This window comes from Paenibacillus sp. FSL W8-0439 (genome assembly GCF_038008995.1).
In the GTDB taxonomy this organism is placed as follows: Bacteria; Bacillota; Bacilli; order Paenibacillales; family Paenibacillaceae; genus Paenibacillus; species Paenibacillus polymyxa.
Window position 1 is genome coordinate 2,680,172 of the sequence record NZ_JBBPAK010000001.1, and the last position, 57,671, is coordinate 2,737,842.

The following is a 57,671-nucleotide window of genomic DNA, read 5'->3' on the forward strand; positions in this document are numbered from 1 at the left end:
CGCAGACCACGTTAGGTGATAAACGCTATGCAAACATTTGTGATGCTGATGGTACAAAGGATGTTATAAAAGAATTTGGTGCGGGTATGTTTATCGAATCGAACGGCATCGTTGCGATCGAAGCCGAATATGCGTTGGAAAACTCTGAAAATGCATATCTCACGTCCAGTAAAGACGGTACTGCTATTCATTGGAGCCACTTACAGGCAGAAACCAATGGAAGGACAGGTTTCGCCATGCATGTCTCTGAGCCTGGAAGGCAGTGGGATAACCCGGATATTGCTCCAGCGATGCATTACAAAATAAACATCACGAATTCAGGTCTTTACCATATTTGGATTTTGGTTCGACATCATAACGACCAATCCGATTCATGCTACTTATCGCTGGACGGCGTAGTAAGACCGTTATCCGAACAACTGGGCAAGGGCACACTGCATACGTATAACACCGCTCAAGTGTACTATTGGTGTTTACTGTCGGAATTGGAATTGCCCAGTGGTGTTCACCTGTTTTCGATCTTAGCTCGAAAGTCACAACTCAGAGTCGACCGGATATATATGACACAAGGGAGCGAATTACCGCCTGTGGATGCTCTCTGGACGGATTCGATAAGAAAACAGTCCTAAGCTAAAGCAGCGTCTCCATGCTGAAAGAGCGGAATCTAGATACATGTTGAGATTCCGCTCTTTTTTTGATAAATAGTAAAAGAAACAATTCATTCCTGAAGATTCTTTAGTATAAGTTTCAAGTGTTCTCTAGCTGATTGATTCAATGGTTGTAAGGGCAAAGGAAGACTGGGGCTTGAGATTAAGCCACTTATTTCTGCTGCTGCTGAAACAACACGAAGGCTACCATACTGATGAAATAACGTCCAAATAGGTTCAAGTAGTGTCGAGAGTCGTTCTGCTTCGTCAGCAAAACCGTCCTGGGCCAATCGGGTTATTTTTAGACATGCCTTTGGAAACAAACCAGCGAGAACGGAGTACCATGCTTCACAACCTGCATTCAAGCCGGTGACTGCAAATGAATCTCCACTTACTCCTATAGTTACATGGGGAGGAATCGACTCTCGTAGTTTTTTGATGCGTGTCTTGGCTGCTTCGGGATCAGTAGGTACTCCGGGAATCTTAATAGAACCAACATGAGGTAACTCAGCAATTCGGCCGTGCAATTCGTCACTGAAATGAAAATGGGAGGTACCTGGATTATCATAGACACAAAGTGGAATGGAGAGTGAACGGGTTACCTGTTCATAGAGTGAAAATACTTCTTCATTCGTTAGTGCTTGATAGGAGATAGGGGCTAGCAGCACTGCACTTGCTCCTGCTTTTTGTGCATCTTCCGCTAATCGAAGTACTTCTAAGGTACGAATCGCACTTATACTTGTCATCACGGGAATCCCGTCTGCTGAGTGGACAGCAAGTTGAAGAACCCGGAAACGTTCTTCTCGATTAAGATATGCATAATTTCCAGTTGAACCCAATGCCCCAATTGAGTCTACACCAGCTGCAACTAATCGTTGAATCAGTGCTACAAATGCTTTTTCGTCAATGCCTGTCTCATTCACCGGGGTGAGTGGAAAAGCAGATAATCCGTGGAACATAAAGTTACACTCCTTTATGAATTGACCTTCAAAATACAAACACATTATAAAAATGAATTAGACACAATTAAAGTACCAATTAAGAGACAAATAACTGTACCAATTCTTTTAGAGAAACTTAAAACTGAAAACAAAGATTCTGTATTGAAATTAATATAATGATATTATGCCTTCAGATCAGGTCAGTTGAATAAGAAAGATAAAAAGCATTCTACATTGAATGCTTTTTATCTTTATCATGATTTGGTGATGTACCAGAGTGTGTTAATATGCGGTCTAATACTTTTCCAGTGAGGGGCATGAAATAATTGAGTATTACCCCCCCTAAACAAACAGTTAACAAAGTTCCAATGCCAATGGGTCCATTTAAAATGAATGCTATGATCAAGAAGATAAGGTAAATGAATGTTCTCGAAAAAAATAGATTTTTTCCAGTTAATTCTTGTATGATTATGGTTAATCGGTCAACTGGAATGGGTGCAAAGTTTGTCTGTAAATAGGTTGCAGTTCCTAATCCCACAATAACTAAACCAATTCCAAAACAAACAACTTTGCTGTACCATAGTTCAGGTGTTATTAAATCCTGCAATAAAAAAAGCCACATATCAATACCAATCCCCGTTATAAATGCTGTTAACAACCCCAAAACTTCTGGTCTTTGTCTTTTTAAAAGTGAATTACAACAGATCAAGATTAAAGCCATTATGATTTCCCAACTTCCTACAGTAAGCCCCACATTTGTGGATAGTCCTACCAATAGTGCATCAAAAGGTGATGTCCCAAGGTCTGATTGTATAGTGAAAGAAATACCAAGGGATAATATAAAAATTCCTATTACAAAAAAAACATATTTCACTTTACTCGACCTCTTTATTATAATTTCAAGTTGCAAATGCAACAAAATTAGGGTAGATTAAATATATACTATGTTTATTGCATTTGCAACAAAATAGGGGCAAAGGAGTTCATTATGAAGGAAGTACTTCGTGAAATTGGAATGATAGCAAGGGCATTAGATTCTATCAGTAATATTGAATTCAAAGAATATGACCTTACAAAAGGACAGTATTTATACCTTGTACGAATATGTGAAAACCCAGGAATTATTCAAGAAAAGTTAGCTGAGATGATAAAAGTAGATCGAACAACAGCATCTCGCGCTATCCAAAAACTTGTAATTAATGGTTTTATTGAAAAGAAAGAGGATCAGCATAACAAAAAAATTAATAAACTCTTTCCAACAGAAAAAGGAAACAGTGTTTATCCTTTCATAAAAAGAGAACATGATTATTCGGATCAAGTTGCATTAGCGGGATTTTCGGAAAGTGAAGTAAACACTATTTTTACTCTTCTTCAAAGAGTAAGAAAAAATATAAGTGATGAATGGGAATTTGTGAAAAAAGGGAACAAAAGAAATTATTAATTGATTTATATGAAGGAGCGATATAGTTATAATGAATGTGAAAATGATCAAATGCAGCTGTGAAGATGTACAATTACTCCAAGAAATAAGCATTGAAACATTCAACGATACTTTTGAAGATCAAAATTCACCTGAAAATATGCAAGCCTATCTGGAAAGAGCATTTAACTTGAAACAGCTGGATAAGGAATTGGCTAATGTCTCTTCAGAAATCTTTTTCATCTATTTCAATGAAGAGCTTGCCGGATATTTGAAGATCAATATAAATGATGCCCAATCCGAAAAAATGGGTGATGAGTCACTCGAAGTGGAGAGGATTTATATTAAAAACAAATTTCAAAAACATGGGCTGGGTAAGCATCTGTTAAATAAAGCTATCGAAATTGCACTGGGACATCATAAAAAGAAGGTTTGGCTCGGTGTATGGGAAAAAAATGAAAATGCCATTGCTTTTTATGAGAAAATGGGGTTTGTTCAAACGGGTGCACACTCTTTTTATATGGGGGATGAAGAACAGATTGATTTCATAATGACCAAAACATTAATACTATAATTGAATTTAAAAAGATTTTCTAGGGTTCTGCGATGTCATATCGGCTGGTCCAAGAGAAAACTCACAGTCGTTGTACTGTGTCACGGAGGGATAAGAGCCTGGGAGAAAAACTGCTGTATGCAGTATGATCTCAGGCTTTTTTTTCATTACTGCTTTAGTTCCGCACTACATTTGCAGCGTTATCAAAAACTGGTATTGGAGCTTTGGTCGGGGCCATACTGGATATGATCCTTTATGGTGAACCGCGTAATACCACGAGAATTTTATTCATTGCGATAGTACTCAGTTCAGCGGTTGGACTGAAGCAGGTAAGCTGAATAATGATGGGATTTGAAGAAAAACTCCCTATACTGCGAAAGCAGCGAGGGAGCTTGCTAATTTAAATATTTAATTCAAAGAGCTGGAAGTTACAGCTTCATCTGACCAACCTCCAGCCTGCCCAGCTCAATGATCCCGTTGCTAAGACCATGATGTCCTTCGTCATTGGGGTAAAGTGACAGACTTGATTTGAGCTGCGGTATTTCCGTAAATATCCTTCGCCAGCACGAGAATATGCAGTGTATCGGCTTGGGAGGCGCCACCCTGCTTGAATTTAGTAGTTGGGAGCGCTGCTGACCAATTAGCTTTATCTTCTGTAATAGCGACACGCATGCCATTGACATAAACTTTGAGCTGCGCGATTTCGCTTTGATCTGTGACTGAACCTTCCAAAGCGAGAACATCGTTTTTGACCGAAGCATTCAACTTAAGTGCAGGGGCTCCTGTTTCCTTGCGTTTAGAGGGTGGAAGAGCAGTTTGCGGGTTATAGGAAAAGGTTTCATCCTCAAGCGCTGGCGTGCGTGTTGCAATAGGACGGTTTTTGGTTGCCTGCTCATAGGAATAAGCGTATCGAAGCAGGTCATTATCGCTATATGCGGCACCTGCCATCGTCAGATTGACGGGCATACCCGTATCCTTCATTGCGCCCATACTCACAGACACACTTGGGATCCCGTACTCGCGTAGAAGGAAATTCGTATTGGAGAAATAGTTGCCATTCTCCCAAGCCTCCTCATAAGACGTTTCATTCACATCAGAATCAGCCTTGCCAATATTCGAATTGGCCGGGAAAGCAATAAAATCAAGGTTGTTTTGCTTCATCCAATTTTCAAAATCTATCTTTCGTACATTTTCCAGCCCCCGCAACCCTTCATGAAACTGAGGAATTTGTTCGAAAGGGGTGACGCCTTTCTTTATGGTTTCAATGAATACGTCATAGTGACCAAGGTCTCTGCCACGTTTGGCATCTACCGAACCGGGCGGATTCGGGAAGACAGTTGCAGGGTCGATATTAGCCCATGACGGGAAATTCGGATCGCCCACACTTTTAAGGAATTCCTCAGCTGCATAAGGATTAAGCAGCCCGAATTCCTTTTCACTCCATTTTGCCGGCATCAAACCACGTTCTTCAGGTGTTTTCGCTGTTGGTCGGTCCTTCTCGCTGTTCACTTGCAAAGGGAAGTCAACTTCCACAACTTCAGCTCCAAGAGCTGTTAAATCCTTTACAGCTTTTTCCCATAATGCTTGTATTGAAGGTCTGAATTTAATCGGAGTTGTGGTTTCATGGTCCTTACCGATATAGATTTTCGGAACACCGATTCGTTTGCCTTTCAAAGCTTGAGTATCTCGCAGCTCTAGATAGGAATTGGGACGAACACTGTTGACAGAAGGGAGGCGAACGGCTTTCTGTTCTCGCCAGAAATCACCTTTTGTGATTTTATCCTCTACAACAATCACGTCAAGCAAGCGGAGCATGTCCTCGACAGTCCTTGTATGTGGGACCACGACATCCCGTATAGGAAAAAGCGGCCAATTCCCCCGAATGGAGATTAAGCCCCGCGATGGCGTGTAGGCAATTAAACCATTGTTAGATGCTGGTGATCTTCCAGAAGATACTGTTTCTTCCCCCATACCAAAGGCAGCAAGGTTGGCGGCTGTTGACACGCCAGATCCGTTAGAGGAGCCAGAGTACCAGGCTGCAGCCAAATAATTTGGATTGTACGGACTTTCAGCACGGCCATAAACGCCTCTTTGCATTCCTCCTGCTGCCATTGGCGGCATGTTGGTTTTACCAATTAGCACTCCACCGGATTTGCGTATCTTCTCTACAGTAAAGGCATCATCTTTTGCCATCAGGTTTTTAAAAGCCGGAGATCCAGAAGCAACAGTGAGTCCTTTAACCTTGTAACTGTCTTTAACTGTGTAGGGGATGCCTTGCAGAGGCCCGGTATTAATCCCCTGTGCCCTTAGCTGATCAGCCTGAGCAGCTTCTTTTAGCACATTGGGATTTAGAACAGGGATTGAATTCAGCCGAATGCCACTAGAATCATAGGCGTATACCCGGTTGAGGTACATGGCTGTGAGCTCGACACTCGACAGTGCTCCTGACTTCATCGCGTCCTGCATCTGAGCAATCGTAGCCTCTTGCAATTGAAATGTAACCAGGGAGGAGGTAGATTCACTAGTTTTACTTGGGGATGAGAGTGAGGGTGAAGGAGCGGCGGATGCAAGCGAGCATCCCGTGAGAGTTACAATCATCCCAGCCGCGATCCATTTGCAATAGCTACCGATTACATTCCTTGTATTCGCTTTTACCATTCGTACGCGCATAGCATTTTCACTCCTTAAAATAGGATAGATAGAAATAGGAATTTGAATAGAGGGGAATGAGGAAAGGGTTCCTTTTTTTATATAAATCTTTCTAATTATACTACTTATTTTCATTCGAAATGTCAATTTTTGTAATGTTGAGGGTGAGGAAGTACGGTAACGATACAAGTTTTGATTTTTGTTCTCAGCTACTCTCTTTTTCTTTCAGCATATTTCAGAGTATTAAAGGTGAACATACTGTAATCTTTTTGGCATACAGGAGTAAAAATCTAGCAGCGGCCTGATTACCGATAATAAAATTCCCATATACTGCATAAAACAGGTTTGGACAGCAAATAGTATGGGCAGGAGGTGTAGATGATGCCCAGTAATGAAGACCCCTTGATCTCCATGAATTTAGCAAACAACTTGAAGGAAATCAGGTCCCGGCTTGGAAACAGCCCTGATATTATTATTCGTAAATTTGAGCTGGTAACTTCACATATAGAGGTGGCTGCTGTATATCTCAACGGTTTAAATGATAAAAACATCGTCGATGAGTTTATTACGCACATTATGGCCTTTGACACTCCCAACTGGGGAGGTCCGGAAGTCAAATCGGTAAGCGGAATTTATCAATTTATGAAAGACAAAGCCTTGAGTATCGGTGAAGAAAAAGTACTTAATGACTGGAAGGAGCTTTTTGAAGCCATTTTATCTGGAAATACGATAATTCTAGTGGATGGAATGGCCAAAGCTATTAGCGGGAACACCAGCGGGGGCGAGGTCAGAGCGGTCACAGAGGCTTCTACCCAGGTAGCCATCCGCGGTTCCAAAGAAAGTTTTACGGAATCCATTGGGACAAATCTCTCCCTGGTCCGCCGGAGAATAAAAAACGTCAATCTATGGATTGAAACGATGAAAATCGGTGCTGTTACACAAACCGATGTGGCTATCATGTACATAAACGGCATCGCAAAAGAATCGACGATACAGAACCTAAAGCAAAAGTTACAGGGTATCCATATTGATTCCATTCTGGAATCAGGGTACATAGAGCAGCTAATTGAAGAAAACAAATATTCACCTTTTCCAACACTCTATAATACCGAGCGTCCGGACAGTGTAGCAGGTAATCTGCTGGAGGGGCGAATTGCCATTTTTGTTGATGGAACGCCCTTCGTGCTGATTGCGCCTACTACCTTTTTTATGTTTTTTCATGCAGTTGAAGATTACTACCAGCGATATGACATCTCATCCTTGATCCGGTTATTGAGATTTATGTGTCTGGCGATTTCTTTGTTAGGCCCCGGTCTGTTTGTGGCAGCTCTGAACTTTCATCAGGAAATGATCCCGACCCCGCTGTTGATTAATCTGGCCTCCCAGAGAGAAAATGTACCCTTCCCTACTTTTATTGAGATACTCCTGCTTGAAGTGACGTTTGAGATTATCCGTGAAGCTGGCGTTCGAATGCCAAGCCCAATTGGACAGACAGTATCGATTATCGGAGGGTTGGTAATTGGGCAGGCAGCGGTGCAGGCAGGCATTGTTACTCCAGCCATAGTCATCGCTGTCTCTCTCACAGGTATTTCCAGTCTTGCCACCCCGGCGTTCAATATGGCTCTTTCGGTGCGAATTCTTCGATTCGTCATTATGTTCATAGCGGCATTTATGGGGCTCTACGGCGTGTGTGTATTTAGCTTTATAATGATTGCGCATATGTGTAGTCTAAGCTCCTTGGGGGTTCCATATATGTCTCCTATGGGTCCGTTTATAGCCCAGAATCAGCATGATGCCTTCTTCCGATTACCCTTCCAATTCATGAAGACCCGACCGCGCTTAATCAGTCAGAAAAAGCACAATAAACGTATTAGGTAAAGAGGGGGGCAAGCCGAATGAAGGATAAAGGGCTGCTGCGAATCATACTTTGTATCCTTATAATTATGCTGCTGACAAGTTGCTGGAACAGACGGGAACTAAATGAACTGGCGATCGTAACCGGCATTGGAATCGATAAAGCCCCAGATAAAGAGGAATATGAGGTCACTTTTCAAATTGTGAATCCTTCGTCGACGGCCACAAGTACGGGCGCAAATACAGGACAATCTACCACTACGGTCTATTCTACGACGGACAGGACTTTATTTGGCGCATTTCGCAAAACATCAAAAAAGACAGCAAGACAGTTGTTTTTTGCCCACACGCAGCTTGTTGTTATCGGGGAAGCGTTCGCCAGAAGTGGAATAAATGAGATTTTTGATGTGTTTGAAAGGTCTCACGAGCTTAGGTTGAACTCTACTGTTCTGGTTTCAAGAGGTGTTGATGCTAATGCTGCTTTGAAAATCCTGCTACCTATAGAGAGTCTGCCTGCGATAGGCATGGTCAAGAAAGCTAAAAACACGGCGAAAATATGGGGAGAAAACAAGAATATCAATATTTTTGAATTAATTAATGAAATCACTGGGGAAGGAGAAGTGGCTATTAGTGGCATCCGAATTATCGGAGACAGGGAAGAAGGCAAGAAGAAAGCAAGTCTGGAACAGACGGAAGTGAAGGCTATTCTCTCAATAAATGGGCTTGGAGTGTTCAAAAAAGGGAAACTAACAGCGTGGCTGGAAGGCTCCGAGGCCAAGGGTACATTATGGGTCCAGAACAAGATAGATCAAACCATAGTCAACATTGATACAGAAAATATGGAAGCATCGGTCGCAGTCCATATAAATTATTCCAAAACGGATATAAACGTGGAGCTTCAGGAGGGGATACCCGTTTTTCATGTTCACATTCAAGAGGAAGGAAAAGTGAACGAAACACGGGGATTTGTAGACTTCAGTAGTGCGGTTGAGATCATGAAGTTGGAAGAGCAATTGGCCAAGCATACGAAAGAAGAAGTAATCCAGTCCATACAAGCAGCTCAGCGGTTAAAAAGTGACATTTTTGGTTTTGGCAATGAACTGAAACGTCTCCGTCCGAAGGAGTGGGAAGCAGTAAAAGAGCAGTGGGACTCCTTGTTTGCCCAAGGCAAGCTGGACATTCGTGTAGAGGCTTATATCCGAGGGACAGGAATGAGGTTAAAGCCGTACATGAATAAGGATCAATTTAACTAAAAGGAAGCGGAGCAGAAGTGATGAAAAAAGAAGTTATTGGTACAAATCAATTGTTTGCCATGATTATTTTATTTGAATTAGGAACGGCCATTGTGATTCCCATCGGGCTTGAAACTGGACATACTATATGGTTATCGATCCTTCTAGCTTTGCCTGGGGGAGTGCTTTTGTATCTGATATTTCATGATTTGTACTGTCAATATCCTAATCTGATCATCAGCGGATATACCCAAAAAATCCTGGGTAAAACTATTGGGTGGCCATTGAGTTTTCTGTACATTCCTGTTTTAGTGTTTAATGGGTCCAGAATCTTGCGCGAATCCGGTGACCTGCTGATCGCTGCTTCCTATGACCAAACGCCGGTATTCATAATCAATGCCATTATGGTCACTGCTGTCATATATATTCTGAATAAGGGGATTGAAGTGTTTTTTAGAACGTCAGAAATTTATCTGATAGTTATTTTTTTCATGGGTTTCATATGTTTTTTTGTCGTGATTGCTGCGGGGCTGGTTGATTTTAAAAATCTGTTTCCGCTGCATGCTGTGGATTGGAAGCAGGCTCTTAGGTCGGCTTTTCCCAATATTTTAACTTTCCCTTTTGGCGAGCTGATCTGCATGACTACAATTTTCCCTCATCTGCAAAAATCTTGTCAGTCCCGAAAAACAGGGATTGCGGCTATCGTATTAAGCGGCATCCTGCTTTGTTCTACACATGCTATCGAAATTTCAGTACTTGGAAAAAATATATATGAGAGAAGTACCTTTCCCATGTACACTACGATAACACTGGTTAACCTGGCAAATTTTATCCAACGGTTGGATGCTCTTGTTATTTTAACTTTAATTATAGGAGTATTCTTTAAAATGACCCTCTATTGTTACGCCGTCATAGCTGTGACTGCGGACTTATTCAAAGTACAAGATACCCGAAGACTGGCCATTCCTGTTGGTGTTGTTGTTCTGTTTGGTTCGCTGATCAGTGCGGAGAATTATCCAAGGCATTTGGAAGAGGGAGCATTCTTTTTGCGCTATATCCTGTCTGTTCTATTCACGGCCATTCCCATTCTGTTGTTCGTTGTCCACCGGGTACGCAAAAGATTAGGGCTATTGCGATAAGCGATAAGCGTTGAGCTTAGTTATTTCCTCAGACTCCTTTTCCGTACAGCTGCTGTAATGACATTAACAAAAGGAAGAAATAGAAAAAACACCATGACAATTACCTCTGGTATGGCTGTGTTGGCGAAGGCCGCCCGGATAGAGTGAAATGCTTCAAATAGGCTCATTCCTGATAGTAAATCGATTAAGATGGTCATCGACAATGCTAACAAAGCCAAGATGAAATATAAAATTACAATTTTCATGGTTCTTAAGTCTCCTTGGTGTGGAACTGAAATTACTACAGTTCTGAAATAGGGAAGCTAATGCTATTATCTCCACCAATACATACCCGTAGTCAGGTATTGAGCGTTCTTGGTCTTTATCTAAAATGCCTTCTTCATTCGTAATAAAACAATGGTTGGTGTTCTCTCGCTTGTATTCATCAAAATGGTCTGGACCGTCATTGTTGCACACCAGGACAATGTTCTCCTTGACCAAAGAATAATGAATGCATTTTTCCGGATGTATTTCCGGGTAGACCATCAAAGCCACATCTACACGTCCACTAATTAAGTCAACCTGGTTTTGTTCACATGTACCGTTGGTAAGGATGAATTTGACATGAGGATATTTTAAAGAGAACTCCCTAATAATCGGACTTAATCTAGAAATCATCGTTAAAGACTCTGGTGCAGCCACCCTTACAACGCCTTTAACCTCCTGGTTGCTTCGTATATTTCTAATCTGGTCATGAGTAGCCAGTAGATCTTCTGCTAGAGGTATTAATTCTCTCCCTAATGGGCTGAGCTTCAGATGCCTTCTCTCGTAAGTGAAAAGCTCCCCGCCAATCTCTTGGCGTGAACAGGAAGCATGGCTAAACCGTTTCCCACAGTTTATTGAACAGGTGGACGGCTTCGACATACACTTTGTGCACGTTTGAGGTGAAGGGACATCCGAGCGACCACTGTTGCTGACTCATGGGTGGCCAGGATCATTCGTAGAGATGTTAGAACTAATACCTTATCCTAAATTGTTTGCCGAGCATCTAAATCGTTTTTTTCATTCATTAAACATCTGATAGTCTCTATCCTTGTGAGGGTTATGAACAACCAGTACAATTGGTTACCGTCTGCACAAAGTTGCCCTCAACCCTAGTCTTCGAAATAACCACAATGAAACTGGAAATAAAAATGAAGAAAATTGATGAGCATGTACCATTTAAGAAGTCGCCTAATTGGCGGCTTTTTTGTGTTAACAACCTTTTGTCTTTCAAATCCTTCAGCTAACAGTTCAAAAGAACTATTTTTTAAGATATTACTATTATCAAACATCGAAGTACCGATAAACATAATAGCGCAGAAAAAACAGGTATATATACCAACTCAAAGGAGAATTACATAAAGGAGGGATCGAGAAAAAATAGCAGAAGATTTATTTTAAATACACTAATATAAGGAGAATGTAAATTGTTGAAAAAAACACTATTAGTATCAATTATTTTTTGCCTAGTAATAAGTGCATTTGGATTCACTGAGAAAACATTGCCGAAAGCTGCAGCGTCCACTGGATTTGATCATCCTGGTCTATTACATACGAAAGCAGATTTTGACCGAATGAAGCAGATGATTCATGAAGGCAGACAACCCTATTTGGATGGTTGGAATCAATTGCTGTCCAGCCCACTTTCACAGGCTGGATGGAAACCACGCTTTACTTCTATCATTATCCGGGGAGGAAATGAGCAAAATGTAGCTCTGTTGTATAATGATATAGCTCGTGCTTACCAGAATGCACTTCGTTGGAAAATTACAGGGGACACCGCAAATGGAGATACAGCTCGTGATATTTTGAATGCCTGGTCTTCTAATCTTAAAACGATCTCCGGAAATGCTGATCGCTACTTAGCGGCGGGAATTTATGGGTATGAGTTGGCTAATGCAGCAGAACTTATGAGAGATTATCCGGGGTTTAATGTGAAACAAATGCAGAACATGCTTCTTACTGTATTTTACAAACCATTGAACGAGAGATTCCTTATTGGCAATGAATACGGCAATAGTCATAATGATTCATATATACAGAATTACTGGGCGAACTGGGATCTAAGTAATATGGCTGCCACCATTGCAATCGGAATATTCTGTGACCGGCAGGATATTTATGATATCGGTGTTGAATATTTTAAAAATGGTGCAGGAAATGGGTCCATTTATAATGCGATCCCATTCCTTCATCCTGATGGTCTTGCCCAATGGCAAGAGTCTGGAAGGGACCAAGCGCATACTCAATTAGGCGTTGGTTTAATGGCAACAATTGCTGAAATGGCATGGAATCAGGGAGATGATCTTTATGGATGGGCGGACAATCGTTTCCTGCGTGCTGCTGAATATGTTGCCAAATACAACAATGGCGAGGATGTACCCTTTGCAACTTATGAATGGGGATCAGGAAGAAACGGTGCGGTAAATATTCAATCTGGAATATCGCCTGACAAACGTAATGAAATGCGTCCCATCTGGGCGATGATCTACAACCATTATGTCAATCGGAAAGGTCTGTCTGCACCCAATATTGCTGCCCGAATGGCTTTGGAGGGTACCGAAGGTGGTCCAAATTTGAAGTATCCATCAACGTTTGACCAACTTGGTTTCGGAACTCTTCTCTATACCCGGCCGGCCGGCAGCGGAGATCCGGCAAGCATTCCTGATGGAAATGTTTCTGATGGTACTTATCGCTTGCTTGTGCGTTTGGACGGCAAGGCTATGGAAACCGAGAATATGATAGAAGGTACGAGTGTAATTAAATCAACCTATACAGGTGAAGCAAATCAACAATGGAGTGTTACGCATCTAGGTGGCGGTCAATACAGTATCAAGAATGTGCAGAGTGGACGTTCACTTGAGGTAACAAATGGCTCTCTTGATCATGGCGCTAAATTCCAACTGGCTGCTAGTACTGACCAAGATCAACAAAAATTTGCTTTTATCTCTACAGGAGATGGTTACTATCGCATCACTCCTGTCATTTCCAATAAGCCAGCTGATGTCACAGGCCTATCCACTGCAGAGGGAGTTCCTATCCAGCAATGGCGGTATACATCGAATTATAATCAACAATGGAAGCTTGAATCTATTGAATAGCACTGATCAATAATTTGCCTAAAAGCATCATTCTAACATCGTTTAATCAATCGGTTGAATCTCATTCAGCATTTTCTTAGTCAAGCCACAATATTGGGAAAAGATGTACGGTCAAAAAATGGTGTCGATATTCCGTTCGGCGCCAGTTTTTCTATAATTGAAAGAGAACAATTCCTGCTTACCCTATTCAAAACGCGATGACCCGGGACATTCGTCAGGCGGCTGCAAAAGCGAACAGCCCCGAGTATATGTCACTTTGGGCAGGCCAGGGTCTTCGGTTAGCCAACGACCAACCTGCTGCTTCAATTGTAAAACAAACCATTGATCAAGCCGGTATTCTTGTCCAAAGATTTTCTATCACTGGAGTAGTCGATAATAAATAGGAGAAATTATTGCTGCGAAAATCGCGGCTTTTTTTATTTGTCGCGATTTAGATTGACGATGAAGAGGCAGAATGCCATCGTATTCCTTGTCTCCAATGAGCTAAAACGTCCATATCAACAAATCTAACTCATCGGTTCAACCCCCAGCAATATTCGGATAGCATATTTCCTTGGATTTTTTCCGTGAATAGCTGAGTAAAGCGTCAAACTCCTTGTCGCCGTCTCCTTGTTTCAGTTGCATTGCAATGAAAATTCCTCTTCGCATTCCTTCAGAAACAGTATGTTGGGCAGTTCACTGCTGGATTGCTCCGCCATTTCAATAGAGTCTTTAAAAATCCCCACATTCATTCTATTCGATCATTCAACTTCTAGGTCGTGAATGGTCATGAAACTTCAACCAATCCATATTTTCCCGAATTGACTTTATATCCAGATATCATTATTATCTTACAGTATAAGATAAATGCAGAGAAGGTGGTATGACCAATGGATTATAAAGCATCGGCAACCGAACTATTCGAGTGTATCGTCAAATCGCGCAAACCGGCATTAGAGGAACGAGTGCATTTCTCTCGTGGTGAAATGGGAATTCTCATTGCTTTGAGTCATCAGGACGGGGTTACTTCGGGCCATTTGAGCGAATACTTGTCCGTCAGTACGGGACGGATAGCAACGGCGCTGAAAAGTTTGGAGAAGAAAGGGTTGGTTGTACGCCGTACGGATGCCAACGACAAACGTAAGGTGATTGTATTCATTACGGATTCAGGCAAGCAATTTATGATTGACAGGTATAACGAAGGAGTCGCATGGAGCGAGAAAATTCTTCGAAAGCTGGACGAACAGGATGCCAAAGAGTTTATTCGACTCATCAAGCTTATTGTCTCTAAAAGCTAAATTCCTATGTAGAGGACGTATGCAGGATACGTTAATTGCACCAAACACCTAAGATTTTCAGATAAAGGAGAACAACAGAATGCTGAAGATATTCAAATATCTCAAGAAAAATGAATGGATGTTCGTGCTTTGCAGCTTGGCCTTCATCGTTGTGCAGGTGTGGCTGGATTTGAAGTTGCCTGATTATATGGCCGAAATTACAACCAAGCTGCAAACTGCAGGAACGCCGATGTCGGAACTGCTGATTCCTGGTATTTATATGCTGTTATGTGCTGTCGGGAGTATGATTGCATCTATTATTGTCGGCTATTTTGCGGCAAAGGTCGCGGCAGGGCTGGCCATGCGCCTGCGTGCGATGGTCTTTGACAAGGCCTTATCTTTTTCGATGGAAGAGATGAACAGCTTTTCAACAGCCAGCCTTATCACCCGTTCCACGAACGATGTTACCCAAATTCAAACGGTGGTTGCGCTGGGGTTGCAGGTGATCATCAAGGCGCCGATTCTGGCCGTGTGGGCCATTGCAAAGATCGCAGATAAAAACTGGCAGTGGACCGCCTCTACAGGAGTGGCTGTGGCTGTCCTGATCCTGATGCTGAGTGTCATTGTTATTTTTGCTCTCCCCAGTTTCCAAAAAATCCAACGTCTCACTGATAATCTGAACAGGGTAACACGTGAGCATCTGACGGGGCTTCGCGTAGTGCGTGCTTATAATGCAGATCAGTATCAGGAGGAGAAGTTTGGGCAGGCCAATACCGAATTGATGAATACAAACCTGTTTGCGAACCGGTTAATGACAATGGTTGGTCCGGGCATGACCTTTATTATGTCGGGTCTGAGTGTCTCGATCTATTGGATTGGCGCTTACCTGATTAACGGAACGGCCGTGCCGGACCGCATTTCGCTATTCTCTAATATGGTCGTATTCTCATCTTATGCGGTGCAGGTGGTCATGGCCTTTATGATGGTAAGTATGATATTCTTCCTGATGCCTCGAGCTTCGATTTCTGCCAAACGGATTATGGAGGTATTGAATACCGAATCCCGCATCATTGACGGGCATGAGACAGCTGGAGAAGAGGGCGTTATGGGTCAGGTGGAATTCCGTAATGTCAGCTTTAAATATCCGGATGCGGAGGAGCCTGTGCTTCGCAACATTAGCTTTACGGCAAAACAGGGCGAGACGGTTGCCTTTATTGGCGCAACAGGCAGCGGTAAAACCAGCGTAATCAATTTGATTTCTCGTTTCTACGATGTGACTGAGGGAGAGGTACTCGTGGATGGCGTGAATGTCAGAAACTATAAGCAGCAGACACTCCATAACAAAATCGGGTATGTCCCACAGAGAGCCGTACTTTTCAGCGGTACAGTGGCATCCAATGTTTCGTATGGCGATAACGGAAGAGCAGAAGCTTCGGAGAAACTCGTCAAAACCGCCGTCGGGATTGCCCAAGGCACGGAGTTTGTCGAAAAAATGGACGGTCAGTATCAAGGACGGATTTCACAAGGTGGAGCGAACGTGTCCGGTGGTCAAAAGCAGCGTCTGTCCATTGCGCGTGCCATCTACCGTCAGCCGGAGATTTATATCTTCGACGATTCCTTCTCGGCATTGGACTACAGAACAGACCGGATTCTGCGCTCGGCGCTTAAACAAGAAACCGGCCATGCTACGACATTCATTGTTGCTCAGCGCATAGGCACCATTAAGGACGCTGACCGGATTATCGTTCTGGACCAGGGCGAGATTGTAGGGAACGGCACACACGAAGAGCTGATGGCGAATTGCAGCACCTATCAGGAGATCGCTTATTCGCAGCTTTCAAAGGAGGAACTCGTACATGGACAAGAATGAACACACCGTCGGCAGTAAGCACATCGAAATGAAACAGCGAGGTCCCATAGGTAGAGGTCCTACGGAAGGGATGGGAACTGGTAAAAAAGCGAATGATTTTAAAAAGAACATTCGCCAGCTCTTATCCTACATCAAGGCTTATATGCCTATGATCATACTCTCTATGGTGCTGGCGCTGGCCGGTTCCGTCTTCAACGTGATTGGTCCAGATAAGCTCAGCGATATTGCCAACCTGATCCAGGAAGGAATCGTAACAGGGATTGATGTGAATGCTGTTCAGAAGATTGTTCTTGTATTGGCAGTTTTGTATGGTCTCGGCCTTATCTTTAATTATTTCCAAGGATTCATTACGGTAACCGTGTCACAGCGTCTTACAAAGAAGATGCGGACAGAGCTGTCCCGAAAAATCAATCATATGCCTTTGAAGTATTTTGATGCTACGAGCTATGGTAATGTGCTTAGCCGTGTGACCAATGATGTCGATACGATTGGACAAACGTTAAACAACAGTCTCAGCACGCTTGTCAGCGCACTGGCAACCTTTGTGGGTGCATTGATTATGATGCTATATACGAACTGGATCATGACCATTACTGGGATTGTAGCTACGCTGATCGGTTTTTCACTGATGACCATAATTATGAAGCATTCACAGAAATATTTTGTAGCACAACAAGCAGAGCTAGGCCAGATCAACGGTCATATCGAAGAAACCTATGCTGGTCATAACGTAGTCAAGGTATATAACGGAGAAAAAGCAGCCAAAGAAGTGTTTCATGGCATTAATGGCCGCTTGTATACAAATGCATGGAAATCCCAGTTCATGTCTGGCCTGATGATGCCGGTTATGATGTTCATCGGGAATTTCGGTTATGTTGCGGTCTGTATCGTGGGCGCTTTGCTGGTGAACCAACATGTTATAACGATCGGAACTATCGTGGCCTTTATGGTGTATATTCGTCTGTTTACACAGCCCTTGTCACAGTTGGCGCAGGCTGCAACCAACTTGCAATCGGCGGCAGCTGCTAGTGAACGTGTATTCGAATTTCTGGGTGAAGAAGAATTGGTGGATGAGAGCGACAAGACCATGAAGCTGGATAACGCCAAAGGGGATGTCGAATTTAAGCATGTCCGTTTCGGTTATAATGAAGACCATATGATTATCAAAGACTTCTCTATGAAAGCTGAAGCTGGTCAGAAAATTGCCATTGTTGGCCCTACCGGTGCCGGTAAGACGACGCTCGTGAATTTGCTCATGCGGTTCTATGAGCTGAACGGAGGGGAAATTTATATTGATGGAACTCCGATCAGCCAATTAACACGTGAGAATGTTCATAAATTATTCTGCATGGTACTGCAGGATACATGGCTGTTTGAAGGAACGATTCGTGAGAATATCGTCTTTTCCAAAGAGCATGTTACCGATGAACAGGTAGAAGCCGCATGTAGAGCAGTGGGTCTGCATAGCTTCCTTAAAACTTTACCGCAGGGTTATGATACAGTGCTAGACGACAAAGCTAATCTCTCTGCCGGTCAAAAGCAATTGATTACCATTGCAAGAGCCATGATTGAAGATGCGCCCATGCTTATTCTGGACGAGGCCACAAGTTCGGTCGATACGCGTACGGAGTTACTGATTCAACAAGCGATGGACCGACTTACTGTTGGGAAAACCTCCTTTGTGATTGCCCACCGTCTCTCAACGATTAAGAACGCCGATCTGATTCTGGTTATGAAGGACGGTAACATTATTGAAACGGGTAATCATGAGGAATTGCTAGGTAAAAACGGATTCTATGCCGATTTATACAACAGCCAGTTTGAACATGTATCCTGAAAAGTACAATTTTAGGGAAACACGATAGGAACCATCAATATCATATCAGGGTAAAAATGAAACGTGTTTGGATGACCCCTTCAAAGGGCGACCCAGACACGTTTTTTTTATAAATTACTCAGTTGTAAGATATCGCAATTGTAATGTTATCCTCTCTAACCTTTTTGGTATAATGAGTCCAAATTGGAGTTGAGGAGTGAAAACAGATTGTCTGGTGTAATTTCTAAGGCTGTTCAAATTTTGGATTTGCTGCTTCCGCAAGGCACTGAGAAAGATATGAGTGTGACGGAAATAAGCAAAGCGTTAAATATGCCGGTGCAGAGCGTGCATCGCTTGCTTACCTCATTAGCGGAACATGGCTTTGTGGCCCAAAATACAAAGACGAAACGTTACAAGCTTGGTCTGTCCATTATGAAGTACGGTTTTTTAATGTGGGACAGTTTAATGTTGCGTACCATCGCAAGACCTTTTATGGAGGAGATATCGAAACAAACAAAGGAGACTGTATATTTATCGGTTCGAGAAAATGCAGAAGGAATTTACATTGATTCTGTCGACTCACCACAAGTCTTGAAAATATCAGAACCCATCGGACTGCGTTTGCCATTGTTTATAGGAGCCTCTAATCGAGTTATTCTGGCTTTCCTGAACCCGATGCTGCAAAAAACAATCATGGATTCCTTCGAATGAAGTGAGGCTACTTCTTTAAAAGCATTTTTACGAAAAGATGTCGAACAAGAACTTTTGACGATTAAACAGAATGGATATGCTATTTCAATAAGCGAGGCAACGGAGGGAACCACAGGAATCGGCGCTCCAATCTTCTCATACGAGAACACCGTAATCGGTTCCTTGAATGTTGCTGGACCTTCGATAAGATTTGGGGAAGTTAACATCGAAAAGTATTCAAACATGGTGAAAAAGTATGCTAACCTCATATCCAACGAGCTTGGCTATCGAGGACGTGTTAGGTAGTTTGGCTTGCTTAGAAACACCTATTCATTGCACATCATCTGCCTCATTAATTCCTGTTTCGTTATTCGGGGAAGTGATGGAATAGTTATATTTTTTGTTATCATCCCATTATTCGGGATAATCATATTGTTAATACTGAAAAGTGAGATAATATATGATTATTCAACAAGAGGGGTGAGTGTATATGAAGATTGTTGTATTTCGTCACTTTTCATTTGACGATCCATCCGTAATCGCTTCGTGGTCCAAACATGCAGGTCACGAACTAATCGTGCAGGATCCTGCCCAAGGTATTGATAAGAAGTGGCTTAAAACATTAGATCTCCTTGTGATTTTGGGCGGACCCATGAGTGTTTACCAAGAAAAAGAACATCCATGGCTTATTGAGGAGAAGGCGTTTGTAAAAATTGCAATCGAAATGAAGAAAAAAGTACTAGGAATTTGTTTAGGGGCTCAGATGATATCGGAGGTTTTAGGAGGATCCGTATTTCCAAACCGCGAAAAGGAAATTGGCTGGCATGGCTTCCACAGGACGCAAGAATACCATGCATGGTTAGCTAAAATTCCTGAAAAATTCACTTCATTCGCTTGGCATGGAGATACGTTCACGTTGCCTGATGGGGCCCAGCATCTTATTTACTCCGAAGCTTGTGAGAATCAAGCCTTTGCGTATGGAGAACATGTTCTAGGTTTGCAGTTTCATTTGGAATCTACCACTGATTGTATCCAGCAAATGCTTGCAAATTGGTCTCATGAGCTTTGGGATGCACCGTTTATTCAAACCACTTCCTTGATCAGGGAAGGTATAGATCATTGTGAGCAATCAAAAATGTTATTATGGGGAATTCTGGACCAAATTGCGTTAGCCGCTTAGGAAGCGATAAATCAACATGGGAATGGGATCGGGAGCTGCACGAATACAAATTGGCTTGGGGGTAGTTTCATTACAAGCTTGGCACAAAAACGATTCGATTTGTACAAAGTATCCATCACACGACAAATATGTTCGGTACTTCCACTGTGTCAATATTCACTCCATTATTTAAGGTCAAGTCGCCAAAACTTAATAAAATAGCAAGTCTTCCTGCCGCATGGAGACTTGCTATTTTGTGTTTTCGGGTCAATACATTTTACAAAAGTAATGGTCCAAAAGTTATAAATTCTCTAAAAATCTAAACTTTTAATGAAAAATCAAAACGTTTCTATTAATAAAAAAATAAAATTTATAGCTGAAATGAGAGAATATTTAACCTAAATCGAAATTTGGAGAGAAAATTTAAAGAAAATTTCGCTTGGGAAATGGTTCAAAAGAGCTAAAAAAATCACTATCTATTTAAAAAGTGAAGAGTTATTAATTTTGAATTAATTCAGCTTGAGTAAATAAATACCATGATTTAGGTAGTTAAAGATAATCGCTGAAAAAGTTGAAATTTGTCGGATGGTGTCAGGAACGGTTTGTTACATTTGTGTTAATGATATGTAATGTAAAATTTGTTTTGGTGCAAGGGGTTTGGAGTTTCATGCAAGCATACATCATTTTTATTTTATCGGTTATAAAATCAAAAATTTTGTTCTAAATCACATTAACTTGTCATGCTTAGTATTCAATTTAATAAAAAAGTGCAATTCTTGCATTTAAAGATATAAACATAATAGAATAATATGGGCTGTTTAATAATTTTATGAAATCTATCAATTTAGAACTTATGTCCCATGTTAATTGGTTTTAAAGTTTGTATATTTAAAATAGCTAGAAAGTATTGGGAGTAAAGAAGATATATAAGGATTTATTGCTATATTATGGACAGCAAGAGGGTGTTAGAAATTTTTATGGCGACTCGGTCGTGTCTTGGCTTTTGAAAATCGTGTTCCAATCTGACTGAGAAGACCCAGCTATTTTGTTTCACCGGACATGAGAGCATTGCCTAAAATGGCTTCATAAGTACATAAGCTGTTTTCTTTTGTAGACACTGTAGGGAGCACTGACTGTATCCAAAAATCATGGCAGTTGTATAAACAAGACTGCAAGATTATCTGTCCATAGCATCATTCCGGTAAATCTGTCCCATATCTTCTGTATTCCAAAGACAAATCCTATTTATTCAGATTAACCTTTCACCGAAGAGCTTCATTTGATGCAGAAAACACCTGAAGAAGTACTGTAAAATGCACGGTTAGTTCAAATGATTATGCCCGTTTGTGCACAGATTTTGAGGAGTGCGAAACGTTTCCTAGCAGCGTGGAAACTTTGCTAGCTCTTTCGATGACCGTCGCTTTTTTATCCATGTACAAAATCAGGAAGTCATAAGCGCAATCGTGAGTTTTTGCCCCCTTCAACCTAGAATTACGCTCCTAACCACGGTGCAGTAGCTCATGCGTCTCATAGCATCAATACCCTCAAGCCAAGATTCAGACAGCACACATCACGACACACTACGTTGTTAACATTGCGGCAACCGTTCTACAACCCACCACCAAGATGCACTCACAGCATAATTCAAAAATGTCCCCATTCCATGCACATATTCATACATCCAGAGTCAGAGTTTTTTCACCATGTCTGCCCAACTAAAAAAGCTTGCACTGCGAAAGTGTGAGCGAAGAAAAGAAGATGTACTTGTTTTGATCAAAACCAGCTTCTCGAAGCTCCGGGGGCTGAAGGGTACCAGCTTCCTGATAGGAGAAGGAGAAACGGTAACGATTGTCGTCGCGTGCCGTGGCGGCAAAAGCATAATTATCAAACTGCTACAACAAATATGCGCACTCAGATCTTAATGGTATATCAGGAGTGGTCGCTTTTTACTGACTTCTATTGGCAATTTAATACCGGAGAAAAGGCTCGCATGACCGTTCCTTGCCAAGGGAGGTCATTTAAGCAGAGTTACTTTTACCCATATCTATTTTGCGAGGAGAGATACGTATGACTCAGCACAATGTTCAATTGTTTACATTAAGCCAGCCACAGCAACGTATTTGGTACACGGAGCTTGTGTATCCCAATCGCAACACATCTACGATTATTACCACTGTTAAAATCAAGGGAACGGTTCGCATAGATGCATTGCAGGAGGCAATGAACCGGGTGGTTGCACAAAACGATTCTTTTCGTATCAAAATCACGGTTCGGGACGGCATTCCCTATCAATATATTGAGCCGTTTGCTGCTCAAAGCATAGAAACCCTTCAGGTTACTCCAGAGGAAGCTGAGCTATGGGTGAGTCATCATAATGCCCAGCCGTTCCCCTTACTGGATTCGCAGTTGTATCGATTTGTTATTTTGCAGCTGGGGGCAGAAGACACCTGGTTTAGTTTCAAGATGCATCATATTATTTCTGACGGCGTTACCATGGAGCAGGCCATTAATGAAATTACGGGGAACTATATGAGTATTGTACATGGTACAGGTTCAGATACGCCGGTCCCAGCGAACTCATATCTCGATTTTATTCAGACGGAGCAAAGCTATGAGCAATCAGAACGCTACCAAAAGGACAAGGTGTACTGGACGGAGAAATTTGCCGACTTGCCGGAGGTTACAGGTTTAAAGTCTTACAATCCGCTCACGATAAGCACGGCTGCACGCCGAGAGGTTTATACACTGGAGCACGAATTATATCGTGGTGTCACGGCTTTTTGCGAGGCGCATAACATCAGTATTTTTACATTTTTCCTGGCCGCATTGTATATTTTTTTACATAAAACGACAGGTGAACAAGATTTAACCGTTGGTACATTGTATGCTAACCGCACGTTAAAGAAGGAAAAAAATACAATGGGCATGTTCGTCAGCACTGTGGCTACACGTCTGCAAGTTGAGCCGGAATCCGAGTTGCTCACTTTTCTACACGGTGTTGGCAAGGAGCAGGCGTCCATTTTGCGGCATCAGCGTTATCCGTATAACAAAATCATGCAGGATTTGCGTGAACAGCAAAGCGGCACGGATATTGGCCGCTTGTTTGGCGTTACCATTCAGTACCGTACGCTGAGCTTCTCTCGTTTTGATGAAGCCATTCAGCAGGTACATACTGATTTCTGCGGAGATACGGTGAGCGACTTCGATATTGCCATGATAGACATGCTGGATGACGATAAACTTGTATTGCAACTGGATTATCGGACCGAGCTGTTCAGCGAGCAGGAGATCGCCCGAATTATTCGCCAATTCGTGAGTGTGGTAGAGCATATGGTGAAAGGGCCACAGAAGCGGATTCAGGAGTTGTCACTGATGAGTGACGAAGAGCGGACTCAAATTATGGATGTATTTAATGCAACAGCTGTCCCCTTTCCACACGATGCGGGTATTCATGAGCTATTCGAGGAACAGGCAGAACGTTCGCCGGATCAGACAGCGGTTGTATTTGGAAATCAGAGTCTAACTTATCGGGAACTGAATGAACGATCGAATTCGTTGGCACGAATCCTTCAAGTACAGGGAGTAGGACCTGACAAGCTGGTTGGCCTGATGGTACAACGCTCAGTGGAAATGATTGTAGGTCTGCTGGCCGTTCTAAAAGCAGGCGGAGCTTATGTGCCGATTGATCCCGAATTTCCGTCATCTCGTATTGAATACATGATGGAAGACAGCAAAGCGGCAGTGCTTCTGACCAGTCGTGATCTGGCAGAAGAGCACCCTTGCCATGCCAATGCTATATTTCTTGAGGATGCAGCATTGTATCAGGGAGAAAGCAGCAACCTGCAGGCGATTGCTCGCCCAGAGCATTTGGCCTACGTCATCTATACCTCTGGATCAACCGGAAATCCAAAAGGAGTTATGCTCCAGCATCGCTCGGTACTCAACTTTATTACCGGGATGCGTGAAATCATTGACTTTGAAGCTGGCAAAACCATTTTGTCACTGACAACCATTTCATTCGATATTTTCGTTTTGGAAACCATCTTGCCGCTGCTGACTGGAATGACGGTTGTGCTTGGCGACCACCAGCATCAAGTGGACCCTCAGGCACTGGGTGAGTTGATTACCCATCATCATATTGAGATGTTGCAAATGACACCATCCCGGCTGCAGATGCTGCTGGATCATGAAGCAGGTTCCCACGCGCTACAGGGTGTGAAGGAAATCATGGTGGGAGGTGAAGCCCTTCCTTCCAAGCTTTTGGGAGCGCTGCAAGTAATAAATGGTCTCCGTATTTATAACATGTACGGACCTACAGAAACGACAGTTTGGTCGACTGTACAGGAACTAACTCATGCTCAAGAAATTAATATAGGACGTCCCATCGCGAACACCCAAATATATATCCTAAATACGAGCGGGGAATTGCAGCCAGTCGGTATACCGGGAGAATTATGTATAGCAGGGGAAGGGTTGGCCCGTGGGTATTGGAATCGCGAAGATCTGACGGCCGAGAAATTTGTGGAAAATCCGTTTGCTGGAGGCAAAGCGGGCTATGAACGGATGTATCGTACAGGTGATTTGGCCAGATGGACACTGGACGGCAATATTGAATATTTGGGACGAATGGATCACCAGGTTAAAATCCGGGGCTACCGGATCGAACTGGGCGAGATCGAATCACAGCTTTTGCAGGTGGAGTCGGTACGAGAAGCGACCGTCGTGGCCCGTACAGACGAAACAACGGGCCAAAAACAAATGGTAGCGTACTATGTGGCCAATCAAGCCATGGAAGCTAGTGAACTGAGAAGTGAGCTGGGGCAGGAGCTACCAAGCTATATGGTGCCGTCGTATTTCATTCAGTTGGAGCAGATGCCGCTGACACCGAACGGTAAGATCGACCGCAAGTCCCTACCAGCACCGGAAGGCAGCCAGCAAAGCGGAGCGGATTATGAAGCGCCGCATACCGCGCCAGAACGGGCACTCGTCGCAATCTGGCAGTCCATCTTGGGCGTGCCAACCGTCGGTATTTTGGACAATTTCTTCGACCTGGGCGGCGATTCGATCAAGGCGATTCAAATCGTATCCCGTGCGTTCCAGGCAGGCTACAAGCTGGATATGAAGGATCTGCTTCGGTGTCCAACCATCGCAGCATTGGCACCACTTATGACAAGTCGTATGGCAGATCAGGGAGAAGTGAGCGGGGAAACGACATTGCTTCCGATCCATCATTGGTTCTTTGAACAGGAGCAAGTGGACGCGCATCACTTTAATCAGGCGGTTATGCTGCACCGGGAGCAGGGTTTTGACGAAGCTGCTTTGCGACAGGCGCTTATACAGTTGACGGAGCACCACGATGCACTGCGGATGGTGTTCAGGAAGACCGAGCAAGGCTACCAAGCGTGGAATCGCGGAATACAGGAAGGCGAGCTGTATCATCTGGACGTGCTGGACTTTATGGCTCTGACAGATGAAGCCATGTTGAGCACGACGATTGAGGCGAAAGCAACCAAAATCCAAAGTAGCATGAACCTGTCCGAAGGACCGCTGGTAAAGCTGGGTCTGTTCCGTTGCACCGATGGAGACCATTTGTTGGTAGCGATCCACCATTTGGTGGTCGACGGCGTGTCTTGGCGTATTTTGCTGGAGGATTTGGCATCCGGCTATGAGCAGGCTTTACAGGGCGAGTCTGTCCGTTTGCCGAATAAGACGGATTCCTTCCGCCTGTGGGCAGATCAGCTGTCAGCTTATGCGAACAGCACTGCGTTGGAGAAGGAACGGGCATATTGGGAGCAGGTGGAGCGAGCTGGTGCTGCACAAGAGGCATTGCCTAAGGATTACACTCGTAAGTCTCAGGCCAAGCCACAGCTTCGCGATGATCGGACACTGACCGTAGCGTGGACGGTCGAAGAAACGGAACAATTTTTGAAACAAGCCCATCGGGCCTACAATACAGAAGCAAACGACCTGCTGCTGACAGCTTTGGGTACAGCCGTTCAGGAGTGGGCAGGCCTCCGTCAGGTGCTTGTGAATCTGGAGGGGCATGGACGGGAAGCCATTTTGCCGGATATGGATATTACGCGCACCGTCGGTTGGTTTACCAGCCAATTCCCGGTAGTCTTGGATATGGGCGAGGACCGGAATGTGGGACAGCGTGTCAAGAACGTCAAGGAAGGGCTACGCCGTTTGCCGCATAAAGGCATTGGGTACGGAATTTTGAGATATCTTGCTGACAGGGCAGAAGAAGCCACTTTTGTGGCCGAGCCGGAAATCAGCTTTAACTATCTCGGCCAATTCGATCAGGATTTGAAGCAGAATGCATTCCGCATGTCTCCTTATTCCGTCGGAGCTTCCATGAGTGACACGTTGACCAAGCGGTACGCTCTGGATATCAACGGCATGATCACGGACGGTGCCCTGGAACTGACGATCAGCTACAGCAACAAAATGTTTATGAAAAAATCGATCAAAAAACTGGCTGATCTGCTGCAGGAGAGCTTGCGTGAGGTGTTGGCTCATTGTGTGGTCAAAGAGCTGCCGGAGCTGACCCCAAGCGATTTGTCCTTCCAGGGACTGACAGCCGGAGAACTGGATCATATTGTAGAGCAGACGGCTGCTGCTGGAGAACTGGAAAACATTTATTCGTTAACCCCTATGCAAAAAGGCATCCTGTTCCACGGCTTCATGGAGCCGCAATCCGGGGCGTACTTTGAGCAGGCGACATTTGATCTGCAAGGCAGCTTTCAAGTGGAGGCTTTTGCTGAAAGCCTCAATCAGCTGGTGGATCGCCATCAAATATTCAGAACGAATTTTTATAGTGGCTGGAATGAGCAGCCTTTACAGGTAGTGTACCGCCATAAAGCGGCTGGATTCCGGTTTGAAGATATACGTTCAATGGGACAAGAAGAGCAGGCCGCATACCTTGCTGATTTTGCTGAACGTGACAAAGCGGCAGGCTTTCATTTCAGCTCCGGCGAGCTGATGCGGGTGTCTATTTTACGTACAGGTGAGGAGTCGTACCGTTTTGTATGGAGCTTCCATCATATTTTGATGGACGGCTGGTGCTTGTTCCTGGTTGTCGGGGAAGCGTTTCATACGTACTTTGCCATCCTTGAAGACCGCAAGCCGGAGCTTGTCCCGGTAACGCCATACAGTGAATATATTGAATGGCTGGATCGACAGGACAACGCGGAGGCAGAACGGTTCTGGCGTGATTATTTTGCAGGTTTTGAGCAGCAGACCGTATTGCCGCAGGTCAAACAGCTGGACGGTCATGCAAAAGCATATGAAGCGGACAAGCTTTCGTTTACACTGGGCCGTGAAGTGACGGAGCGGATGAACAAGCTGGTTAAGCAAAAGCAAGTGACAGTCAATACATTCCTGCAAGCAGCGTGGGGCGTTGTGCTACAGCGGTATAACAACAGTCGGGATGTGGTATTTGGCAGTGTCGTATCTGGTAGATCAGCGGATATTCCGGGCATCGACAAAATGATTGGGTTGTTCATTAACACCGTTCCTGTACGGATTCACAGTGAGAAAGAGATGACATTTGCTGGGCTGATGAAGCAGATTCAGGAGCAGGCACTGGCTTCCCGTGCCTATGAAACCTATCCGTTGTATGAAATTCAGGCCCTGACCGAGCAGAAGCAGGACCTGGTGAACCATATTATCGTGTTTGAAAACTACCCCGTGGAACAGCGCATGGAGCAGATGGGTAGCCGCGGGAACAATGGCTTTACGATTGCCAATGCTTCCATGTCAGAGCAAACAAACTATGATTTCAACATCACCGTGGTGCCGGGCGATGAAATCCATGTCCATTTGGAGTACAACGCGCAGGTGTTAGAACGTACAGCTGTAGAGCAAATCCGTGAGCATTTGCTGCATATGATTGAAGAAGCGATTCACCGACCAGATGCACTGGTGGATGAGCTTGAGCTGGTGACTGCTGCGGAAAAAGCGAACATCATCGATGGTTTTGGATCAGTAGGCGTAGCTGCATGGAGTGATGAAAAGGAATCGGAATTGTTGTTCCACGCCTATGTGGAAGAACAAGCGCAACTTGTGCCGGATCACGTGGCCGTTGTATACGAGGATCGGCAGCTTACGTACCGCGAGTTGAACGAGCGTGGGAACCAGCTTGCCCGTAGATTGCGAAATGAAGGCATTGGACGCGAATCGATTGTCGGCATCTTGAGCGAGCGTTCGGTAGACATGCTGGTCGGCGTACTAGCGGTATGGAAGGCTGGAGGCGCCTATGTACCGCTAGATGCAGATTATCCATCCGAACGAATTCGTTTCATGCTGGAGGACAGTGGTGCGACGGTGCTGCTCACGCAAACCGGTTTGCAGGAGCGAGCACAAGTATGGCTCGCGGAAAGCCGGCTGGCCTTGGTCGGAGGGCAGACTGAGGTTGAACTGGAAACAGCGGCTGGTGCTGAAATGATGGAAAGAGACCTCCTGAATGAAGGCGTAAGCTTGAAAGCAGATTCGAAGTCTGACAGCGAAGCAGCATCCGAACCGGCAACAGGGCTGCGTCTGCGTACTGTATTGGCACTTGACGATGAGTCGCTGTACACCGGGGATACCACGGATATTGAACGTATCAACGAGCCGCAAGACTTGGCGTATGTGATCTATACGTCCGGTACAACGGGGCGTCCAAAAGGCGTCATGATCGAGCATCGCAGCTTGGTGAATACAGCTGCAGCGTATCGCCGGGATTACCGTCTGAACCAGTTCCCGGTACGTCTGCTGCAACTGGCCAGCTTCTCCTTCGACGTGTTCGTCGGCGATATTGCACGGACGCTCTATAACGGGGGCACGATGGTCATCTGTCCGAAAGACGATCGCATTGATCCAAGCCGTCTATACGGCTGGATTCGTGATTATCAAATCACCGTGTTCGAATCGACTCCGGCTCTGATCGTACCGTTTATGCAGCATGTGCATGAACACGGGCTGGACATGAGCAGTCTGGAACTGCTGATTACGAGCTCAGACAGCTGCAGCGTGACGGATTATCGGGTGCTGCAAGAACGGTTTGGTGCGGACATCCGCATCATCAACAGCTATGGTGTCACGGAAGCGGCGATTGACTCCAGCTTCTACGACGAAGAGCTGTCGAAGCTGCCAAGCAGTGGGAATGTGCCGATTGGTCAGGCATGGCTGAACGCACGCTTCTACATCGTGGACAGCCAGCTGAATCCGGTGCCGATTGGCGTACTGGGCGAGCTGTGCATCGGCGGTGCTGGCGTGGCACGGGGATACCTGAACCGTGCGGACCTGACAGCCGAGAAATTCGTAGCGAACCCGTACGTACCGGGTGAACGACTGTATCGTACTGGCGATTTGGCGCGGTGGATGGCGGACGGCCATGTAGACTTTATCGGCCGGATGGACTATCAGGTCAAAATCCGGGGCTACCGGATTGAACTAGGCGAGATTGAAACGGCGATTCAACGGGTACCGGGTGTGCGTCAAGCCGTAGTCATCGACCGGACGGACGAGCGTGGACACAAGTATTTGTGCGGATACATCACGGGAGAAGCCGAGCTGCGGATCGAGGAAGTACAAGCAGAGCTGGAAGCCGGACTGCCAGCGCATATGGTGCCAGCACGGCTGATGCGACTGGAGACGATCCCGCTGACCAGCAACGGCAAAATCGACCGCAAGGCTTTGCCGGAACCGGAAGGCAGCATTCATACCGGAGCAGCCTATGTGGAACCGCGTACTACGGTGGAGCAAGTACTGGCTGCGGTATGGGCCGCAGTGCTTGGCGTGGAGGCCGTAGGCACGCAGGATAACTTCTTCGAGCTGGGCGGCGATTCGATCAAAGCCTTGCAATTATCCTCCCGCTTGCTGCAAGCAGGTTATCGACTGAACATGAAAGACCTCTTCAGCCATCCGACGGTAGCGGCACTCAGTCCGTTGCTTCGTACCGATGGCAAGATGGCCAGTCAGGAAGAGGCAGTAGGCCAGGTGGAACTGACACCTATTCAGCGCTGGTTCTTCGAGCAGCAGCCGGCTGATCTGCACCACAGCAACCAGGCGATGATGCTGTACCGAGCTGGGGGCTTTGACGTCGATGCATTGCGCCGTACGATGGACCGTATGGTCCAGCATCATGACGCACTGCGCACGGTATTCCGTAAGACGGAGCAGGGCTATGTCGCTTGGAACCGCAGTGTAGATGAAGGCGAGCTATACACGCTTGATATTGTAGATTTCAGCGGAGTGGAAGACGAATCTGCCGCTGTTGAAGCTAAGGCGAGTGAAATTCAAGCCAGCATTCATTTGAGCGCGGGTCCACTGGTGAAGCTCGGTCTGTTTCATTGTGCTGAGGGCGACCATGTATTAATCGTCATTCATCATTTGGTGGTGGACGGTGTATCGTGGCGTATTTTACTGGAGGATTTGGCATCTGGTTATGAGCAGGCAGTTGCAGGTCAAACCGGCACAGCTATTCGGCTGCCGCATAAAACAGATTCGTTCCAGGTATGGGCCAAACAACTGTCAGCCTATGCCAACAGTGCGACGATGGAGCAGGAGCTGGCTTACTGGCAGCATATCGAACAAGCCGAAGCAAGCCTCGCGAAGCCTTTGCCGAAGGATTTTGCAAATGACAAGGCACGGCTGGGAGACAGTGAGGTGGTGACGGTCCGCTGGACGAAGCAGGAAACTGAGCAGTTGCTCAAACAAGCTCATCGCGCGTACAACACGGAAATGAATGACCTGTTGCTAGCCGCGCTCGGAAAAGCCGTCTATGACTGGTCGGGTTCTGAACGAGTGCTGATCAACTTGGAGGGCCATGGACGGGAAGCCATTGTGCCGGATGTGGATATTACGCGCACGGTCGGCTGGTTTACGAGCCAATTCCCGGTTGTCCTGGATGGAAGTCTGGGAGAAGGGGGACATACTGCTCGCCTGATCAAGCGGACCAAAGAAGGGCTGCGTCATATTCCGCAAAAGGGCATCGGCTATGGGATTTTACGATACCTGACGGATAGGAATGTGCTGGGGAAAGCAGGCGTGCAGTTAGAGACTCAGCCTGAGATCAGTTTTAACTATTTAGGCCAATTCGATCAGGATTATAAAGGCAACGATTTACAGCCTTCCGCTTATTCCATTGGTGTGCCTGTCAGCACGAACGCGGTTATGGATTTTGCACTGGATATCAACGGATTAATCGAGGATGGCGAGTTGGTGTTCACGATTCGCTACGGTACAACGCAGTTCCGTCATGAAACGATGGAGCGGCTGGGAGAACTGCTGGCATCTGGCTTGCGTGAAGTCATTCATCATTGTGTCACCCAAGAAAGAACGGTGCTGACTCCAAGTGATGTGCTGTTAAAACAGGTAACGCTAGACGAGCTGGAGCAATTGGTGGAAGATACGCGAGATCTGGGCGAGCTGGAAAATGTGTATGCTTTGACGCCGATGCAAAAGGGGATGCTCTTTTTCAGTCTAATGGATGAGAGCTCGGCGGCTTATTTTGAGCAAGCATCCTTTGAGCTGAATGGGCGCTTCGATGTGGTTACTTTCGGTAAAAGCTTGGATCTGCTTGTGCAGCGTCATGAAGCATTACGGACGAACTTTATCAACTCATGGAAGGATGAGCCTGTGCAGGTCGTCTTCCGCAATCGCAGCGGACAATTATATTATGAAGACCTGCGAGGACTAGAAAAAGAGGAACGAAAAGCGCGTGTGGAGGCTTTTACCCTTGCCGATAAAGCGAAGGGATTTAATCTCGCAGAGGATGCACTCCTTCGTATCTCGATCCTGCAAACTGGGGATGAAACGTATCACTTTATCTGGAGCTTCCATCACATTTTGATGGATGGCTGGTGCTTGTCCTTTATGACCCAGGAAGTATTCGGTAGCTATCTGGCACTGCGTGTGGGTGATGAGCCAGTGCTGGAGCCAGTCACGCCGTTCAGTCGTTTTATCGAATGGCTGGAACGTCAGGACCGTGAGGCAGCCCTGCAATACTGGCGTGGGTATCTGGCGGACTACGAGCAGCAAATTACGCTTCCACAGCAAAAAACACAGCCGAAATCAATGCACACCGGGGAATATATCGCTGAAGATCTGGATTGCGAATTCCAGCCAGAGCTGGTTGCCCAGATCGAACGGGTGGCGAAGCAAAATCAGGTCACGATCAATACGCTGATTCAGACGGTATGGGGCGTCTTGTTGCAGAAATATAACAACAGTACGGATGTCGTGTTCGGCAGCGTTGTGTCCGGTCGTCCAGGGGATATTCCAGGTGTGGAGCACATGATCGGGCTATTTATCAATACAATTCCAGTGCGTGTGCAGTCTGAACCAGGTGAAAGCTTTGTTGAGCTGATGAAACGAACACAGCGGCAGGCGCTGGCTTCCAATGCCTACGATGCGTTCCCGCTGTATGAAATTCAAGCGCTGACCGAGCAGAAGCAGGATTTAATCAATCATATTATGATATTTGAAAATTATCCGGTGGAGCAGCAGGTAGAGCAACTGGGCAGTGATGGACAGGATCCCTTCACAATTTCAAACGTGGTGTCTACAGAGGAAACCAACTACGATCTGAACGTTGTCGTGATGCCAGGTGAAGGCATCAAGATTCGTTTTATGTATAACACGCTCAGCTTTGATCAAGCAGGTATTGAACGTCTGTATGGACATTTTGCGCGTCTCTTGGAGCAAATTTCGCTCAACCCGCATGTTCGAGTGGAAGAGCTGGAACTACTCACAGCAGCGGAAAAACAGCAAATTACAGCGGCCTTTAATGATACCACTTGTGCATTTCCGTCTCATCAGACGATCCATCAGCTGTTCGAGGCTCAGGTGGAGTGCACACCAGATCAGGTGGCATTGGTGTTTGGACATCAGAGTCTGACTTATCAGGAGCTAAATGAACGGGCGAATTCGCTGGCACGAGTGCTTCAAGCACAGGGAGTAGGACCTGACAAACTGGTCGGTCTGATGGTGCAGCGCTCCGTGGAAATGATCGTAGGTCTGCTGGCTGTGCTAAAAGCAGGCGGAGCTTATGTGCCGATCGATCCCGAATTTCCGTCCTCTCGTATTCAATACATGCTGGAAGATAGCGAGGCCGCAGTGCTTCTGACCCGTCGTGATTTAGCAGAAGAGCACCATTGCCACGCCAATGCCCTATTTCTTGAGGATGCAGCATTGTATCAGGGAGAGAACGGCAACTTGGAGGCAATTGTACGCCCAGAGCATTTGGCTTACGTTATCTATACCTCTGGTTCGACGGGTAATCCGAAAGGAGTTATGCTCCAGCATCGCTCGGTCCTCAACTTTATCACAGGGATGCGCGAAGTCATTGACTTTGAAACGAGCAAAACGATGTTGTCACTCACGACCATTTCATTCGATATTTTCGTCTTGGAGACTATTCTGCCACTGCTAGGTGGAATGACGGTGGTGCTTGGTGACCACCAGCATCAGGTGAATCCTCAGGCACTGGGTGAATTGATTGCTTATCATCATATTGAAATGTTGCAAATGACGCCGTCCCGGCTGCAAATGCTGCTGGGTCATGAAGCAGGTTCCCGCGCGCTGCAAGACGTGAAGGCCATTATGGTCGGGGGCGAAGCCCTGCCGTCCAAGCTGCTTGCAGCACTGCAAGAAATCAACGGTCCCCGGATTTATAACATGTACGGACCTACAGAAACGACGGTGTGGTCGACCGTGCAGGAACTGACCCGTGCTCAACAAATTAACATCGGACGTCCTATCGCGAATACCCAAATATATATCCTGAATGCGAATGGGGAATTGCAGCCCGTCGGTGTGCCAGGTGAGTTATGTATTGCAGGGGAAGGACTGGCCCGCGGGTACTGGAAACGTGAAGAACTGACGGCCGAGAAATTTGTAAATCATCCGTTCGCTGGTGACAAGGCAGGCCATGAGCGAATGTATCGTACAGGCGATTTGGCGAGATGGATGCCGGACGGTAACATTGAATATTTGGGGCGGATGGATCACCAGATTAAAATCCGGGGCTACCGGATCGAACTGGGCGAGATCGAATCGCAGCTGCTGCAGGTGGAGTCCGTACAAGAAGCAGTCATCATGGCCCGCACGGACGAAACAGGTCAAACCCAGCTCGTGGCGTACTACGTGGCAAGTCAAGAGCTTGGAGCTAATGAGTTGAGACAAAAGCTGGGACAAGCGCTGCCAAGCTATATGGTGCCGTCGTATTTCATCTGGTTGGAGCAGATGCCGCTGACACCGAACGGCAAAATCGACCGCAAGTCCCTGCCAGCACCGGAAGGCAGTCTACACAGCGGTGCAGAGTATGCAGCGCCACGTACGGTAGCAGAACGAGCACTCGTAGCGATCTGGCAGTCCATCCTGGGCGTGTCAACTGTCGGGATTTTGGACCATTTCTTTGACCTGGGCGGCGATTCGATCAAGGCGATTCAAATCGTATCGCGTGCGTTTCAGGCAGGCTACAAGCTGGACATGAAAGATTTGTTCCGCTACCCAACCGTCGCAACACTGGCACCGCATATGCACGAGGTAAGTCGTAGGGTAGATCAGGGAGAAGTGAGCGGGGAAACAACTTTGTCTCCCATCCAGCATTGGTTCTTTGCCCAGAAGCAAGTAGACGTACATCACTTTAATCAGGCGGTGATGCTGCACCGGGAGCAGGGTTTTGATGAGTCCGCTTTGCGTCAGGCACTTGGCAAACTCACAGCGCACCATGATGCTCTGCGGATGGTATTCAGCAAGACCGAGCAAGGCTATGAAGCCTGGAACCGCGGAGTACAGGAAGGCGAGCTGTATCACCTGGATGTGGTGGACTTTACGAACTTGACGGATGAAGCCATGCTCAGCGCAGCTATGGAGGCGAAAGCCAGTGAAATTCAAAGCAGTATCCAGCTACATGAAGGGCCGCTGTTGAAGGCTGGTTTGTTCCACTGTGCAGATGGGGATCATCTCCTGATGGCGATTCACCATTTGGTCGTGGACGGGGGATCATGGCGTATTTTATTCGAGGATTTGGCCGTAGCCTATGAACAGGCCATTCATGCAGAGGTACTTCAGTTACCAGACAAAACGGATTCATTCCGCTTCTGGTCGCAAGAACTTTTCAAGTATGCGCATAGCGCAGCCATGGACAGCGAATACGCCTACTGGGAGCAATGGAACGCAGCCGCTTTGGCTGACCAAGTACGTTTGCCTGAGGATCAAGCGGAGGCCGAACCGTTTATCCTAGCTGACACGGATACCGTGGTCTTCCAGCTTACGGAAGAAGAGACAGAAAAACTATTGAAGCAAGCACACCGCGCGTACAACACGGAAGTGAACGATTTGCTGCTGACTGCACTAGGCATGACGCTATACACGTGGACGGGGCATGAACGCAGCCTGATTCATTTAGAGGGACACGGACGGGAGAACATTTTGCCGGATACAGACATTTCTCGTACGGTAGGCTGGTTTACGAGTCCATATCCGATATTGCTAGACATTGGTTGTGATCGTGCTTTGTCGGATCGAATCAAACAGGTCAAAGAGAGCCTGCGTCATATTCCGAATAAAGGAATGGGCTACGTAATTTGGAGATATTGGAGTGAATCCGGCCAAGCCATTAGTCAGCAAGCAGATGTACTGAATCTTGGTCAGCATCAAGCTTTTGCCGAGCCACAAGTAAGCTTTAACTATCTCGGACAGTTGGATCAGGACTTGCAAAACAGCGATATCCGCATGTCTCCTTACTCAATGGGATCGGTCGTGAGTGACCGGACGAAGATGAAATATGCGCTCGATGTGAGCGGAATCGTCACGAACGGCATCCTGGAACTCGACATTCGGTATAACGGCAAAGCCTTCCGTAAAGATACGGTCCAAATGCTGGCTGATCTGTTGAAATCCAATCTGCTTGAAGTGATCGAGCATTGTGCTACACGGGAGCAGGCCGAATTGACTCCAAGTGATGTACTGTTCAAGGGTCTGACCCTGGAGCAATTCGATACGATTAAGGAGCAGACCAAGACGGTTGGGGAATTGGAGAATGTATACCCACTGACTCCCATGCAAAAAGGGATGCTGTTCCATAGTTTGATGAATGCAGAAACAGGCGTGTATTTTGAGCAGGCAACCTTTGATCTTGAGGGCCACTTTGCGCCATCTCTATTCGAGGCTAGCTTGAAGCTGCTGGTTAGCCGGCATGCGATATTACGGACGAATTTCTACAGTGGCTGGTATGGTCAACCCTTGCAAATCGTCTATCGTCAAAAAAATCCGAGCTTCCGTTATGAGGATGTCAGAGGGCGTGAACAGGCTGTAGCTGAATTTGTGTCTCAGGATAAAGCCAGAGGCTTTGATTTAAGCAAGGATGCGCTCATGCGCGTAGCTGTCTTCCGCACGGGTGATCACTCGTACCGGTTTGTATGGAGCTTCCATCATATCGTAATGGACGGCTGGTGCCTGTCCCTGATGACGGACGAAGTGTTTGGTGCATATGCTGCCTTGCTGGAGAAAAAGCAGCCAGCGCTTGCACCTGTCAAGCCGTATAGTGACTATATCGAATGGTTGGAACGTCAAAATGCACAGGAAGCGACCCGTTATTGGAGTGACTATTTGGCAGGTTTTGAACAGCAAACCTTGTTGCCTGGTGAGAGCGCGCAAGCTTCTGCAGTAGAACGGGATGAGGATACTAACGGAAGTGGTAACAGTTCAAACTCTGGCTATGTTTTGGAAAAGCTGCCGTTGATGTTGGGTAAAGAACGAAGTGCCGCCTTAAACCAAATGGCCAAGCAACAACATGTAACGATTAACACATTGCTGCAAAGCGTTTGGGGCGTTATTTTACAGAAATACAATAATCATCAGGATGTCGTGTTTGGTAGTGTGGTATCTGGTCGTCCGGCAGAAATTCCAGGTGTGGAAAGCATGATCGGTTTGTTTATCAACACGATCCCAGTACGTATATGCAGTGCACCGGATGCTACATTTGCTGAAGTAGTGCAGCGCACACAGGAACAGGCTTTGACCTCCAGTGTCTATGACACGTTCCCGCTCTACGACATTCAGGCACGGACTGAACAAAAACAAGACCTGATTCATCATATTATGGTCTTTGAAAACTACCCCATCGGGCAACAGATGAAGCAGATGGGTAGTTCCGGCGAGACCAAGACCCAAACAGGTTTCTCTATTGCCAATGTGGAACTTGCAGAGCAAACCAACTACGATTTTAACCTGATTGTCGTGCCAGATGAGGATATCTCTATCCTGCTTGAATACAATGCGCTGGTGTATAACCGGTCTGCAATGGAGCGTATCCAAGGTCATATCGACCACGTCATCGGACAAATCGTGGAGAATCCGCATATCCGTGTGGATGAGCTGGCATTGGTAACGCCGGAAGAACAGGCACAGATCGTTCAGGTGTGGGGAGATACAGCGGCAGCTTATCCGCAGGACCAAACGCTAAGTGCGCTATTCGAGCAGCAGGCAGTGAACACACCAGAGCAAGTGGCGGTGTTGTGCGGAGCGGAGTCGTTGACCTACCGTGAGCTGAACGAACGAGCCAACCGTTTAGCGCGGACGTTGCGTGCGGAAGGGGTTCAGCCGGATCAGCCCGTGGGTATTCTGGTCCACCGTTCACTGGACATGATCGTAGGCATCTATGCGATCCTCAAGGCCGGCGGAGCCTATGTGCCAATTGATCCGGAATATCCGGCTGATCGTATCCGCTTTATGCTGGAGGACTCGGGAGCGAAGCTGGTGCTGACGCAAGCGCATCTGGCGGAGCAAGCCTCGCTGAGTTTCGACGGCCAAGTGCTGGTGCTGGATCGTCAGGAGCAAGATGGCAAGAACATTTATCACGAAGACGCATCAAATTTGGAGCTACTGGCTGGACCGCATCATGTCGCCTATGTCATTTATACCTCTGGCTCCACGGGAAAACCGAAGGGCGTGATGGTGGAGCACCATTCCGTGCTGAACCGGATTTTGTGGATGCATAATCGCTACGGCTTGAGTGCAGAAGATACGATCCTGCAAAAGACCGCCTTCACCTTCGACGTGTCGGTGTGGGAGCTGTTCTGGTGGTCAATGGTCGGCTCGAAGGTAAGCCTGTTGTCGGTCGGCGGGGAAAAGAACCCGGAAGACATCGTGGACACGATTGCCCGCGACGGCGTGACTACGATGCACTTTGTACCCGCCATGCTGCATGCGTTCCTGGAGTATGTGGAGCAGCAGCCACGGGAAGTAATGCAAGCGAAGCTGGGCACACTGCGCCATGTCTTTGCCAGTGGTGAAGCGTTGCCACCACAGCATGTGGCCCGGTTCCAGCGGCTCGTGTCGAGCCTGACCGGAGCGAAGCTGGTCAACCTGTACGGTCCGACCGAAGCGACGGTGGACGTATCGTACTTTGATTGCGAGCCGGATGAGGAATATGCAGTGATTCCGATCGGGAAACCGATTCAAAACATTCGTCTCTACATCGTCAAGGAAGGCACGGAGCAATTGCAGCCGATTGGGGTGGCAGGGGAGCTGTGCATCGGCGGTGTCGGCGTAGCCCGCGGTTACCTGAACCGTCCGGAGCTGACGGCCGAGAAATTTGTGAAAGATCCGTTTGCCAGTGGGGAAACCGGGTATGAACGGATGTACCGCACCGGCGATTTGGCGAGATGGATGCCGGACGGGAACATTGAGTATCTGGGCCGGATCGACCATCAGGTGAAAATCCGGGGGTACCGGATTGAGCTGGGCGAGGTCGAAACACAGCTGCTCCAAGTGGAATCGGTACGAGAAGCGGTGGTGATGGCTCGTACGGATGAAACGGGCCAAAAACAAATGGTGGCCTACTATGTTGCGGAGCAAGAGCTAGGAGCGAGTGAGCTGAGGAGTGAGCTGAGCCGAGAATTGCCAAGCTACATGGTGCCATCGTACTTTGTACAGCTGAAGCAGATGCCACTGAGTCCCAATGGCAAAATCGATCGCAAGGCATTGCCGGCACCGGAAGGCAGCCTGCAAACCGGAGCCGATTATGCAGAGCCGCGTACGGCGCAAGAACGCGCGCTGGTCGCGGTCTGGCAGTCCGTACTGGGACTACAGACGGTCGGCATTTTGGACAATTTCTTTGATCTGGGCGGCGATTCCATCAAAGCCATCCAAATCGCATCCCGTGCGTTCCAGGCCGGCTATAAGCTGGACATGAAGGATTTGTTCCAATATCCGACAGTTGCAGCCCTGGCACCGCATATGCACGAGGTCCGTCGTATGGCCAATCAAGAAGAAGTGAGCGGAGAAACGGCGCTACTCCCCATTCAGCATTGGTTCTTTGCGCAGGAGCGCGAGCGTCCACAGCACTTTAATCAAGCGGTCATGCTCTATCGCGCCGAGGGCTTTGAGGAGACGGCGATTCGTCAAGTGTTGGATCACCTCGTGAAGCATCATGATGCGCTTCGTACGGTCTTCCGTCAGACTTCCTCAGGGTATACGGCTTGGACACGGACTGTAGAGGAAGGCACGCTGTATACGCTGGAAACAGTGGACTACCGTAAACAGGAAAACTATGCGGAAGCGCTGGAAGCGAAGGCAACGGAAATTCAAAGCAGCATGGACCTGTCCGCAGGACCTTTGGTGAAGCTGGGATGGTTCCGTACAGCCGAAGGCGACCATCTGCTGATCGCCATTCACCACTTGGTGGTGGACGGAGTGTCGTGGCGGATTCTGTTCGAAGATTTCTCGACAGGCTACGAGCAGGCGATCCAGGGTGAGCTCGTACGATTGCCGTATAAAACAGATTCCTTCCAAACTTGGGCACAGGAGTTATCTTCTTACGCCAACCGTCCTGAGGCTGCCTCGGATGAAGTTTATTGGAAGCAGCTGGAACAGGCCAAAGCTGAAGCTACGCCGCTGCCTAAGGATTTTGCCTACGAGGGCTCCTTAAACGCAGACAGCGAAGTGCTGACCGTAGCGTGGACCGAAGCTGAAACCCAGCAACTGTTAAAGCAGGCTCATCGTGCCTACAACACCGAGGTCAATGATTTGCTGCTGACCGCGCTGGGACTCGCGCTGCACAACTGGACAGGCGCAGGCCATGTGCTGGTGAATCTAGAGGGACACGGTCGGGAAACGATCCTGCCAGAGGTGGATATTACGCGTACAGTAGGCTGGTTTACGAGCTTGTATCCGGTGTTGCTGGAGACCAGCAAGGAAATGACACTGGCTCAGCGAATTAAAGAAACCAAGGAAGGCTTGCGCCGGATTCCGCATAAAGGGCTGACCTATGGCATTTGGCGCTACTTGTCCCCTACGTTCGGATCAGGTGAAGCGCGTGCGATTGCAGAACCGGAAATCAGCTTTAACTATTTGGGGCAAGTCGATCAGGATCTGCAAAACAGTGGAATCACGTTGTCGTCCTACCATGCAGGGAAGACAGAGGATGCCCATTCCCGCTTGCCGTACACGCTGGATTTAAACGCGATGATCTCGGAAGGCACGCTGCGTTTGACAATTGCTTACAGCCGTAAGCAGTATCGTAAAGAAACGCTGGAGCGTGTGGCGGGACTGCTGCAATCCGCTTTGCAAGAGGTCATTGCGCATTGCACCGCTCAGGAACAACCGGAACTGACGCCAAGCGATGTGTCCTTCCAAGGTCTGACGACTGATGAACTGGAACAGATTGCGGAACAGGCGACACGTATCGGTGAGCTGGAAAATGTATACGCACTGACGCCAATGCAAAAGGGGATGCTCTTTTACAATCTGATGGATTCGCAATCGGGAGCGTATTTTGAACAGGCCTCCTTTGATCTGCGAGGACATTTTAATATTGCTGCGTTTGCGGCCAGTTTGGATGTTTTGGTGCAGCGGCATACGGTACTGCGTACGAACTTCTACAGCGGCTGGAAGGATGAACCGCTTCAGGTTGTATACCGGAATAAGCGCAGCGAACTGTATGTTGAGGATCTGCGGGATATGGAGGAAGAGCAGCAAAACGAGTACATCCTCGAATTTACACATAAAGACAAACAAAGAGGCTTTGATCTGGCACAAGACGCCTTGATGCGTGTTGCTGTGTTGCGCACAGGTGAGGATACGTACCGTTTTGTATGGAGCTTCCATCATATCGTGATGGACGGCTGGTGCTTGTCACTGGTGACAAATGAAGTGTTTGCGAGTTATTTTGCGATTCTGGCTCATAAACAACCGGAACTGGCCCCTGTCACGCCGTACAGTCAATATATCGAATGGCTGGAGCAGCAGGATCGTCAGGCCGCATCAAGCTACTGGAGCAAGGTGCTGGAAGGATATGAGGAGCAGTCCCGTTTGCCACAGGCAAAAATCCAGGGCAAAACAGGGTATCAGGCGGAGCGTCTGGATTTTGATTTGGGCGTAGAGCTAACCACTCGTATTCAGCGTATAGCCAAGCGTTATCAGGTGACCATCAATACGTTGATGCAGACCGTTTGGGGCCTTTTGCTGCAAAAATATAATGGCACCGATGATGTCGTGTTTGGCAGCGTGGTATCTGGACGTCCGGCAGACATTCCGAATGTGGAGCATATCATTGGTCTGTTTATCAATACGATTCCGGTGCGTATCCGTAGTCAAGTGGACAATCTATTCTCCGACGTGATGAAGCAAACCCAGGAGCAATCGATTGCTTCCCATGTGTATGATACGTATCCGCTGTATGAAATTCAGGGGCTGTCAGAGCTTAAGCAGGATTTGATTAATCATATTCTTATTTTTGAGAACTATCCGGTCGAGGAACAAATCGAGCAATTAGGTAGCGGTGAGGCGGCCAGCTTCACCATCACAGGAGCCGAGTCTGTCGAGCAGACCAACTATGACTTTAACGTGGTAGTGCTGCCGGGGAATACCATTCACATGAGCTTTGGGTATAATGCCCTGGCCTTTGAACGGGAAAGTGTAGAGCAAATTCGAGGTCATCTGGTACAGCTGCTGGAGCAGGTGACAGCCAATCCGGACATCCGTGTACATGAGCTGGATATGGTTACGGTGCAGGAGCGTGAGCAAATCGTTGAGGTTTGGGGCAATACAGCGGCAACCTATCCAAGCGAGCAAACGATTCACGGCTTGTTCGAGGCGCAAACGGCGCAGACACCGGAGCAGACAGCCTTGTTCTTCGAAGGAGAAATGCTGACTTATCGCGAGCTGAATGAACGCGCCAATCGTCTGGCTCGTACCTTGCGCAGTCAAGGCGTGACGAAAGATCGTTTGGTGGGTCTGATGACTGAGCGCTCGGTGGACATGATCGTGGGCATCTTTGGGATTTTGAAGGCTGGGGGCGCCTATGTTCCTATCGATCCAACCTATCCGGAGGAACGTATCCGCTATATGCTGGACGACTCGGGAGCGAAGCTGCTGTTGACACAAAGCCATCTGGTGGACAAAGCAGTTATCGATGGTCAAGTGCTGGTGCTGGATGGAGCACAAAGTGTGTATCACGAGGATGGCTCCAACCTGGAGCCGGGGTCCGGTTCGAACGATTTGGCGTATGTGATTTATACGTCAGGGACGACGGGGCAGCCGAAGGGCGTGATGCTGGAGCACCATGGGCTGTGCAATCTGAAAACGTATTTTGATCAGACGCTCAAGATCCGTACGTCGGATCATGCGCTACTGTTCGCCAGCTACTCGTTTGATGCAGCTTGCTGGGAAATCTTCCAAGCGCTGTTCTGCGGAGCCACGTTATACGTACCAACAACAGAGACGATTTTGAACTACGAGCGGTTTGAGCAATATATGGCCGATCACCACATCACAGTGGCCGCTTTGCCGCCGACCTATGCGGTGTATCTGGAGCCGCAGCGGATGCCAAATCTGCGTATTTTGTTCACCGCGGGTTCAGCCTCTTCCACAGAATTGGTATACAAGTGGAAGGATCAGGTGGCGTACTACAATGGCTACGGTCCAACCGAAAACTCGGTGGCGACGTCGATCTGGCCAGTATCCGAGGATGAAAGGGCAGGACAACTCATTTCCATTGGACGTCCTATGCCGAATCATCGGGTATACATGGTGGATGTGCATGGACATTTGGCTCCGGTCGGCGTAGCAGGTGAGCTGTGCGTGTCTGGTCCGGGTCTGGCGCGTGGTTACCTGGATCGTTCAGAACTGACGGCGGAGAAATTTGTACCGAACCCGTTTGCGGCTGGCGAAGCCGGCTATGAACGAATGTACCGTACGGGGGACTTGGCGAGATGGATGCCGGACGGCAACATTGAATATTTGGGCCGGATCGACCATCAGGTGAAAATCCGGGGCTACCGGATCGAACTGGGCGAGGTCGAAGCACAAATATTGAAAGTGGAGGACGTGCAAGAGGTCATCGTCCTGGCCCAAGCGGATGAGCAGGGACAAAACCAACTGGTGGCGTACTATGTCGCTGAAAGAGACGTCAGCGCGGGTGAGCTGCGCAGCTTGCTGGGTGAGGAGCTGCCCAACTACATGGTGCCTTCATACTTCATCCAGCTGAAGCAGATGCCGCTGACACCGAACGGCAAAATCGACCGCAAGGCCCTGCCAGCACCGGAGGGTAGCCTGCAAAGCGGAGCGGATTATGTAGAGCCGCGCACAGCACTGGAGCAGACGTTGGTTTCGATTTGGCAGTCTGTATTAGGAGCGAAGAGCGTCGGGATTCTGGATAATTTCTTTGACCTCGGCGGCGATTCGATCAAAGCGATCCAGGTATCGTCCCGCTTGCTGCAAGCGGGCTACAAGCTGGACATGAAGGATTTGTTCCAATATCCGTCCATTTCGCTGCTGAGCGGTCGTGTACAAAAAGTGAGCCGTACGACCGATCAGGGCGAGATATCAGGCAGCGTCAAGCTGACCCCGATCCAGCAGTGGTTCTTTGGACAAGCCTCGGCAGAGCCGCATTATTTTAACCAGTCGGTGATGCTGCATCGAGCAGAAGGCTTTGACGAAGCCGCATTGCATCACACGGTGACCAAGTTGACGGAGCATCATGATGCGCTGCGTATGGTCTTCCGTCAGACCGAACAGGGCTATGAAGCGTGGAATCGCGGTATGAATGAAGGCGAGCTGTATCATCTGGACGTTGTGGATTTGACAGGCGTCGAAGATGCGGCAGATGTTGCGATGGCGATGGAAACGAAAGCTAATGCCATTCAAAGCTCGATTCGTCTGGATGAAGGACCGCTGGTGAAGTTGGGACTTTTCCGCTGCATGGATGGAGATCATTTACTGATTGCCATTCACCATTTGGTTGTAGACGGCATTTCATGGCGGATTGTGTTTGAGGATTTTGCGACTGGATATGAGCAGGCCGTTCGGGGAGAAGCGATTCGCTTGCCATATAAAACGGATTCGTTCTCCACTTGGGCAGAACGTTTGTCTCAATATGCCAACAGTCCGGCCATCGACAATGAACGCGAATATTGGCAGCGTCTTGCCCACGCGGAAGTCGCATCGCTACCTAAGGATCAAGAAAGAGCGGCAGGACAGCATTTTGTGGTCAGAGACAGTGAGACGGTGACCGTGGCCTGGAGCGAACAGGACACCCGACTGCTGCTGCAGGAATCACATCGTGCGTACCATACCGAGGTCAATGATCTGCTGTTAACCGCACTCGGCAGCGCATTGTACAACTGGAGCGGGCAGGAGCGAGTGCTGGTCAATCTGGAGGGCCATGGCCGGGAAGCTATTGTTCCCGATATCGACATCACACATACCGTGGGTTGGTTTACGAGTCAGTATCCGATACTCCTCGATGTGGATGGAAAGGCAGAAGTAGGGCAGCGCATCAAGCGGGTAAAAGAGGACCTGCGGCATGTACCGCATAAGGGCATTGGCTACGGTATGTTGAAGTATATGTCTTCGGATGATGCCGATCTTTCCTGGAGCCTGCAGCCTGAGATCAGCTTTAACTATTTGGGACAATTTGATCAGGACTTGGAAAATGGGGAGATCACGCTGTCTTCACATCCAGGTGGAGAGCCGTTGAGTGACCGCACCGTACTGGAGCAGCCGCTGAATGTGAACGGCATGATTACAGCAGGCGTGCTGACCCTGGAAATTCGTTATGACAGCCACGTATACCAACAGCAAAACGTAGAGAAGTTTGCCCGGCTATTGCAGGAAAGCTTGCAGGAAGTCATCAAGCATTGTGCCTCCCAAGAGCGGAGTGAGCTAACGCCAAGCGATGTCTTGTTCAAAGGCTTGACACTGGAGCAGCTGGAGCAATTGACGGAGCAAACAGCTTCTGTGGGCGAGCTTGAAAATGTGTATGCTCTTTCTCCCATGCAGAAGGGGATGCTGTTCCATAGTCTGATGGAGCCGGACTCAGGCGCATACTTCCAGCAAGCGTCGTTTGATCAAAAAGGCAGCTTTGATGTTGCTATTTTCCGTAAGAGTCTGGATCTGCTGACACAGCGTCATGAAGCGCTGCGGACGAATTTCCATCAATTTGAGACAGGGAACGGTCCGGAGCCATTGCAAATCGTGTTCTGTCATAAAAATAGCGATCTTTCCTTCAAGGATATACGCGAAATGCAGGAAGCGGAGCAACAGGCATATATCCAGACGTTTAAGCAGGAGGATCAGGCGAGAGGTTTTAATCTCAGTACGGATGCGCTGATGCGCGTACAGGTGTTGCAGACCGATGAAGAAACGTATCACTTGGTCTGGAGCTTCCATCACATTGTCATGGACGGCTGGTGCTTATCGCTTGTTACGGGCGAGGTGTTTGGTACGTACTTTGCGCTGCTGGAGCAGAAACAGCCGGAGCTTGCTCCGATCACACCGTATGGCCAATATATCGAATGGCTAGAGCGTCAGGATGAACGTGCGGCAAAAGAGTACTGGAGCAGTTATCTGGCTGGTTTTGAACAGCAGACGTTAATACCTGGAGCGGATACTTTATCCAAAGACCACGTGGCGGATAGCAGCGAAAGTGTTCTGTCTACGACAACAAGCGATACCAGCAAATATGTTTCTGAAAAAATAACGGTAGAGCTGGATCCAATGTGGAGCCAGGCCATGTACCGGATTGCGAAGCAGCAGCAGGTCACGATTAATACGCTGATGCAGAGCGTGTGGGGCCTTATTTTGCAGCAATATAACAACAACGAGGATGTTGTATTCGGCAGTGTCGTATCTGGACGTCCGACGGATATTCCGGGTGTAGAGCATATGATCGGCCTGTTCATTAATACCATCCCAGTGCGGATTCAAAGTGAGCGAAATGCCACGTTTGTGGACATCATGCGCAAAACGCAGGAGCAAGCGCTGGCTTCAGGCGTCTATGACAGCTTCCCGCTGTATGAAATACAGGCGCTGACCGAGCAGAAGCAGCATCTGATTAACCACATTATGGTGTTTGAGAACTATCCGGTCGAGGAGCAAGTCGAGCAGCTGGGTGAAGTTCGTCCATCCGCGTTTGACATTACGAATGTAGAGGTTGTCGAGCAAACGAACTATGATCTGGACTTGATTGTGATGCCAGATGAAACCTTCCGGATCATGTTCAGATACAACGCGAATGTGTACGATCGGTCTACGATCGAGCGGATGCAGGGACATGTACTGCATGTCATCGAGCAAATTATTGACAATCCGCATATCCGTGTGAATGAGCTGGAACTAGTGACAGCGGAAGAGCAGGCACAGATCGTTCAGGTGTGGGGAGATACGGCGGCAGCCTATCCGCAGGACCAGACGCTAAGCAGTCTGTTTGAGCAGCAGGCAGCGAATACACCGGAGCAAGTGGCAGTACTGTGTGGTGCAGAGTCGTTGACCTACGCGGAGCTGAACGAACGGGCTAACCGTTTGGCCCGGACCTTGCGTGCGCAAGGGGTTCAGCCGGATCAGCCTGTGGGCATTCTGGTTCACCGTTCACTGGACATGATCGTAGGCATCTACGCGATCTTGAAGGCCGGCGGAGCCTATGTGCCGATTGATCCGGAATATCCGGCCGATCGTATCCGCTTTATGCTGGAGGACTCGGGCGCGAAGCTGGTGCTGACGCAAGTGCATCTGGCGGAGCAAGCCTCGCTGAGTTTCGACGGCCAGGTGCTGGTGCTGGATCGTCAGGAGCAGGACGGCAAGAACATTTATCACGAAGACGGATCAAATTTGGAGCTACTGGCTGGACCGCATCATGTTGCCTATGTCATTTATACCTCCGGTTCGACCGGAAAACCGAAGGGCGTGATGGTGGAGCACCATTCCGTGCTGAACCGGATTTTGTGGATGCATAATCGTTATGGCTTGAGTGCGGCAGATACGATCTTGCAAAAGACGGCCTTCACCTTCGACGTGTCGGTGTGGGAGCTGTTCTGGTGGTCGATGGTCGGCTCGAAGGTAAGCCTGTTGTCCGTCGGCGGAGAAAAGAACCCGGAAGATATCGTCGACACGATTGCCCGCGACGGTGTGAGCACGATGCACTTTGTACCGGCCATGCTGCATGCGTTCCTGGAGTATGTGGAGCAGCAGCCACGGGAAGTGATGCAAGCGAAGCTGGGCACGCTGCGCCATGTCTTTGCCAGTGGTGAAGCGTTGCCGCCACAGCATGTGGCCCGGTTCCAGCGGCTCGTATCGAGCCTGGCCGGAGCGAAACTAGTCAACCTGTATGGCCCAACCGAAGCAACGGTGGACGTGTCGTACTTCGATTGCGAGCCGGATGAGGAATATGCAGCGATTCCGATCGGAAAACCGATTCAAAATATCCGTCTGTACATCGTGAAGGAAGGCACGGAGCAATTGCAGCCGATTGGGGTTGCAGGGGAACTGTGCATCGGCGGTGTCGGCGTAGCCCGCGGTTACCTGAACCGTCCGGAGCTAACGGCCGAGAAATTTGTTGCCGATCCGTTTGCCGGCGGGGAAGCTGGGTATGAACGGATATACCGCACTGGTGATTTGGCGAGATGGATGCCAGACGGCAACATTGAATACTTAGGCCGGATCGACCATCAGGTGAAAATCCGGGGGTACCGGATTGAGCTGGGCGAGGTCGAAACGCAGCTACTCCAAGTGGAATCGGTACGAGAAGCGGTCGTTATGGCTCGTGCGGATGAAACGGGCCAAAAACAAATGGTGGCGTACTATGTCGCCGGGCAAGAAATCCGTGCCAGCGAGCTGAGAAGTGAGCTGGGCCGAGAGCTGCCAAGCTACATGGTCCCATCGTACTTTGTACAGCTGGAGCAAATGCCGCTGAGTCCCAATGGAAAAATTGACCGCAAGGCATTTCCGGCACCGGAAGGCAGCCTGCAAAGTGGAGTCGATTATGTCGCACCGCGGACGTGGGTGGAAGTGAAGCTGGCGCAAATCTGGCAGGATGTGCTGGGCCTGGCGCAGGTCGGCGTAAAGGAAAACTTCTTCGAGATTGGTGGACACTCGCTGCGGGCGACGACACTGGCCTCGAAGATTCACCAAGAGCTGAACAAGCCGCTTCCTCTGCGCAGTATTTTTGAAGCCCCAACGATTGAACAACTGGCAGCTGTGCTGGAGGGGCTGGATCAAGTGGCATATGCATCGATTCCGGTAACGGAAACTCGCACATTCTACCCGTTATCCTCGGCGCAAAAACGACTGTATGTGCTGCATCAGTTCGACCCGCAGGATGTGAATTACAACATGCCGTCGGTGCTGCAAGTGAGCGGTCCGCTGAATGTGAAACGAGTAGAGAACGTATTCCGTCAACTGATTGCCCGCCATGCAACCTTGCGTACCCGTTTTGAGCTAATCGACAGTGAGCCAATGCAATGGATTGAGGACACTGTGTCGTTCGAGGTGGAATATACGAAGGTACAAGCAGAGGGTGCGACTGCGGACACAGATCAGGACACAACTACAGATACGTACACAAGAGTCAACATAGAAGCGCAACAGCGGGTACGGAGCTTTGTTCGTCCGTTTGATCTCAAAGCTGCGCCGCTGCTGCGGGTAGGCTTGGTGGATCTGGGCGCTCAGGGAGTAGAGCAGGAAGCTCAACATCTGCTTATGCTTGACATGCACCATATCGTCTCGGATGGGGTATCCATGGAGGTCCTGACCGACGAATTTGTCCGCTTGTATGGCGGTGAAGAGCTAGCGCCATTGCGGATACAGTACAAGGATTATGCCGTATGGCAGCAAAGCGAAGCCCACCAGGAATGGATGCAGCGTCAGGAAGCGTACTGGCTTGACACCTTCCAAGGTGAACTACCTGTACTGGATCTCTCTACTGACTTTGCCCGCCCAGCGGTGCAGAGTACGGCAGGGGATACGATCGAATTTGTACTAGAGCGTGAGGTTAGTGAACGCCTGAAAGAACTGGCGGCACAAACCGGCGCTACTCTGTATATGGTGTTGTTGGCGGCGTACACTACGCTCTTACACAAATACACAGCTCAAGAGGACATCGTCGTTGGCACGCCGATTGCCGGACGACCGCATGCGGAGCTCAGTAATCTGGTGGGTGTGTTCATTAACACGCTGGCGATCCGCAATTATCCGTCCAGCGACAAATCGTTCCTGGATTATCTGCAGGAGGTCAAAGAGCATGCGCTCCGTGCGTATGAGCATCAGGACTATCCGTTTGAAGAACTGGTTGAAAAACTGAATGTAACGCGGGATACGAGCCGGAATGCGCTGTTTGACACGATGTTTGAGCTGAAAACAATAGAGCAGCAGGAGTTCGAGCTGAAAGGTCTGACCTTGAGCTCCTATCCACTGGACAATCATACGGCCAAGTTTGATCTGAGCTTGGAGGCCATAGAGCAGCCAGAAGGTATTCTGTGCCGTCTGGAATACAGCACGGCGCTGTATAAGCCGGAGACCATGACGCGATTGGCACAGCATTTTGCGGAAATCGTTCGAGCTATTGCCTATCATCCACAGCAGCCCCTGGCAGTTTTGAATATGGTAACCGCCGAGGAAAAAGAGCAGATCCTCTACGGTTTCGGAGATATAGGTGTATCGGATGTTGCTGCTGTTGAAAAAGGAGCCCTGTTTCATGCCTATGTAGAAGAACAAGCCCAGCTTGTGCCGGATCACGTGGCAGTGGTGTACGAGGAGCAACAGCTGACGTACCGCAAACTGAATGAGCGTGCGAACCAATTGGCGCGTAAATTGCGAAAGGAAGGCATTGGACGCGAATCGATTGTCGGCATTTTGAGTGAACGCTCGGTGGATATGTTGGTCGGTGTATTGGCGGTGTGGAAAGCCGGAGGCGCCTATGTGCCGCTGGATGCAGACTATCCATCCGAACGGATTCGTTTCATGCTGGAGGACAGCGGTGCGACGGTACTGTTGACCCAAACCGACATGCTGGAGCGCGCACAAGCATGGCTGAATGAAAGCCAATGGGCTTTGGGCGATGAAAATGCTAAGGGTGAGCTGGAGACGGCGGTTAGCGCTGAAACGATGGAAAGGGACAACCTGAATGAAGGCTTAGGCTTGAAATCAGATTCGAAGTCTGACAGCGAAGCAGCATCTGAATCCGTAGCGAACTTGCGTCTGCATACCGTACTGACGCTGGACGATGAGTCGCTGTACACCGGGGATGCCACAGATATCGAGCCGATCAACGAACCGCACGATCTGGCATATGTGATCTACACGTCTGGGACAACCGGACGTCCAAAAGGTGTCATGATCGAACATCGCAGCTTGGTGAATACCGCTGCGGCCTATCGTCGGGGTTACCGCCTGAGCGAATTCCCGGTACGACTGCTACAACTGGCAAGCTTCTCCTTCGACGTGTTCGTCGGTGATATTGCGCGGACACTCTATAACGGGGGAACGATGGTCATCTGTCCGAAAGACGACCGGATTGATTTTAGCCGTCTCCACGGATGGATTCGTGATTATCAAATTACGGTGTTCGAATCCACACCGGCTTTGATCGTACCGTTTATGCAGCATGTGCATGAACACGCACTAGACATGAGTAGTCTAGAGCTGCTCATCACGAGCTCGGATAGCTGCAGTGTGACAGACTACCGAGTGCTGCAGGAGCGGTTTGGCGCGGACATCCGCATCATCAACAGCTACGGTGTTACGGAAGCGGCGATTGACTCCAGCTTCTACGACGAAGAACTGTCGAAGTTGCCAGGCAGCGGCCATGTGCCGATTGGTCAGGCGTGGCTGAACGCACGCTTCTACATTGTGGACAGCCAGCTGAATCCAGTGCCGATTGGCGTACTGGGCGAGCTGTGCATTGGCGGTGCTGGTGTGGCACGGGGGTACCTGAACCGTGCGGACTTGACGGCGGAGAAATTCGTAGCGAACCCGTACGTGCCGGGTGAACGACTGTATCGTACCGGCGACTTGGCGCGGTGGATGCCGGACGGCCATGTAGACTTTATCGGCCGGATGGATGATCAGGTCAAAATCCGGGGCTTCCGGATTGAACTGGGCGAGGTGGAAGCGCAGCTGCTGACTGTGGCTGGCATTGAGAAAGCGATCGTCACCGCCTGGGAAAACGAAGACGGAGACAAGGATCTGTGTGCGTATGTCGTAGCCTCGGAGGCGCTGAATTTGCCGGAGCTACGCAGCACACTGCAGCCTAAACTGCCGGGCTATATGATCCCGACCTACGTCGTAAAACTGGATCGTTTCCCGCTGACACCGAATGGGAAAATCGACCGCAAAGCGTTGCCAGCGCCAGAGACACGTCTCGAAGGAGGCACGAAGTACGTGGCGCCGCGCACAGAGCTGGAAGAGCAGCTGGTCCGTATTTGGCAAAGTGTTTTAAATCATCGGCAAATAGGCATCCAGGATAACTTCTTTGAAGTGGGAGGACATTCGCTGCGCGCTACAACACTGATGGCGAAAATCCATCAGGAGCTGAATCACAAGCTGGCCTTGCGAGATATTTTCCAATATCCAACAATTGAGCAATTGGTACAGGTGATGGGTGAAGATCAGACCCAGCAAACGTATGTATCTATCCCTGTGGCAGAGGAGCGCGAGTATTATCCCGTTTCCTCAGCGCAAAAACGGATGTACGTTCTGAGTCACCTGGAAGGTGGAGAGGTTAGCTACAACATGCCAGGAGCTTTGATTATCGAAGGTTCCTTGGATAAAAAACGACTGGAACAAGCCTTCCGCCAACTGATTGCCCGCCATGAAGCCCTCCGAACCCGATTCGAGATGGTGGATGGTGAGGTGATTCAGCGGATTGAATCCAGCGCTCCATTCAGCGTGGAATATGTGCAAGCAAGTGAAGAAGAGACACCGCAGTACGCACAGGACTTTGTACGTGCATTTGATCTCGCACAAGCACCGTTACTGCGGGTTCAGTTGATCGAAAATGGACCGGGGCGTCACGTCATGCTCTATGACATGCACCATATTATTTCGGATGGCGTGACGGAAGGCATTATCGTGCAGGAGTTCTCTCAATTGTATGAAGGCCAGGAACTGCCGCCACTGCGGATTCAGTACAAGGATTATGCGGTTTGGCAGCATGCAGATATGCAAAGTGAACGCCTTCGTGAGCAAGAAAGCTATTGGCTGAAAACCATGTCTGGTGAAATCCCGGCGCTGGATATGCCAACGGATTTTACAAGACCTGCTGTACAGCGTCTGGAAGGAACTCGATTTGAGTTTGCGATCCGTATGGAGGACAGCGAGCAGCTGAAGCAGCTGGCCGCGCAAACTGGCTCCACCTTGTACATGGTGTTGCTGGCAGCGTATAGCACGCTTTTGCATAAATACACGGGTCAAGAGGATATCATCGTCGGCACGCCGATTGCCGGAAGACCACATGCGGAACTGGGGAGCCTGGTAGGCGTATTCCTCAACACGTTGGCGATTCGCAATTATCCGTGTGGCGACAAAACGTTCCTGGATTACCTGCAAGAGGTCAAAGAGCACGCGCTTAGTGCGTATGAGCACCAGGAATATCCGTTTGAAGAGTTGGTTGAAAAGCTGAATTTAACGCGGGATACGAGCCGGAATGCGCTGTTTGACACGATGTTTGAGCTGAAAACATTTGAACAGCAGGAGTTCGAGCTGGAAGGTTTGACCTTCAAGTCGTATCTGACGGATAATCCTACGTCCAAATTCGATCTGACCTTGGATGCCGTAGAGCAGCCAGAAGGCATTCTGTGCAGTCTGGAATACAGCACGGCGCTGTACAAGCCGGAGACCATTGCACGCTTGGCACAGCATTTTACCGAACTCGTACGTGCCATTACACTTCATCCACAGCAGCCACTGGCAGCTCTGGATATGGTAACTGTCGAGGAGAAGGCACAAATCCTCTACGGTTTTGGAGATGTAGGCGTATCGGAGATTGCGGCTGAAGCAGAAGTCTTATTCCATGCCTATGTGGAAGAACAGGCACAGCTTGTGCCAGATCATGTGGCGGTGGTGTACGAGGAGCAGCAGCTTACGTACCGCCAGCTGAACGAGCGTGCGAACCAATTGGCGCGCAGACTGCGAAAAGAAGGCATTGGACGCGAATCCATTGTCGGCATTCTGAGTGAACGCTCGGTAGACATGCTGGTCGGCGTACTAGCGGTATGGAAGGCTGGAGGCGCCTATGTGCCGCTGGATGCAGACTATCCGTCCGAGCGCATTCGTTTCATGCTGGAGGACAGCGGTGCGACGGTGCTGCTCACGCAAACCGGCTTACAAGAGCGAGCTCAAGCATGGCTTGAAGAAAGCCAATGGGCTATGGGCGAAGGAAAGAGCGAGGGTGTGCTGGAGACGGCGGTTAGCGCTGAAACGTTGGAAAGAGACCGCCTGAATGAAGGCGTAAGCTTGAAAGCAGATTCGAAGTCTGACAGCGAAGCAGCATCTGAACCGGCAACAGAGCTGCGCCTGCGTACTGTATTGGCACTTGACGATGAGTCGCTGTACACCGGGGATACCACGGATATTGAACGTATCAACGAGCCGCAAGACTTGGCGTATGTGATCTATACGTCCGGCACAACGGGACGTCCAAAAGGCGTCATGATCGAGCATCGCAGCTTGGTGAACACGGCTGCGGCCTATCGCCGGGATTACCGTCTGAACCAGTTCCCGGTACGTCTGCTGCAACTGGCGAGCTTCTCCTTCGACGTGTTCGTCGGCGATATTGCACGGACGCTCTATAACGGCGGCACGATGGTCATCTGTCCGAAAGAGGATCGCATTGATCCAAGCCGTCTATATGGCTGGATTCGTGATTATCAGATTACCGTGTTCGAATCGACTCCAGCCCTGATCGTACCGTTTATGCAGCATGTGCATGAACACGGACTGGACATGAGCAGTTTGGAGCTGCTAATCACGAGCTCGGATAGCTGTAGCGTGACGGACTACCGAGTGCTGCAAGAACGGTTTGGCGCAGATATTCGCATCATCAACAGCTATGGCGTCACGGAAGCGGCGATCGACTCCAGCTTCTACGACGAAGAGCTGTCGAAGCTGCCAAGCAGCGGGAATGTGCCGATTGGACAGGCGTGGCTGAATGCACGCTTCTACATCGTAGACAGCCAGCTGAATCCGGTACCGATCGGTGTACTAGGCGAGTTGTGCATCGGCGGCATCGGGGTCGCACGGGGGTATCTGAACCGTGCGGACCTGACAGCCGAGAAATTCGTAGCGAACCCGTACGTACCGGGTGAACGTTTGTATCGCACCGGCGATTTGGCGCGGTGGATGCCAGACGGCAATGTAGACTTTATCGGCCGGATGGACTATCAAGTCAAAATCCGGGGATATCGGATCGAGCTGGGCGAGATTGAAACGGCGATCCAGCGGGTACCGGGTGTGCGTCAAGCCGTAGTCATCGACCGGACGGACGAGCGTGGACACAAGTATTTGTGCGGATACATCACGGGAGAAACCGAGCTGCGGATCGAGGAAGTACAGGCCACGCTGGAAGCAGGACTGCCAGCGCACATGGTGCCAGCACGGCTGATGCGACTGGAGACGATCCCGCTGACCAGCAACGGCAAAATTGACCGTAAGGCCTTGCCAGAATCGGAAGGCAGCATCCATACCGGAGTCGCCTATGTAGCCCCGCGTACGAAGGTGGAGCAAGTATTGGCTACGGTATGGGCCGGAGTGCTCGGCGTGGAGGCCGTAGGCACGCAGGATAACTTCTTCGAGCTGGGCGGCGATTCGATCAAAGCGCTGCAAGTATCGTCCCGCTTGCTACAAGCAGGCTATCGACTGGAGATGAAAGACCTGTTCAGCCATCCAACGGTGTTTGCATTGGCGCTGAAAGTCCAATCCGTTACCCGATTGGCGGATCAGAGTGAAGTGGTAGGCGCTTTGAAGCTGACACCCGTTCAACACTGGTTCTTGGAGCAAAACCTGGCGGATGCTCATCATCACAACCAGTCCATCATGCTGCATAGCAAGGATGGTTTTGATGAAGCGGCACTGCGCACAGCGATGGATCAAATGGTTAGTCATCACGATGCACTGCGGATCGTTTTCCGTCCTACCGAACACGGGTATGAAGCCTGGAACCGCGCCATTGGCGAGGGTGAGCTGTATACGCTGGAACGCATAGACTTCAGCCATGAGTCAGAAGTGTCTGCGGCGATCGAGGCCAAAGTAAATGAAATTCAGGCGGGGATTCATTTAAGCGAAGGACCGCTGGTGAAGCTGGGGCTGTTCCATTGCCCAGATGGAGATCATTTGCTGATGGTTATTCATCACTTAGTAGTAGATACCGTTTCTTGGCGCATTTTGTTCGAGGATCTTACGACAGCCTACGAACAGGCGTTGAACGGACAACCGGCTCGTCTTCCGCACAAAACGGATTCGTTCCGTACCTGGGCTGAGGGACAGTCTCACTATGCGAACGGTCCAGAAATGGCAGCAGAATTCGCCTTCTGGCAAGAAATGGAGCAGGGTGTGTATGAGCCGCTTCCAAAAGACGAATCCCCTTCTCATTCCTTGAATAAAGACAGCGAGCTCATGACAGTCACGTGGACAGCTCAAGAAACGGAGCAGCTGTTAAAACAAGCGCATCGTGCCTACAACACGGATATGAATGATTTGCTGCTGACCGCACTCGGCCTGGCTATTCATCGCTGGGCGGGGATTGAACGAGTGCTCGTCAACCTGGAAGGCCATGGACGGGAATCCATTTTGCCCGAGCTGGATATTACGCGTACGGTAGGCTGGTTTACGACCCAATTCCCGGTTGTGCTGGATATGAGTGTGAGCCAAGACCTTTCACAGCGCATCAAACAGGTGAAAGAAGGGCTACGCCGGATTCCGCAAAAGGGTATTGGCTACGGTATGCTGAGATACCTGTCCGCGGCATGTGAGCAAGAGCGTTTTGTAACCGAACCTGAAATCAGCTTTAACTATTTGGGACAATTTGATCAGGATATGCAAAATCAATCCATTGGCGTGTCTCCTTACGCTAGCGGTGCCGAGCTGAGCGCACATGCAGCCAGATCGCACACGCTGGATTTGAACGGACTGATTTCAGAAGGTCAATTGCAATTGACGATCAGCTACAGCCATCAGGAATATCGCAAGGAAACGATGGAACAGCTAGCCGAAGCGCTCAGAACCAGCCTGCAGGACATCATCGCACATTGCGCGGGTCGCAAACAGCAGGAGCTGACGCCAAGCGATGTCAAGCTTAGACATGTAACCTTGGCCGAGCTGGATCAGTTAGTAGAGCGGACTCGTGACATCGGGGAACTGGAAAATGTATATGCCTTGACACCGATGCAAAAAGGCATGTTGTTCCATAGCTTGATGGATGCAGCGTCAGGGGCTTATTTTGAACAAACGACCTTTGACTTGCGTGGTCGCTTCCAGGCAGATATTTTCCAAGATAGCTTGAATCATTTGGCGCAGCGGCATGAGATCTTTAGAGCTAATTTCATTAGCGGCTGGCAGGATGAGCCCGTGCAGGTGATTTTCCGGCGCAAGGATGTTGGTTTCAGCTATGAAGATTTGCGTCATTTGGATGATCAGGAACGTGACGCGTATGTGCAGGAATTTATTCGCCAGGACAAGGCAGCCGGATTCGATTTGTCCCGGGATGCGTTGATGCGCGTGGCGATTTTACGGACAGGTGATGAGGATTATTACTTTGTGTGGAGCTCTCATCACATCCTAATGGATGGCTGGTGTGTGGCGTTGGTAACGGATGAGGTGTTTGAGGCTTATTTTGCAGCCGTAGAACATAGAGAACCAAAGCTCGCCCCGGTGACTCCATACAGTCAGTATATTGAGTGGCTTGAAGCCCAGGATGTAGAAGCAGCAGCCTCATACTGGAAAGATTATTTGCTGGGCTATGATCAACAAACGTCGATTCCAACCGGAAAAGTCGGCGCAAAAGCGGACGGTGCACAATTTGAGCATGTGTTGTGCGATCTAGGTAAGGATTTGACAGGGCGCATG

Annotated in this window: 16 protein-coding genes, 3 pseudogenes and 1 riboswitch (2 of these 20 running past the window's edge); of the genes and pseudogenes, 15 read left to right on the forward strand and 4 right to left on the reverse strand. The window is 48.3% G+C overall.

Annotated features, from left to right (window positions below; all coding sequences use genetic code 11):
* Nucleotides 1–629, forward strand: partial view of a glycosyl hydrolase 115 family protein gene (locus tag MKX36_RS11655; protein ID WP_340864708.1) — the final stretch only. The gene continues 3,019 nt to the left of window position 1, outside the view; 629 of the gene's 3,648 nt are visible here — the last part of the coding sequence; the start codon falls outside the window, past its left edge; it ends in the stop codon at nt 627–629.
* Between the two features lie 89 nt (nt 630–718).
* Here MKX36_RS11655 and MKX36_RS11660 read toward each other — a convergent pair whose 3' ends face one another.
* Both MKX36_RS11660 and MKX36_RS11665 read right to left on the reverse strand, forming a co-directional pair.
* Nucleotides 719–1,606: a dihydrodipicolinate synthase family protein gene (locus tag MKX36_RS11660; protein WP_016818793.1), complete on the reverse strand. Its 888-nt coding sequence runs from the start codon at nt 1,604–1,606 to the stop codon at nt 719–721.
* A gap of 211 nt (nt 1,607–1,817) precedes the next feature.
* Nucleotides 1,818–2,462, reverse strand: a complete 645-nt coding sequence (locus MKX36_RS11665; protein ID WP_016818794.1) for a YczE/YyaS/YitT family protein — start codon at nt 2,460–2,462, stop codon at nt 1,818–1,820.
* Nucleotides 2,463–2,576: 114 nt separating this feature from the next.
* Between MKX36_RS11665 and MKX36_RS11670 the strand changes: the two genes are divergently transcribed.
* The 3 genes and pseudogenes from MKX36_RS11670 to MKX36_RS11680 all read left to right on the forward strand — a co-directional run.
* Nucleotides 2,577–3,029, forward strand: coding sequence for a MarR family winged helix-turn-helix transcriptional regulator (locus tag MKX36_RS11670; protein ID WP_017426905.1), 453 nt, complete (start codon nt 2,577–2,579; stop codon nt 3,027–3,029).
* A gap of 31 nt (nt 3,030–3,060) precedes the next feature.
* On the forward strand, nt 3,061–3,582 hold the full coding sequence (locus MKX36_RS11675; protein WP_340864709.1) for a GNAT family N-acetyltransferase: 522 nt from the start codon (nt 3,061–3,063) through the stop codon (nt 3,580–3,582).
* Between the two features lie 8 nt (nt 3,583–3,590).
* Nucleotides 3,591–3,689, forward strand: a riboswitch (guanidine-I (ykkC/yxkD leader).
* Between the two features lie 81 nt (nt 3,690–3,770).
* Nucleotides 3,771–3,899: pseudogene (locus MKX36_RS11680) on the forward strand (QacE family quaternary ammonium compound efflux SMR transporter); the annotation flags it as partial.
* Between the two features lie 163 nt (nt 3,900–4,062).
* Here the strand turns inward: MKX36_RS11680 and MKX36_RS11685 are convergent.
* Nucleotides 4,063–6,231 carry an amidase gene (locus MKX36_RS11685; RefSeq protein ID WP_340864710.1) on the reverse strand — a complete coding sequence of 723 codons (2,169 nt, stop codon included), beginning with the start codon at nt 6,229–6,231 and terminating at the stop codon, nt 4,063–4,065.
* A 357-nt stretch (nt 6,232–6,588) separates the two neighbouring features.
* On the opposite strand from MKX36_RS11685, the gene MKX36_RS11690 reads away from it, so the two are divergent.
* The 3 genes from MKX36_RS11690 to MKX36_RS11700 are packed head-to-tail and all read left to right on the forward strand — an operon-like array spanning nt 6,589 to nt 10,435.
* Nucleotides 6,589–8,088 carry a spore germination protein gene (locus MKX36_RS11690; RefSeq protein WP_225164881.1) on the forward strand — a complete coding sequence of 500 codons (1,500 nt, stop codon included), beginning with the start codon at nt 6,589–6,591 and terminating at the stop codon, nt 8,086–8,088.
* Nucleotides 8,089–8,105: 17 nt separating this feature from the next.
* A complete protein-coding gene (locus MKX36_RS11695; protein ID WP_249507470.1) occupies nt 8,106–9,317 on the forward strand; it encodes a Ger(x)C family spore germination protein in 1,212 nt (403 codons plus the stop codon).
* 20 nt (nt 9,318–9,337) lie between these two features.
* On the forward strand, nt 9,338–10,435 hold the full coding sequence (locus MKX36_RS11700) for a GerAB/ArcD/ProY family transporter (protein WP_031463540.1): 1,098 nt from the start codon (nt 9,338–9,340) through the stop codon (nt 10,433–10,435).
* A gap of 153 nt (nt 10,436–10,588) precedes the next feature.
* On the opposite strand, the gene MKX36_RS11705 is transcribed toward MKX36_RS11700, so the two are convergent.
* Nucleotides 10,589–11,314 (reverse strand): LysR family transcriptional regulator, encoded by a 726-nt coding sequence (locus MKX36_RS11705; RefSeq protein WP_390904932.1) that lies wholly within the window; start codon nt 11,312–11,314, stop codon nt 10,589–10,591.
* A gap of 569 nt (nt 11,315–11,883) precedes the next feature.
* On the opposite strand from MKX36_RS11705, the gene MKX36_RS11710 reads away from it, so the two are divergent.
* The 8 genes and pseudogenes from MKX36_RS11710 to MKX36_RS11750 form a co-directional block, all read left to right on the forward strand.
* Nucleotides 11,884–13,557: an RICIN domain-containing protein gene (locus MKX36_RS11710; protein WP_340864711.1), complete on the forward strand. Its 1,674-nt coding sequence runs from the start codon at nt 11,884–11,886 to the stop codon at nt 13,555–13,557.
* A gap of 167 nt (nt 13,558–13,724) precedes the next feature.
* A pseudogene (locus MKX36_RS11715) lies at nt 13,725–13,940 on the forward strand (nitronate monooxygenase); the annotation flags it as partial.
* A 486-nt stretch (nt 13,941–14,426) separates the two neighbouring features.
* Nucleotides 14,427–14,834, forward strand: a complete 408-nt coding sequence (locus tag MKX36_RS11720) for a MarR family winged helix-turn-helix transcriptional regulator (RefSeq protein ID WP_045245283.1) — start codon at nt 14,427–14,429, stop codon at nt 14,832–14,834.
* 79 nt (nt 14,835–14,913) lie between these two features.
* A complete protein-coding gene (locus tag MKX36_RS11725) occupies nt 14,914–16,683 on the forward strand; it encodes an ABC transporter ATP-binding protein (protein WP_340864712.1) in 1,770 nt (589 codons plus the stop codon).
* The gene (locus MKX36_RS11730; RefSeq protein WP_340864713.1) at nt 16,670–18,520 is read left to right on the forward strand and encodes an ABC transporter ATP-binding protein; all 1,851 of its coding nucleotides are present in this window, start codon (nt 16,670–16,672) and stop codon (nt 18,518–18,520) included. The genes MKX36_RS11725 and MKX36_RS11730 overlap by 14 nt, the downstream gene beginning before the upstream one ends.
* A gap of 246 nt (nt 18,521–18,766) precedes the next feature.
* Nucleotides 18,767–19,495: pseudogene (locus tag MKX36_RS25395) on the forward strand (IclR family transcriptional regulator).
* A 184-nt stretch (nt 19,496–19,679) separates the two neighbouring features.
* Nucleotides 19,680–20,369: a type 1 glutamine amidotransferase gene (locus MKX36_RS11745; protein ID WP_019687275.1), complete on the forward strand. Its 690-nt coding sequence runs from the start codon at nt 19,680–19,682 to the stop codon at nt 20,367–20,369.
* Between the two features lie 2,046 nt (nt 20,370–22,415).
* Nucleotides 22,416–57,671, forward strand: partial view of a non-ribosomal peptide synthase/polyketide synthase gene (locus MKX36_RS11750; RefSeq protein ID WP_340864714.1) — the 5' portion only. The gene runs 7,035 nt beyond the window's last position; 35,256 of the gene's 42,291 nt are visible here — the first part of the coding sequence; its start codon is at nt 22,416–22,418; the stop codon falls past the right edge of the window.

Coding starts and splice junctions, on each gene's coding strand:
- MKX36_RS11660 (WP_016818793.1), bottom strand. CDS start 1,606: ATGTTCCACGGATTATCTGCTTTTCCACTCACCCCGGTGAATGAGACA.
- MKX36_RS11670 (WP_017426905.1), top strand. CDS start 2,577: ATGAAGGAAGTACTTCGTGAAATTGGAATGATAGCAAGGGCATTAGAT.
- MKX36_RS11675 (WP_340864709.1), top strand. CDS start 3,061: ATGAATGTGAAAATGATCAAATGCAGCTGTGAAGATGTACAATTACTC.
- MKX36_RS11685 (WP_340864710.1), bottom strand. CDS start 6,231: ATGCGCGTACGAATGGTAAAAGCGAATACAAGGAATGTAATCGGTAGC.
- MKX36_RS11690 (WP_225164881.1), top strand. CDS start 6,589: ATGATGCCCAGTAATGAAGACCCCTTGATCTCCATGAATTTAGCAAAC.
- MKX36_RS11695 (WP_249507470.1), top strand. CDS start 8,106: ATGAAGGATAAAGGGCTGCTGCGAATCATACTTTGTATCCTTATAATT.
- MKX36_RS11700 (WP_031463540.1), top strand. CDS start 9,338: ATGAAAAAAGAAGTTATTGGTACAAATCAATTGTTTGCCATGATTATT.
- MKX36_RS11720 (WP_045245283.1), top strand. CDS start 14,427: ATGGATTATAAAGCATCGGCAACCGAACTATTCGAGTGTATCGTCAAA.
- MKX36_RS11725 (WP_340864712.1), top strand. CDS start 14,914: ATGCTGAAGATATTCAAATATCTCAAGAAAAATGAATGGATGTTCGTG.
- MKX36_RS11730 (WP_340864713.1), top strand. CDS start 16,670: ATGGACAAGAATGAACACACCGTCGGCAGTAAGCACATCGAAATGAAA.
- MKX36_RS11745 (WP_019687275.1), top strand. CDS start 19,680: ATGAAGATTGTTGTATTTCGTCACTTTTCATTTGACGATCCATCCGTA.